This window comes from Streptomyces sp. NPDC051286 (assembly GCF_044455345.1).
Lineage (GTDB): Bacteria > Actinomycetota > Actinomycetes > Streptomycetales > Streptomycetaceae > Streptomyces.
The window spans coordinates 112,492-169,633 of sequence record NZ_JBITER010000005.1 but is presented as its reverse complement, the minus strand read 5'-3'; the positions used below and the strand labels follow the sequence as shown (position 1 = coordinate 169,633).

Here is a 57,142-nt window from a genome sequence, read left to right as displayed (position 1 = left end):
CGACAGAGCCGCCGCCCTCGATCGACGATCACGGCGGAGCGTGACACGAGAGCGGTGTCGACTCCGGCGATCTTCACTCGGGTCACGTGCAGAGTGGTGGCGTGCGTGATCAGCAGCTCTCCACCGGGCACTGTGACATGGTGCCGGGCCGGGGAAGTCTCCGGATCGAGTCCCCCGCTCAGCGCCGCCTCCAGGGCGTCCACGGCTCCGGGCTCCAGGACCTCGATGTCTTCGGCGCCGAGCAGGGGACGGTTCACAACAGGAATCCTTCGGGGAAGGGATCGGACGGGTTCAGGAAGAACTGTGCGGTACCGGTGATCCAGGCCCGGCCGGTGACGGTGGGGACGACTGCGGGCAGCCCGCCCACGGTGGTCTTCTCGACGAGACGTCCGGTGAACGACGTCCCGATGAAGGACTCGTTCACGAAGTCGGTGTCCAGGGGAAGTTCGCCGCGCGCGTGCAGTTGGGCCATGCGTGCCGAGGTGCCGGTTCCACAGGGCGACCGGTCGAACCAGCCCGGGTGGATCGCCATCACGTGCCGGGAGTGGCGGGCATCGGAACCGGGTGCGATGAACTGCACGTGCTTGAGGCCGTGAATGTCCGGATCCTCCGGATGGACGGGGCGGTCAGCGGCGTTGACCGCGTCCATCAGGGCGAGTCCGGCCGTGAGGATGTCGTCCTTGCGCGCCCGGTCGAAGGGCAGGCCGAGGTCGGAGAGATGCAGCATCGCGTAGAAGTTGCCGCCGTAGGCGAGGTCGTAGCGCATCGGCCCGTAGCCGGGTACGTCCACCGTCCGGTCGAGTGCGGCGCTGAACGCGGGAACGTTTGTCAGCGTGACGGCGGCGGCCGCGCCGTCCCTCACCCGGACGTCGACGCTGACGAGTCCGGCCGGGGTGTCCAGCCGTACGGTGGTGACGGGTTCGGTGACCTCGACCATGCCGGTCTCCACCAGAACGGTCGCGACTCCGATGGTGCCGTGCCCGCACATCGGCAGGAACCCGGAGACTTCTATGTAGAGGACGCCGAAGTCCGCGTCGGGCCGGGTGGGCGGCTGGAGGATCGCGCCGCTCATGGCGGCATGGCCGCGCGGTTCGTACATGAGCAGGGTGCGCACGGCGTCCCGGTGCTCCTGGAAGTACCTGCGCCGTTCGGCCATCGTGGCACCGGGAATGGTGCCGATGCCGCCGGTGATGACGCGGGTGGGCATGCCCTCGGTGTGTGAGTCGACCGCATGGAATATATGACGTGTCTGCAAGGCTCTCCCTGGTTTGTCACTTGGGCGCTGACCGGACCTACGGCGGTGGGAGCATCGCTCAGCCGAGGCCCCCGGCCAGCACCTTCTCCGTCGCGGCCCGGACGGCGGCCGCGTCGTCGGCGGGCAGCGGGAGGCGCGGCGGACGGGTGCGGCCGCCGTGGCGTCCGGCAACGTCCATGGATGCCTTGATGGCCTGGACGAATTCCGGCTTCGAGTCCCACCGCAACAGAGGGTGCAGTTCGCGGTAGAGCGGCAGGGCGGTTGCCAGGTCACCTGTCACAGCAGCCCGGTACAGCTCGACACAACACGACGGCAGCATGTTCGGGCAGCCGGCGATCCAGCCGACGGCCCCGGCGAGCGCCAGTTCCAGCAGTACGTCGTCGGCGCCGACGAGCAGGTCGAGGCCGGGCGCCTGTTCGGCGATCTCGTACGCCCTCCGGACGTCGCCACTGAACTCCTTGACCGCCACGATGCTGCCCTCCTGGTGGAGAGCGGCGAGCAGGCTCGGGGTCAGGTCCACCTTGGTGTCGTAGGGGTTGTTGTACGCGACGACCGGCACCCCGACTTCGGCCACGGCGGCGTAGTGGGCGCGGACCGCCGCGACCTCGCAGCGGTAGCCGTTGGGCGGCAGGAGCATGACGGAACCGGCGCCCGCCTCTGCGGCTTGTTCCGCCCAGCGTCGTGACTCGGCGCTGCCATAGGCGGAGACGCCCGGCATGACGCGGCTGCCGTCGCCGGCCGCCTCGACGGCGACCCTGACCACCTGCTCGCGTTCACTGTCGGTCAGGGTCTGGTACTCCCCCAGTGACCCGTTGGGCACCACACCGTCGCAACCCGCCGCGATGAGCTGTTGGACGTGCGTGGCATAGGCGTCGTAGTCGATCGTGCAGTCGTCGCGCAGGGTCAGCGGTGCGGCGACCATGACACCGTGCCAGGGGCGGGTGCGCAGGTGTGCGTTCGTCAGCATCGTGGCTCCTTATGAGGTGCGAGGTGTGACATGTCATGGCAGGCGGTGCATGGGCGGCAGCCGGCGGCGAGGAGCGCCGAGGCGCGGTGGGGAGTGGGTGCGGGTCTACCCCGGGTCGGTCGGTTCGGCGAGCGTGGACAGCTTCACGGGGCAGCCCAGCGGCCGCCGGTCGGGTCCGTCCGGTTCTTCTCCGGTGCCGGGTCCCGTGTTGTGTGCGGTGCCGTGCGCATCGGCCAGTTCGCGGGCGGCGAATCCGCAGGTCCGGCCCTGGCACCACCCCATCCCGGCCCTGGTGAGCAGTTTGACGGTCCGGGTGTCACCCGCTCCGAGTTCCTCGCACGCGGCACGGATCCGGCCCGCGGTCACCTCTTCGCAACGGCAGACCTCCGTGTCGTCGGTCAGCCATGCGCTCCACCCCGCCCCCGGCCGGTGCACGGCGCCCATCAACGCGGCGAAGGCCCGCAGGCCGCGCCGGGAACGACGCAGAGCGACAGCTCTGCGTGCCGCTTCCCGCCGCACCCCGCCCCGAACCTCGCGAAGGACTGACAGCGCAGCCAACTCCCCTTCACACAGAGCAAGTTCGACACCCCCGATACCGCCCGTCTCGCCCGCCGCCCAGACCCCCGGCACGGTGGTCCTGAGCTGCTCGTCGAGGACGACCGCGTGCGTACCGTCCGCGCACACGCGCGTACCGCAGCCCACCGCCACGGCGAGCTCCAGCTGAGGAACGAGCCCGTGCCCGACGGCGAGTGCATCGCAGGCGATCCTGCGACCGGTCCCCGGCAGCGGACGCCATCGGTGGTCCACCCGGCTGACGGTCACCGCCTCCACCCGGTCTTCGCCGTGCACGTCGGTGACTGCCCGGTGGGACAGAACCCGGACTCCGGCGCGGGCCAGCGCCACCCCGTACCGGACCGCTTCCGCCGCCTTGCCGGGGTTGACGGCCAGCACCAGGGGATTTCGCGCGTACGCGCCGTATCCGGACGCTTCGACCAGCGCCGGAACACCGGCACCGGCGCGCGTCAGCGAGAGAGCGACGGCCTGAAGAAGCGGACCGCTCCCCGCGACCACGATCCGGCGGCCCGGAAGCACCAGGCCGGACTTGAGCATGGCCTGGGCCCCGGCCGCACTCACCACACCCGGACGTGTCCATCCGGGGAAGGGCAGTTGACGTTCATGGGCCCCCGTCGCCAGCAGCAGTCGGCGGGCCGGGACAGCGCTGCGGTGGTCCCCTTCGGATCCGGTGACGGCGTGCAGGATCCAGTCACCGTCACCGGCTCGTTCGACCGTCCAGACATGGTGATCGGCGAGATGGCGGATCGCGCCGGAGTCGCGGTGCGCCGCAAGCCGTGCCGAGAGTTCGGCGAAAAGGGACCAGCCGTGGTGAAGGGCGCCCGGCCGGGCGGCGCCGAGCCCGTCGGCCGGGCTCCGGTAGTACTGTCCGCCGGGCGTGACGGCCGAGTCCAGCAGAACCACGTCGAGCCCGTGATCGGCCGCGGTGACGGCCGCGGCCAGGCCGGCCGGCCCTGCGCCGACCACGGCGAGTCCGACACGGTCCGCTGCCCGTGGCAAGCGTTCAGCTGTCGAGTGCGGCATGCCCGTCGCCCTCCTGCGTGGTGATGATGTCGCCGGGACGGGCGGGAAGCAGGCACGCGCGCTGGTTGGGCCGGCCGTTCACGGTGGCCAGGCAGTCGTAACAGGCACCGATGCCGCAGAAGGCTCCCCGAGGTCGGCCGTGGACGCGAGTGGTACGCCAGGTCAGGATGCCCGCCGACCAGAGTGCCGCGGCGATGCTCTGGCCCGGCAGTCCACGGATCGGGCGCCCGTCGAAGGTCAGCTGGAATGCCGGTCCCGGCTCCGCCGCGACGAGTTCGGCCGGGGTGCGTGCACGGGTACGTCTCACAACATCCTCTCCCGGGGCACGAGCCCCCTCCACCGTCATGGGATCCGACTCATGGCGTCGAACCGGTCCGGGGCGAACGGTCCGAGATCGATTTCCGGCTGCCGCCCGGCGATCGCATCGGCGATCAGCAGCCCGGTCGCGGGGGCCAGCCCGATCCCGGCCCCTTCATGGCCGCAGGCGTGGAAGAGACCCGGCACCCGTGGGTCCGGGCCGATCGCCGGCAGATGATCGGGCAGATACGGGCGGAACCCGTGGTAGGCGCGCATCACCCGCACATCCGCCAGTACGGGGAAAAGAGCGGCGGCCTGGGAGGCCAGTCGGGCGATCACCGGAACCGACAATGTCCGGTCGAAGCCGACCCGCTCGCGGCTGGCCCCGATCAGCACCGGCCCCGAGGGGGTTCCCTCCACCACGGGCGAGGTCTGCAGCGCCGCGGAACCGCTCGACACATCGGCCACGTACTCCGCCGCGTAGACCTTGTGCCGAATCAGCCGGGGCAACGGTTCGGTGACGAGCACGAACCCCCTGCGCGGCAGGACCGGCAGGTCCACTCCGGCCAGTGCGGCCAGTTCGCCGCCCCAGGTGCCCGCCGCGTTGACGACCGCCGGGGCGAGCAGTTCGCCGTGTGCGGTGCGCACCCCGCGTACCGCGCCCTCTCGGTCCCTGAGGATCGCGACGACCTCCTCCCCCAGGCACAGGCGCGCCCCGGAGCGGTCGGCGGACCGTAACAACTCGGCTGCCGCAAGTGCTGGTTGAACCTGCGCATCCTGCGGATAGTGGCAGCCTCCGGCGAGGTGCGGTGCGAGATGGGGCTCGATGTCGCGGAGCCGGTCGGATGTGACGTGGTACGCCTCGACTCCGGCCGCCCGCTGGCCGGCGGCCGTCGTGGACAGGGTGGTCAGGGATTCCTCGGACGCCGCCACGACCAGGCCGCCCTTGTGCTCGTACTCGATGCCCGCAGGCAGTTCCTCCGCCAGTCGGCGCCACAAGGAGGCGGAGAACAGGGCCAGTTCGAGTTCGGGTCCTGGAACTTTGTCGGAGACCAGGAGGTTTCCCTCCCCGGCTCCGGTGGTGCCTCCGGCGACCGGTCCGCGGTCGACCACTGCTACGGACAGTCCGAACCGGGAGGCGTAGTAGGCGCAGGCGGCACCGACCACTCCGGCCCCGACAATGACGACATCCAGGGTCTGTCTCATGGGCACGGCAGTAATATGTCACATTGCTATAGGGCCGCCAAGGGTGCGCACAGGGCCAGTTGAACGACTGTCACCCCCTCGCGGCGCTCGCAGGGGTGCCGGTTCCGCCGCCGGGGAAGTGGAGCCATGGACACCCCGAAGCGCCGATCCCGAGGAGTCGTGATGCACGACGACCACACGCTGGTGGAGGGCCGCCTGGAGCGCGCCCTCCAGCAATTCATCCGCCCCGCCCAGTACGCGGACCGGTCCCCGCTCACCCTCTCCGTGTGGCACGCGCCGGGCGAACCGGTGCCGGTGGCGGAGGCGATGACGGGGACGTACGAGCCGTTCGGGGTCGGCACGGAGTGGGGCAGGCCCTGGTCGACCAGCTGGTTCAGGCTGGAGGGCACAGTGCCCGAGGCGTGGGCGGGGCGCCACGTCGAGGTGGTCGTCGACCCCGGATTCTCCGGTCAGGGTCCGGGCTTCCAGGCAGAGGGGATGCTCTACGACACGGAGGGCGTACCGCTCAAGGGCATCCACCCCCGCAATCGCCATCTGAGGGTCGCGACCGCGGCGTCGGGCGGTGAGCCGGTCTCCTTGCTGCTCGAGGCGGCGGCCAACCCGGCCGTACTGGAGCACGGCTTCATGCCGACTCCGCTCGGGGACGTCCTCACGGCGGGCGACCGGCCGCTGTACCGGTTCGTCTCGGCGGACCTCGCCGTGCTGGACGAGGAGGTCTGGCATCTCGTCCTGGACATCGAGGTGTTGTCGGAGCTGATGCACGAACTGCCCGCCGATCGGTCACGACGGCACGAGATCCTGCGGGCGCTGGAGCGGATGCTCGACGCCCTGGATCTGCACGATGTGGCGGGCACGGCGTCCGTAGCCCGGGCCGAGCTCGCCGAGGCACTCGCCCGCCCCGCGTCGGCGAGCGCGCACCGGATCTCGGCCGCCGGTCATGCCCACATCGACTCGGCGTGGCTGTGGCCGCTGCGCGAGACGGTACGGAAGGCCTCGCGCACGTTCGCCAATGTCGCCGCGCTCGCCCAAGACTATCCGGAGCTGGTCTTCGCCTGTTCGCAGGCCCAGCAGTACGCCTGGGTGCGTGACCATCAGCCGCACATCTGGGAGCGGATCAAGCAGGCGGTGGCGGACGGACAGTGGGCGCCCGTCGGTTCGATGTGGGTGGAGTCCGACGCCAATATGCCGGGCGGTGAGGCGCTGGCGCGGCAGATCGTGCACGGAAAGCGTTTCTTCCGGGAGGAGCTGGGGGTGGAGACGGAGGAGATCTGGTTGCCGGATTCCTTCGGCTACACGGCAGCATTCCCGCAACTCGCCGCACTGGCAGGGGTGAGGTGGTTCCTGACGCAGAAGCTCTCCTGGAACCAGACCAACAAGATGCCGCACCACACCTTCTGGTGGGAGGGCATCGACGGGACCAGGGTCTTCACCCATTTCCCGCCCGTCGACACGTACAACGCGCACTTCCATGCCCGCGAACTCGCCCATGCGGAGAAGAACTTCGCCGAGAAGGGGCGGGCGACCCGCTCGCTGGTGCCGTTCGGCTGGGGCGACGGCGGCGGCGGTCCGACCCGCGAGATGCTGGAGAAGGCGCGCCGGCTCCGCGATCTGGAGGGTTCTCCGCGGGTCACGATCGAGAAGCCGTCGGCGTTCTTCGCAGCCGCGGAGGAGGAATACGCCGAGCAGGCACCGGTCTGGTCCGGCGAGCTGTATCTGGAGCTGCACCGGGCGACGTACACCACCCAGGCCAAGACCAAGCAGGGCAATCGTCGCAGTGAGCATCTGCTGCGGGAGGCCGAGTTGTGGGCGACGACGGCAGCACTTCGGGCGCCCGGGTACGTCTATCCGTACGAGACGCTGGACCGGGTGTGGAAGACGGTGCTGCTGCATCAGTTCCATGACATCCTGCCCGGCTCGTCGATCGCCTGGGTGCACCGCGAGGCCCGCGACACCTACGAACAAGTGCGGGCGGAGCTGGCCGACCTGGTGGCCGAGGCGGTGACCGCGCTAGGGCGTCTTTCGAAAGGAGCGTCGTCCGCCCGTAGGGCGGGCAAGGCGGGACTTCCGAAACACGCCCCAAGCGCCGCAGAGGGTCTGGTGGCGCTCAACTCCTCCCCGTACGACCGACGTCAGGTGCTGGAGCTGGACGCGGAGGCGAGCGCGGCGCTGCCGTCCGGTGCCCATGTCCAGCAGCTGGCCGACCGGCGCACGGCGGTGCTCGCCAAGGCGCCGGGCCTGGGCGCAGGACTGCTCGACGGGTCTGCGGTACCCGAACACGAGGTCACGGCGGGCCGCACGTCGGACGGGGGATTCGTCCTCGACAACGGCCTGCTGCGCTTCACCGTCGACCGCGACGGGCTGATCGCCGCCGTCCGTGACCTCGGCGCACGGCGTGAGGTCCTCGCCCCCGGTCACCGGGCCAACCTCCTTCAGCTGCACCCGGACCACCCCAACCACTGGGATGCCTGGGACATCGACCGGCACTACCGCCGGACCCGCACCGATCTGACCGATGCCGACTCGGTCGAGCTCGTCGAGGAGGGACCGCTGCGGGCGGCCGTACGCGTGGTGCGCTCGTTCGGCAGGTCGCGGATCGTGCAGGAGATCCGGCTGGCGGCGGGGAGCAGGCAGATCGACATCGACACCGAGGTGGACTGGCAGGAGTCGGAGAAGGTCCTCAAGGCCGCGTTCCCGCTCGATGTGCATGCCGAACGGTCCACGTCCGAGATCCAGTTCGGGCACGTCCACCGCGCAACGCACGACAACACCGGCTGGGACGCGGCGCGTTTCGAGATCTGTGCGCACCGCTGGCTGCGGGTCGCCGAGCCGGGATACGGGATCGCGGTGCTCAACGACTCCACGTACGGGCACGACGTGACCCGGACCCCGCACAGGTCGGGGCTTGCCACCACCGTACGGCTGACGCTGCTGCGCGCCCCGCACAGCCCGGATCCGGAGACCGACCTCGGCACGCACCGGTTCCGGTATGCGCTGGCGCCCGGGGCGGAGATCTCGGACGCGGTACGCGAGGGGCTCGCGTTCAATCTGCCGCTGCGCGCGGCCGTGGCCCCGGCCGCGCCGTCGCTGGTCACCACCGGGCATCCGGCGGTGACCGTGGAGTCGGTGAAGCTCGCCGAGGACCGAAGCGGCGATGTGGTCGTCCGGCTGTACGAGTCGGCGGGCGGCCGGGCGGAAGCCACGCTCCGGGTCGGCTTCCCCGTGGTGCGGGCACAGATCACCGACCTGCTGGAACGCCCCCTGAACGAGGCAACCATCGATGAGCACGGTCTCGTACTGGCGCTGCGGCCGTTCCAGATCCTGACGGTGCGACTCAGACCGACCGGCACATGGGGGGTGGGAGAAGGAGCGGGGCTGGGTGTGTGCAGCTGCAAGGCGGAGGATTGAGGCATGGCGGAGCCATGGTGATTGACGACAACGCGGCAGATGTGCGTGCCCAGCCCCGCGACGCCGCCTCCCATGTGCCGGTCGGTCTTACGGCCTGGTGCACGATAGAGAGTGGATCAGCGAGCGGCGTCATGCGGCTTCGAATCCAAGGCGGAGGAGGGTGGCGACGCGAAGGGGGCCCCTCTCATGCCTTCAAGGCCATGGGGGAGTCGTCGACTGACGACAACGCCGGAGGCGGAGTCGCATGACGCCGGGAGCCCGCTCGCTATCGTGCACCAGGCCGTTACCCCGGCCTGAGCGACGGGAGGCCGTCAGGGGCGTGGCACGTTCCGCAGGTTGGAGCGGGCCATCTGAAGCATCCGGCCCACGCCGCCGTCCAGCACGATCTTGCTTGCGGAGAGCGCGAAGCCGGTCACCATCTCCGCGCTGATCTTCGGCGGGATGGAGAGCGCGTTGGGGTCGGTGACGACATCGACCAGGGCCGGTCCCTTGTGCTTGAAGGCGTCCTTGAGGGCGCCTTCGAGCTGCTTGGGCCTCTCCACCCGTACGCCGTACGCACCGGCGGCCCGGGCGATCGCCGCGAAGTCCGGGTTCTTGTTGGTCGTACCGAACGACGGAAGCCCCGCTACCAGCATCTCCAACTCGACCATGGAGAGGGATGAGTTGTTGAAAACAACCACTTTCACCGGAAGGTTGTACTGGACGAGGGTGAGGAAGTCGCCCATCAGCATGGTGAATCCGCCGTCGCCGGACATCGACACGACCTGCCTGCTCCGGTCGACGAACTGGGCGCCGATCGCCTGCGGCAGCGCGTTGGCCATCGAGCCGTGGCTGAACGAACCGATCACCCGGCGCTTGCCGTTGGGGGTGAGATAGCGGGCCGCCCACACATTGCACATGCCGGTGTCGACGGTGAACACCGCGTCTTCGTCGGCGAGTTCGTCGAGCACCGAAGCGACGTACTCGGGATGGATAGGGATGTGCTTCTCGACCTTGCGGGTGTACGCCTTGACCACGCCCTCCAGCGCGTCGGCGTGCTTCTTCAGCATCCGGTCGAGGAACTTACGGTCGGTCTTGACCTTCACCTGCGGCGTCAGACAGCGCAGCGTCTCACGGACATCGCCCCAGATCCCCAGATCCAGCTTGGACCGGCGGCCGAGGTTCTCGGGGCGCACATCGACCTGGACGATCTTCACATCGGTAGGCAGAAAGGCGTTGTACGGGAAGTCGGTGCCGAGCAGGATCAGCAGGTCGCACTCGTTGGTCGCCTCGTACGCGGCACCGTAGCCGAGCAGTCCGCTCATGCCGACGTCGTACGGGTTGTCGTACTGGATCCACTCCTTGCCGCGCAGCGCATGACCGACGGGGGCCTTCACCCGCTCGGCGAACTCCATGACCTCGGCGTGGGCGCCCGCCGTGCCGCTCCCGCAGAACAGCGTCACCCGCTTCGCCGCGTCGACCATCCGGCAGAGCTTCTCGATCTCCTCGTCACCGGGCCGGACCGTCGGCCGCGCGGTGACCAGGGCGTGCTCGATCGACTTCTCCGGCGCCGGCTGGGAGGCGATGTCGCCCGGCATCGAGACGACGCTGACCCCGCCGCGTCCGATCGCGTGCTGGATCGCGGTCTGGAGCAGCCTGGGCATCTGCTGCGGGTTGGAGATCATCTCGTTGTAGTGGCTGCACTCCTGGAAGAGCAGCCCCGGGTGGGTCTCCTGGAAGTAGCCGAGACCGATCTCGCTCGAAGGAATGTGCGAGGCAAGGGCGAGGACCGGGGCCATCGAGCGGTGGGCGTCGTAGAGACCGTTGATGAGGTGCAGATTGCCGGGGCCACAGGAACCCGCGCAGGCGGCCAGGGTCCCGGTGATCTGGGCCTCGGCGCCGGCGGCGAAGGCGGCGGTCTCCTCGTGTCTGACCTGGATCCACTCGATGCCCGCGTTGCGGCGAACGGCGTCGACGACCGGGTTGAGGCTGTCGCCGACGACGCCGTACAGGCGCTTGACGCCTGCCCGGACGAGAATGTCGACGAACTGCTCCGACACGTTCTGCTTGGCCATGGGTGCGTATCCTCTCCGCGGTAGGACTCCATCAACCCATGGCGCGTGCGCTTACGCCTCCCAGACGCCGACACTCGTACGGTCGTCGGCGTACCCCTTCACCCTGAGCTGGGTGTCCGCGAGGAACGCCGCCAGGCCGGGCGGCTCCTGGGGCGTCCAGCGTTCGGCGAGCTCCTCGGCGAGGGCGGGTTCGCCGCGCAGCGGCTCGGCGAGACCGGTACTGCACAGGAGCAGCGTGTCCCCCGGGCGGGCTACCGAGGCGCGGAACCGGAACGGCGGCGCGGGTGGCCATGGCGGGCTCTCGACGTACGGGGACGGGGGCGTCGCGATCCCCAGGTCCATGGTCAGCAGGTCGCCGTCGGGCCCGCTCTCGGGCGACGCGAACCCGAAGCCGACGACGGCCTGCCCGGTGATGGCCCCGGGATCCGGGACGTCCGGTTCGAGGTCCTGCCAGATGCCGTCCCGCAGCCGGAAGAGCCCCCCGCCGCCCGCCCCGAAGAAGACCCGGGTCCGGCAGGCAGGATCGGCTGACAGCAGCAGACACCGCAGCCCCGCGGTGTACTCCTCCGGTTCGAGCCCCAGCTCGACGGCGCGGGCGCGGAGTTTGCCGTAGCTGCGGTCGGTGAGGCGGTGCAGACCGGACTTGAGGTCGCCGCGGCGACCAGCTCTTATGTCCTCGGAGAGCCGGGGGTGGCTACGGCCGACGGCCCCGCCGATCCAGCGGCAGGCGTCTGCGGCCGCGAGATGGGCACGCTCGGTGGCACGGGCGCCACTGGCAACGGCGACGAGCACGAGGGCGTTCTCGGCGGCACCGAACCGCACGGTGAGCAGGGCGTCGCGCCGGGGCTCTCCCCGGAACCGGGCGGAGTCGCCACGCACGGAGGCGGCACGCAGCGTGTATGTCCCGTACCGGGCGCCGTCGAGCACGGTGTCGGCGACGAGTCCGTCCAGTTCCTGGGGGGCGGTGGCGGGGAGAGTGGTCGGCTCGGCGTCGTAGGTGGGCGGACGGTCGCCTACGTACGAGAGGCCGGGGCGGGCCGCGGGATCCGAAGGGGGTTCGGGAGCCGTCCCGGGGTTGGGTGCGGCCGGGAGCGGGGTGGTCGGTCCCGCCCCGGGCGCCTCTGGCTTCGCGGAGACCTGCCGTCGCGGGAGCGGCGGTACGGAGGCTGTGGTCGGCGCTTCGACAGGGAGCGGCGGAGGGGCCGGCGGCGCTTCGGCAACGGATGGCGGCTTGGCCGGCGGCGGTGGGGCGAAAGTGCTCGGCCGCGTGGGGCCGACCGGCGGTTCCCACGGCGCACGCGCCTGCACGGATTGCACGGGAGCAGGAGGCGGCGGAGGTTCCGGTGCCGACAACGGCGGAGGCGGAGGAGGTGCAGACGAAGGCGGAGGTGCAGCCGGCGGCGAAGACGGCACGGGCGGACCGTCGGCGGGCGCCACGTGGGGTGGTTCCGGAAAGGCGGCGCCCACGCCCGGCCCCGCCGGACCCACCGCCCCCGAAGCCGAGTCGAAGCGGTCGTCGAGACTGTCGGCCACGCTGCTCGCCCCGGCGTCCGCGGCGGTTTCGTCGTACAGCCTGCGCCACCAGTCGTCCTCGTGGGCGGCGGGCCTCTCCCCCTGCTGACTCATGCCCCTATTGTCCACCGCACAGGGCATACGAAAACGGGTCATCAGGAAAAAGAGGTCCGCCGGGCGACCCCACCCCCCACGGGAAGGTCGCCCGGTGGACCGATCAGGGTGTGATCAACGCACGGCGTACGCGTCATTCACGGTCTGGACGACGGAGTTGCCGTTGTCGTCCGTCAGTTCCGTCTTCAGGGTGACCGACTTGCCGGCCGCACCCGCGTGGTTCACGGTCGCGGTCCAACGCCCGTCCTGCTGTGCGGTGGTGGCCTGGGTCCAGGTCGTTCCACCGTCGTACGAGTACGAGACCTTTGCCGCGGTCAGCTTGCCGGGCGTGTAGCCGGCGTGGCCGGTGACGCTCAGGCCGATCGTCTGACCGTCTTTCGCCGCAAGGGTCTTGAGCCCGTCGGTGTCCAGGTCGTATCCCGGGAAGAGCAGCGGGATCCCCTGCGAGTACACGTTCTCGTCCTGCTTCGAACGGAACTTCCAGGTGGTCTCGGTCTGGGTGGACCGCTTCCACACGGTGGCGGGCTGACCGAACTTGAAGGTCTGCATGGTGAGTTCGTACGCCGCGTCCTCGGCCGGGACGGTGAAGACCCCGGACGGCCACGCGGACTGGCCGAGCACCTGGCCACCGCTGGTGAGCCTCATGTTGCCCATGTCCCCGAAGGAGCCCTGGATGCCCGCGTGCTCGCTGTCCGCCCAGAAGCCTGGGGCGACACCGATCAGGTTGCCCTGACGCTCGGCGGCGAGCACTTCCTTGCCCTGGGCGTCACGCGGAGTGGACGGGCCGACAATCCCCCGGTACCAGTTCTCCGTACGCTCCGAGCCGGACGCGTAGGTACGAGCCGGGTCGACCATGAACTCGCCCCAGGGGAAGCTGGAGGAGACGTACCGCTCCCAGCCGGTGTCGCCCGCCGAGTAGTACTCGGTGCGCTTTCCGGGGACGGCGACGGTGTCGGAGGCGGCGGAGTAGCGCCCGCCGTACGGCCGGCCGATGATCATCGTGTCGACGTAGTCGGCTGCGACGCCCATCGCCTCGTACGTGGCGGTGGACCTGCCGAGCTTGCTGTCACGGACCTTGTACGTCCGGTCCGAGGTGACCGGGCCGGTCTCGGGGAAGCTCAGGTTGTAGACGAACGGGCTGACGGCAGTGCCCTTCCAGCGCAGCTTCACGGGGCCGGCGGCCAGAGCGGCGTTCAGGTCGGCGGCCTCACTCGCTTCGACGGCGAGGGAGGGCAGCGGCGCCGAACCAAAGCCGACGGTCGGCTGCCAGAGGCCGGCGGACGGCCGGTGCACAATGATCGCCTTCGCGCCGGCGGCCTTGGCGTTCCGCGCCTGGACGCTCATGGATCCGTCGTCGGTGACCCTCACCAGGGCGATCTTGCCCGTGACATCGGCGGCCTTCAGCTCGGCGGGGGTGCCGGTGCCCGCGTCGACGAGCGCGGCCTCGCCGGTACCGTCGAGGTTGACGGAGCCGGTGCTCGCGAGCTGCGGATGCAGTTCGGCGCCGCCGACGACCGAGAGCTTCTCGATCTGCGGGGCGTACGCACGCCAGGCGCTGTCGAACTCGAAGTCGCCGTCGCTCGCCCTGCCCTGGATGTCGACCAGGTAGTTCTTGACGATGCGGGTGCCGGTGATGGAGCCCGAGTGCAGCCAGACGTCGTCCCAGCTGCGGCCGAAGGCGAGGGTCGTGGAACGGGCCTCGGACGGGCGGTCCTCCGTCTTCACCTGGATCTGGTGAGCCTTGCGGGCGTCCAGGACCAGGGTGGTGTCCTTGGTGACGTTCAGCTGCGGGCGCGCCAGGTATCCGACGGACTCGACGAGCCTGCCGGTGGCGTCCTTCAGGTCCGGCGACATGATGAAACTGGAGACGAAGTAGGCGCCGGGGCGGACCTGGTACACCTGGTCGGCCGAGCCGTCGTTGAAGCGGCGCTCGCCACGAGCGGTGTCGGTGCCGATGACGTCCAGCGAGGAGGAGCCCGCGGCGGGCTTGCCGGTGCGGTCGACCAGCTTGACCCGCAGGGTTACGGTCTCCGCGCCGACGTACAGCGAGAACGGGGTGGAGACCTTGACGCCGTCGGCGCCGGTGGCCAGGACACGCCCGGTGACATCACCGTACTGGGCGGCCTTCAGCTGCGCGGTCGGGTCGATCTGCAGCGGGACCTTGACGGTGGCTCCGGCCGGGACGGTGACACTGCTCGCGTCGAGCTTCGCGACGGAGGAGCGGACGGCCGAGCCGTCGTTGCCGGTGACGCCCTGGACCTTCAGCGACAGCTTCACCGGCTCGGTGCCGGAGTTGGTGTACGGGACGTCGACCGTGGTGCGGTCGGACTTGTCCTGCGGCCAGTTGAACGTGCCGCCCTGGACGGCGGGGGCACCGACGACGGTGGTGTCGATGGCGGCCTTCACATCGAGGCGGCCGCCGCCGGTCTCCCGTACGTCACCGGGGATGTCGCTCTTCGCGGACGAGACGAGGGCCGCCTTGATCTGCTGTGCGGTCCAGTCCGGATGCCGCTGCTTCACGATCGCTGCGGCGCCCGCGACATGCGGGGTGGCCATCGATGTACCGGACATCGTGCGGTACGCGTAGACACCGCGGCCACCGGCCGCCGCCGCCGAAATGGCGACGCCGGGGGCGGCGATCTCGGGCTTGAGGGTGTGCGAGCCGATCACGGGTCCGCGGCTGGAGAACCAGGCCGTGGAGTCGTCGCGGTCGACGGCGCCGACGGTCAGCACGCTGGGGGCGCAGCCCGGGGAGGAGACGGTGTTCAGCGTCGGGCCGGAGTTGCCTGCCGCGATGACGAACAACGTGTTCTTGCTCTGGGCGAGTTGTTCGGCGGCGACGCTCATCGGGTCGGTGCAGTCGGTCGGCGTCGGGCTCCCGAGGCTCATGGAGACGACATCGGCCTTCTGGTCGACGGCCCACTGCATGCCGGCGATGATCCAGGACTCGGCACCGAATCCGCCGTCGTTGAGGACCTTGCCGGCGAGCAGGTCGGCGCCGGGTGCGACACCCTTCTTCTTGCCGTCACTGGCCGCGCCGGTACCGCCGACGGTGGAGATGGTGTGGGTTCCGTGGCCCTGTCGGTCGTCGGTGGTGTGGGAGTCGGTGAAGTTCTTCGAGGCGGCGATCCGGCCCTTGAGGTCGGGGTGTTCGGCGTCGACACCGGTGTCGAGGACGGCGACCCTGGTGCCCTTGCCGTCGTATCCGGCGGCCCAGGCGAGGTCGGCGCCGATCTGCTTGGTCGACTGGTCGAGGGTGGCCTGGACCTTGCGGTCGAGCCAGAGCTTCTTGAGACCGGAGGCCGAGCGGGAGCGGTTCTGGGTGACGTCCGACCAGAAGTCGGCAGCCTTCGCCTTGTCCGTCTTGAGCGCGACGCCGTCGATGGCGTCGAGGGAGAGCCCGCGCTTCGCGCCGCGCGGCGTGGTGGGCGCGGAACGGGCCAGGTCCTGGCCGTAGACCGCGATCAGCGGCAGGGACGTGGTGCTCGCGTCGTCGTAGCCCTGGCGGATCAGTCCGGTGACGTTGAAGAGCTCCTCGTCGACCGTGCCCGCAGCGAGCGCCTCGGTCGCGGTGTCCGGGTAGACGTACAGGTCCTTGCCCGACTGCCGGGTCTGTACGAGAGGTACGGTGCCGTCCTCGCGCGGCAGTGCGGTGGCCGACGAGGCCCCCGAACGGTCCGTCCTCACCAGGACCTTGTCGCCGGTGACAAGGGTGACGGTGACCGGCTTGCCGCCCTTCGCGACAGCGGCGGCGTCGGCTGCCGCGCTGCCGGTCAGCGGTCTCTTCGAAGTGGACTCCGTCGGTGGCGCTGCCACGGACGGTGCGACCACGGTGACGGCCAGGACCGCGGCAGTCGCCGCTCCCAGTGCCGTACGCGATATCGGGCGCATCGCTCTCCCCAGATGAATACGGATCAGGACAGCACAAGCTGGCTGATTCCGGAGGCTATTGGTGCTGCGGTGGGCGCCACATTGGCATGGCGGCGAGCGCTAGAGGGATGATGTACACGGCGGGTTTACGCCGTGGCCGTTTTCCGCCACGACCGGCCGGCCGAAAGGGCGGAACGATGCGGAATTGACGCGTCCGGGGAGGGGTCCAAGGGTGCTGGGAGCCATAGGTCTCGACGGGAGACAGGAGTCCGCCTATCGCGCGCTCGTCGCGTTGGGCGCAGCGGAGGTCTCCGACCTCGCACACCGGCTGGGACTTCCCGAGTCGGAGACCGAGCGGGCGCTTCGCCGACTGGAGCAACAGGGCCTCGCCGCCCAGTCGTCCGCCCGCACCGGGCGGTGGGTGGCGGCGCCGCCGGGGGTCGCCCTGGGCGCGCTGCTGACCCAGCAGCGCCACGAACTGGAGCAGGCGGAACTGGCGGCGGCGCTGCTCGCCGAGGAGTACCGGGCGGATGCGGCCGAGCCCGCCGTGCATGATCTGGTCGAGGTGGTCACGGGCGCGAGCGCGGTGGCTCACCGCTTCCACCAGTTGCAGCTGGGTGCGACCAGCGAGGTGTGCGCCCTCGTCACCGGGAAGCCGATCGCCGTCAGCGGCATGGAGAACGAGTCCGAGGAGCAGGCGGCGACCCGTGGGGTGTCCTTCCGGGTGGTGCTCGAGCGGGAGGTGCTCGCCCTGCCGTCCGGAATCCTGGAGCTGTCGGCGGCCCTGAGCCGGGACGAACAGTGCCGGGTCGTCGACCGGGTGCCGACCAAGCTGGTCGTCGCCGACGCCTCGCTGGCGATGGTTCCGCTGACCGGCCGGGGTGCCGAGCCCGCGGCGCTGGTCGTCCATGCCTCCGGGCTGCTGGAGTCGCTGATGGGGCTCTTCGAGGCGGTGTGGCGCGAGGCCATGCCCTTGCGGCTGGGCGAGAGCGGATGGGCTCACGAGGACTCCGTGGGTCCCGATCCGACCGATCTGGAAATTCTGTCGCTGCTGCTGGCCGGGCTCACGGACGCGAGCGTGGCGAAACAGCTGGAGCTGGGACTGCGGACCGTACAGCGGCGGGTGAAGGGCCTGATGGAGCTGACCGGGGTGTCGACACGGCTGCAGCTGGGCTGGCACGCGTACGAACGGGGCTGGGTGGCCCGCACACCGCGGGCCTGAGCAAGCCGGGTCCCCCACGACGGGGCGGTGGATCAGCGAGCGGCGTCGTGTGGCTTCGATGACCAGGCGGATGACGGAGCCGCAGGGCGACGGGAGCCCACTCCCTGCCGCGGGGGAGGCCGTAAGGCTTCGGGAACGCCTCATCACCCCTCTGAGCTGCGTCGACGGCGTCCGCCGGAGTCTTGCTGGCGGGCGGAACCTGCCGGACTCCGGCAGGCTGGTGAGATGGGTGTGTGGCAGCTCATCGCCGTTGGCCTGGTTATGCTGCTCGGCCTGGTCGGCGTGCTGGTGCCCGGGGTGCCCGGCCAGGCGATCATCTGGGCCGCCGTGCTGTGGTGGGCACTGACCGACAGGAGCCCGGCCGCCTGGGGCGTACTGATCGGCGCCACCGCGCTGCTGTTGCTGAACCAGGCGCTGAAACCGCTGCTGCGGCCGCGCCGCCCGCACGAGGCCGGGGCGCCGCGCAAGACGCTGATGCTGGGCGGGATCGCCGGGATCGTGGGCTTTTTCGTGGTGCCCGTGGTGGGCGGGATCCTGGGATACATCGGGGCGATCTATGGCACGGAACGCCTGCGGCTCGGCAGCGGCGGAGCGGCGCGAGCCTCACTCCGTTCGGTGATGCGGGCCACCGGCTACTCCGTACTCGTCGAGCTGTTCGCGTGTCTGCTGGTGACGGGGGCGTGGCTGGGAACGGTGCTCTGGGGCTGACCGCCCGCCCCCTTCCCGCTGGGGCCTCGAAGAAGAGGTCTGACGTGCGGATCAGGCCGATCCGGCATGATCCGAAGACAGTCCCCGGAGCTCCAGGTGGCGCACGGCGTACGAACGCCAGGGCCGCCACCGCTCCGCCTCGGGGCGCCCGTCCGGATCCACATCGGGGTCACCGAGCGCCCGCATCCTGATCAGCGCCGCGGCCGCCGGGCCGATCCCCGGCAGCCGCACCAGCGCACGCTCGGCCTCCTCGCGGTCCGCCCCGGCGTCGAGCCGTACGTCCCCGTCGGCCAGCGCGGCCGCCAGCGCCCGCAGCGCCGGCGCCTCCGCCTCTCCTGCCAGCACTCCCGGCTCAGGGAACACATGCGTCAGCCCTCCGCAGGGCACGTCCAGAACCTTCCCGTACGTCTCCACGAGCCGCTCCGCCGTGTCCCGGCCCACCAGCGTCCGTACCGCGAACTCCTCCGGGTCCGCCGCCCCCGGCGACCGCAGCCCCGGGCGGGCGGCGACGCGCGGTGCCAGCAGCGGGTCGGCGCCGAGCCGCTCGTCGACGGCATACGGATCGGCGTCCAGGTCGAAGAGGCGCCGCAGCCGCTGCACCGCCGTCGTCAGATCGCGCAGATCGGTGAGGTGGATCCGGGCGTCCAGCCACGCCCCCGCGGACCGCTCGTCGACGGCGACGATGCCCGTCCCGTACGGCAGCCGCAGGGTGCGCCGGTAGGTACGGGCGCCCCGCTCGCCGCTGATCTCCTCGATCCGGGCGACCGTCTCACCGGCCAGCAGATCGAAGACCTCCCGGGCGGCGTACGGCCCGCGGTGGGCGAGCCGTAGCGGGACCCCGGTCGTGCGCGCCTCCCGTACCGCCGCGCCCAGCCCGGTGCCTGCCTCGGCCCGCAGTTTGCTCGGCGTACGGGCGTAGATCTGCCGGATCGTGTCGTTGAACTGGCGCACGCTGGCGAAGCCCGACGCGAACGCGATCTCGGTGACGGGCAGCCCGGTCGTCTGGAGCAGCACCCGTGCGGTGTGCGCGCGCTGGGCACGGGCGAGGGCGACGGGTCCGGCGCCCAGCTCGGCGTTGAGCTGCCGCTGCACCTGACGCGAGCTGTAGCCGAGCCGGTGGGCAAGACCGGGAACGCCTTCCCGGTCGACCACGCCGTCGCCGATCATCCGCATGGCGCGGCCGACGACATCGGCGCGTACGTCCCATTCCGCGGACCCCGGGACGGCGTCCGGGCGGCATCGTCTGCAGGCCCGGAAGCCGTGGCCCTGGGCGGCGGCCGCGGTCGGGTAGAAGCGGACGTTCTTCCGCTTGGGAGTGACGGCGGGGCAGCTCGGCCGGCAGTAGATGCCGGTGGTCTCGACGGCGAAGAAGAACTCCCCATCGAAACGCGCGTCGCGGCTGCTCACCGCCTCGTACCTGGTCTGTTCGTCCATCACACCGCCCAGTGTGCGCCACCCCCCAGTGGCGCACTCGCGGTTTTCGGACGTGGACCCCGCCCCCCGTGCGCTACCGCAGCCGACCCCGCTTGGCGTCCATGGCCGCACGGCCCTCGGCCCCCTTGCGCTTCCACTCGCGGCGGAGCTCGGACCGTACCCGGGCATCGGTCTTGGCGACGATGCGCTGGTTCTCGCGGAGCAGCTTGCGGTAGCTGTCGAGGCGCCGCTCGGGCAGTGCGCCGTCCTCGACGGCGGCGAGCACTGCGCAGCCAGGCTCGGACTCATGGTTGCAGTCGTGGAAGCGGCACTCCCGGGCCAGGTCCTCCACGTCCGAGAAGACCTGCCCGACACCGGCCTCCGCGTCCCAGAGACCGACCCCGCGCAGCCCGGGGGTGTCGATGAGGACGCCCCCGGAGGGCAGGACCAGCAGGTTGCGGGTCGTCGTGGTGTGCCGGCCCTTGCCGTCGACGTCACGGGCTGCCTGGACAGCCATCACGTCGTCGCCGAGCAGGGCGTTGGCAAGCGTGGACTTGCCCGCGCCGGACACTCCGAGCAGCACACTCGTACCGCCGGAGACGATGGCGCCGAGCACGTCGAGCCCCTCCCCGGTGGCGGAGCTGACGCGCAGCACCTGTACACCGGGGGCGACGGTCTCGATGTCCTGGACGAGGTACGCCAGCGTGGCGGCGTCCGGCACCAGGTCCGCCTTGGTCAGCACCACCAGCGGCTGCGCAGATCCGTCCTGCGCGGACGCCCCGTCCCGCAGCAGCGCGTCACCGCTGGAGCTGGACATGGCGAGCGCCAGAAAGCGTTCCACCCGCCCCAGGTCGAGCTCCACGGCGAGCGAGACGCAGATGGCGATGTGGTCCACGTTGGTGGCGAGGACCTGTCCCTCGGACCGCTTCGACGACGTCGAGCGCACGAAGGCGGTACGCCGTGGCAGCAGCGTCCGTACGAACTGCGGATCACCTTCGGGGTCGACGGCGACCCAGTCGCCCGTGCAGACGATCCGCATCGGGTCGCGCGGCACCACGAACGCGGTGTCGGCGCGCACGGTGCCGTCGGGGGTGACGACATCGCACTGACCGCGGTCCACTCGCACCACCCGTCCGGGCAGCAGCCCCTGTTCGGCGTGGGGAGCGAACTCGGCGGCCCAGTCGTCGTCCCAGCCGTACGGTGCCAGCGGATGCGACACGGACGGGCCGACGAGGGAGGAGAGCGGGGAAAGCGAGGAGAAAGACAAGGGAAACCCTTCAAAGGGTGGCCCCGGCGACGCGCACACGGGCGCGTGGAAGTTACGGAGAAGGTCAGCCGGCGGCCACGGGAGTGAGAACGATGCTCTTCGGGTTGTGGGCAGCGCCCACCGCGACGACAGTCATCAATGTCCTCACCTCCTGGTCCAAGCACGGGGCCGACACCGGCGGTTCATGCCCGCCGTCCGGAACGCTGCACACGATAGCCCGGGACCGCCCGACGGCGTCAACACATTTTTGATCCGTACGCCCGATGCCCACCACCGCCCGTGGAGCGGTGGGCATCGGCGCGTGCGGTCCCGTACGGACACGGGAGTCCGGGCAGGCCGCGGCTCGGCCCCGGCCGCACGCACATCACGAGGCGTCGGTTGTTGAGGGAGCTGTTGCCCGACAGCACCGGGATGTCGTCAGCAATGCACGACAGCACCTCGTCACGGATACGGAAGCGCCGGTTCCGCAGCACCACTCACATGGGTTCTATCCGGAGGTCATTCACCGAGGTCCTCGCAGGAGGTGCGCGCGGCGGGCACGAGTCCGTCCGCGCGGGGCGGACCCGGCTCGGGACGAGGCGCCCGGTCCCGGTCCCGGTCCCGCCGGGCCGCCTGCCATTCGGCGAGCAGACGGTCGTAGATCGGGGTGTCGTCCTCCGTGTGCCGGTGCAGGCCCCACGGGCGTTGGCTGTCGTACTGGTCCATGGGACGCCTGTACCCCGTTCGACGGGTAACGGCCGCCGCAACTGCGGCAACCGGCCCAGTACTCCCCTCCAACGAGGGGTTCGAGCAACTGCTCACGGGCGGGGGAACTTCCGCCTTACGACGGATCAGCCGCCGAGAGGCACGCCACCGAACAGCGGAGCAGCGTCCTGGGCCGGTGGAATGTCTCCGGTCGTTCCGCCCCATCCGGGCAGTACCGCGCGCCTCGGGGACGGAGAACGCAGAAAAAGAGGAACGCCCCGGATCGCAGGAGACGCGATCCGGGGCGAACCGGAAATGAGCACGGGGCTCGGCCGACAGCGGTCAGCTGTTGGCGCAGGCGTTGCCGAAGGCCGGGTTGAGCAGACCGATCACGCTCACGGCGTTGCCGCAGGCGTTGACCGGAATGTGAATCGGAACCTGGATGACGTTGCCGGAAATGACGCCCGGAGAGTTGAGAGCGGAGCCGTCGGCACCGGTGTCGGCGAAGGCGGGCGTAGCGGCACCGATCGCCATCAGCGTTCCGGCGGCGATGGCAGCAGCCTTGGTGTACTTCACTTTCATCCCTTTCTTTGACGGAGTCCGGAGCGGTCACGACTTTCGTGCCGCACGAGCGTTGTCCTGATCGCTCGTAACTCCGCCACTGTAATTCGTAACGATGTAAGTCCGTGCACGAAACTCTTCAAGGAGAGAATTCACGGAAATCCGCCCGAATGACGTAATCTCCCAATCGCCCTGCGCCACCGCCGGAATCATCCGGAATCTCCGATGCGCCGAGCGAGCCGCGGGCAGCAGCAGGCCCGGGCCGCGCAGGGGAGGAACGCCGGCGGCCCGGGCCAGTTCGGTGCGACTGGATCAACTGATGGAAGCGCCGTTGCCGGAGAGCACCGGGATGGTGTCCCGGATGCGCGACACGGGCTCGTCACCCTTGGCCCGGGTGGAGTTCTCGGTGCACTGCTGGTTCTGCGGCGAGGACAGGACGTTGACGTCCTGGACCGCCACCGGGACGACACCGAGGAGCGCACCGGCGTCGACCTTGGCCGGGAGGCCGACGCAGGGCTCGTTCAGGCCGCCCTGGACCAGGCCGAACTGCGGGCTCCAGTCCCCACGGGTCTCGGAGTTGCCGAAGGATTGCGAGGCACCGTTGCCGTTGGCCGAGATGGCACCGGTGTCGCTGCCGATGACCATCGCCTGTGGAGCGAGCGTGGCCGAGATGCCGACTGTGGAGGCGGCGACGGCGCCCGCAGCCAGAACCATCTTGATCACGATGAACCCTTCTCGCACTTGACGCCCCATGCCGGAGCGCGCCCTGCCCAACTCGGCGCAGGGCGTTTGGTTCTGCTCATTCACCCGAATGTAAGGACGTCACGGACACTCGTGCGAGAGCACGCCCGGAAACCCGCGGTTCCGCCTGAACAACCGGCTGGAGAACATGCGTGCGTCACCCGTCCGGGTGGTCACATAATTCCCGTGGACTTTCGAGTTTCCTTCACCAATTCCCCATCGTTACGACTGTCGACAAGCGCACTTCAGGAACGCGACCGGCAGAGATTCACCGATTCCGCCGCGGCGCGACCACCGCTTGCCGAAAACGGACATGGAGAACCGCCGGGGCGGCCGCCCCGGCGGTAACTGCCACCGCCTAGTGAAAGAAATGCGGGCATTCCGCCCGCGCACGATGTCCTAAGAAAGGGCAACTAATGCGAAAAGCCTTGAGTAAAAGCGTGATCGTCATGGCGGCGGCGTCAGGAATCCTGACCGCGGCCGGCGGCTACGCGTTCGCGGATGCCTCGGCCGACGGGACGGCCACCGATTCGCCGGGCATCGGCTCCGGCAATGCCATGCAGGTGCCGGTACACGTTCCCGTCAACCTCTGCGGCAACACAGTCAATGTGGTCGGGCTGCTGAACCCGGCCTTCGGTAATGGGTGCGAGAACACCGACAGCGGTCCGGACGACAACGGGACCCGGGGCGCGAGCGCCGAGGGTTCAACCAGCGACTCCCCCGGGGTGCTGTCGGGGAACCTGATCCAGGCTCCTATCGATATCCCGGTCAATGCCTGCGGCAACTCCGTCGATGTCGTCGGTGCGCTGAACCCCGCGTCCGGCAACGGGTGCGCCCATACGCACCGGCCGTCAACGTCAGTGCCGCCCACCACCGTTCCCCCCGTCACGGTGCCCCCCGTGACCGTGCCGCCCGTCACGGTGCCCCCCGTCACGGTGCCGCCCGTCACCGTTCCCCCCGTCACGGTGCCCCCCATCACCGTGCCGCCCGTCACGGTGCCGCCCATCACCGTTCCCCCCATCACCGTTCCCCCCGTCACCCCGCCGCCCACCACCGTTCCCCCGACCACCACCGTGCCCGTCACCGACACGACAGTGCCGCGTACCCCGCATGTCCCCGGCCTGCAGTTGGCCCACACCGGCGCCGCCGACCTCGGCCTGGCAGCCGGAGCGAGCGCCGCCCTGCTGCTCGGCGGCACGGTGCTGATGCGCCGCGCCCGAGCCGGACAGAAGTGACGTAACCGCTGGATCGCGGACAGGTCCGGTAGGACAGCTTCGGCTGTCCTACCGGACCTGTTTCCGTAAGGAGGCCTGTCAGAGGTGGGACGGCCCGGCGCGATCCAGGAACGCGGCGATCCTCGCGGTCTCCGCGGCGTCCGGACGGCGCATCGGCGGGCTCATCACATGGGTGGCGGGACCTGTCCGGCGGCCGCGGCCGTGATGACCTTGATGACCTCGTCCTGCTGCCCGGGCTTCAGACAGGCCGTCTCGCCCGAGCTGCCGAGGGCGAACAGTCCGCTGACCCCGCCGTCCAGCAGATGGCCGACGACCCGCTCCAGGGAGGGCCGGCCGATCCCGCCGTGCACGGTGAGCGGAGTGACGACGGGCCGGATCACTCCGGTGCGGCAGCGGTTTCGGGCGGTCATGCGGTGCTCCCCGCGTCCCCCGCCGATGCCCCGGCGGGGGACGCGGGGGTCTGGGGATGGACGCAGTGCCAGCGGTGCTCGCCGCTGCCGAGGGTCGGGGCGGGAAAGACCGTGGCGCACGCGTCGTCCGCCTTCCAGCAGCGGGTGCGGAACGGGCAGCCGGACGGCGGGTTGGTGGCCGAGGGCACCGGGCCGGTCAGCACGATCCGTTCGGTGGCCTCCAGCAAACTGGGGGTCGCGGAGAGCAGAGCCTCGGTGTACGGGTGCATGGGGGCGCCCGCCACACCCGCCGCGGGCCCCTCCTCGACGATGCGGCCGAGGTAGAGGACGGCGATGCGATCGGCGAGATAGCGCACGGTCTGGATGTCGTGCGAGATGAACACCATGCCGAGGCCCAGGCGTTCACGCAGGTCGACGAGGAGGTTGAGGACCTGGGCGCGGACGGAGACATCGAGGGCGGAGGTCGGTTCGTCGGCGACGATCAGCTCCGGTTCGAGGGCGAGCGCGCGGGCGATGGCGACGCGTTGGCGCTGGCCGCCGGAGAGCTGTCCGGGCAGGGCGGCAAGAGTGTGGCCGGGCAGCCCGACCAGGTCGAGCAGCTGCTCGACGCGTGCCTCGCGCTCCTCGCGCGTACCGCGCCGGTGCACGTCGAGGGGGTCACGCAGGATCTGACGGACCGTGAGCCGCGGGTTGAGGGCGGTGGACGGGTCCTGGAAGACGACTCCGACGGCGGAGCCGAATTCGTCGCGGCGCCGGGTGGCGGACATCTCCCACAGGTCGCTGCCGTGGAAGTGGACCTGGCCCTCGGTGGGCTTCTGCAGTCCGGTCAGCACCCGGGCGAGGGTGGACTTGCCGCAGCCGGACTCGCCGACCAGGCCGACGATCTCCCCGCGCCCCACCTCCAGAGTGGCGTCGGTGAGGGCATACACCGCGTCGCGGCGGAACACTCCGCCGCTGCGGGCCTTGTGGCGTACGTGGACGCCGTCGAGCCTGATCACAGGGCGCTCCCTTCCAGCAGTACGGCCTGCGCCGGGTGGTGGCAGGCGAAGCCGTGGTCGTTCGTGGTGCCACGCCGCGTGAGACCGGGGATGGCGGTGCGGCACAGCTCGGTGGCCGCGGCGCAGCGCGAGGCGAAGCGGCAGCCCTCGCCGAAGCCCTGCGGGGCGGGGACGGTGCCGCGGATCTGGTGCAGCCGGCCGGCGCCCGCTTCCAGGGAGACGACCGAGCCGAGGAGGCCACGGCTGTAGTGGTGGGTGGGGTCGGTGAGCACGGAGCGGGTGGGGCCGATCTCGGCGAGGCGGCCCGCGTACATCACGGCGACGCGGTGCGAGAGGTCGCCGACGAGCGCGAGGTCGTGCGAGACGAGGACCATGGCGAAGCCGAGTTCGTCGCGGAGCCGGACGAGGAGTTCGACGACCTGGGCCTGGACGGTGACGTCGAGGGCGGTGGTCGGCTCGTCCGCGATGAGCAGGCGCGGGCTGCGGGACAGGGCCATGGCGATCAGGACGCGCTGGCGCTGGCCGCCGGAGAGCTCGTGCGGATAGCTGCGCAGGGTGCGCTCGGGGGCGAGGCCGACCAGTTCGAGGAGTTCGGCCGGGGTCTTCGTGCCGCCGCGCGAGGTGAGCTGTTTCAGCTGGGTGCCGACGAGTACGGACGGGTTGAGGGAGGAGAGCGCGTCCTGGTAGACCATCGCGATCTCGGGGCCCATCAGGGCGCGGCGTTCCTTCGGCGGGAGTTTCAGCAGGTTCCGGCCGCGGTAGAGGATCTCGCCGCTGACCTCGGCATTGCGGGCGAGGAGGCCCATCACGGCGAGGCTGGTGATGGACTTGCCGCAGCCGGACTCGCCGACCAGGCCGAGGGTCTCGCCCTCGTGGACGGTGAAGTTCAGCCGGTCGACGACGGGGGTGGCGCCGTAGCGGTCGGGGAAGCGGATCGCGAGGTCGCGTACGACGAGGAGTTCGGCCGCGTCCTCACGTACCGCGGTGATGGTCGGCTCGGTGGCGTCGACGCGGTTCGCGAGCTTGGTCAGGGCGGCGTCGATGTCCACGGTGGACGCGGCCTCGACCGGGTCGGGGTCCGTGCCCGTGGTGGGGTCGGTGGCGGCGCGGGCGCTCTTCGGCGCGGCGGAGGCGTCGGTGAGCCCCTCGGAGAGGATGTTGAGCGCGAGGACGGTGATCAGCAGCGCGAGGCCGGGGAAGAGGGTCGCCCACCAGCCGCCGGCCAGGAGAATCTGCCGGCCGTAGGCGAGAACGCTGCCCCAGCTGGGGTCGGGGTCCTGCACTCCGGCGCCGATGAAGGAGAGGCTCGCCTCGAAGATGATCGCCTCGGCGACCATGACGGTGGCGAACACCATGACGGGGGCCATGCAGTTGACGGCGACGTGACGCAGCACGATGTAGCCGCGGCGGGCGCCGATGACCTTCTCGGCGGCGACGTAGTCCTCGCCGTACTGGGACAGCACATTGGCGCGGACCACGCGGGCGAGCGACGGGGTGTAGACGAACGCGACGGTGAAGATGATCACCGGGATGCTGGTGCCGAAGACCGCGACGAGGACGGCGGCCAGGGCGATCGGCGGGAACGACATCACGATGTCGAGGGTGCGCATGACGGACTCGTCGCCGAGCCGGCGGGAGGTCGCGGCGAGCGAACCGAGGGCAGCGCCGGCGGCCAGGGCGACGGCGGTCGCACCGAGTCCGATGATCAGTGAGTAGCGGGAGCCGTGCACGACCCGGGCGAAGACGTCGCGTCCGGCCCGGTCGGTGCCGAACCAGTGGGCGCCGCTGGGCGCTTGTACCGGGGTGCCGGTGGTCAGCGGGTCCAGGGTGATCAGCGGGGCGAGGACGGCCCCGAGGATGACGACGAGCAGCACGCCGAGCGCGATGCGGGAGGTGACCGGAAGGGCGCGGAACGCGATGCCCGGTCGGGAGAGTCTGGTGGCCAGTCGGCCCGTGGCGAACATGTCACACCGTCCTGATGCGCGGATTGACCAGCAGATAGAGCAGGTCGACGATGACGTTGACCACCAGGAACGCGATGGCGATGGTCAGTACGGTGCCCTGGACCAGGGCGACATCGCCGCCCGTGACACCTTCGAGGATGAGCTTGCCCATGCCCGGCAGGTCGAAGATCGCTTCGATGACCACAGCGCCGCTGAGCAGGTAGCCGACCTTGATGCCGAGCACGGTCAGCGGGGTGACGAGCGCGTTGCGCAGCACGGAGCGGATGACCAGGAGCGGCGGCAGTCCGTTGCCGCGGGCGGTGCGGACGTAGTCACGGTCGAGTTCGGCGACCATCGCCGTCCGTACGAGACGGGCGAGCGAGGCGGACACCGGGAGTGCGAGCGAGATCGCGGGCAGCGCCATGGTGGTGAGCCAGCCGCTGACCGAGTCGGCGGGATTGGTGTATCCGCCGGTCGGGAAGACCGGCGTGTTCAGTGCGAACTGCTGGATGAGCAGCACCCCGAGCCAGAAGGACGGGATGGCGACCCCGGCCATGGACAGCACCCGGAACAGCTGGTCGGGCCAGCGGTCCCGGTACATCGCGCCGGTCACACCGAACAGGACGGCGAGGACGACCGCGAGGATCAGCCCGAGGAACGTCAGCTGCACGGTGAGCGGGAAGGCGGCCGTGATCCGGTCGAAGACGGGCCGGCTCGGCGGGACGGTCATCCCGAGGTCGAAGTGGAGCAGCTGTCCGAGGAAGTGGAAGTACCGCACGGGAAGCGGGTCGTCCAGCCCGTTGGCCTGGGCGAAGGCCGCACGGGCCTCGGGGGTGGCGCTCTCCCCGAGCGCGTTGAAGGCCGGGTCGACCGGCGAGAACTGCAGCACCACGAAGACGAGCAGCGCGATGCCGAGGATCATCACCGGCATCATCGCGACGCGGCGCAGCGCGAGCCGGAGAAAAGCAACCATCGTCGGGTTCCTTGCGGTTGGTCGGCCGGGTCCGGTCCACCTGGCTGGGGTGGACCGGATCGGGTGATCGGGTGCGGTGGTTCGGCACCGGGTGATCTGGCGTGCGGGTTCCGTCGCCGGATGTCTGTCGGACGGACGTGCGGCGGCGGATGACGGGCGCGGGTGTCCCGCGCCGGCCCGGTCGGGAGTCGTGCGCGGTCAGGCGCGGCTGACGTCCAGGAACGACAGGCCCGTGGTGGGCAGCGGCTTGAAGCCGGGCAGCGCCTTCTCGTTCCAGGCGGTGGGCAGCTTCCGGTGCAGGATCGGATAGAGCGCGGCCTCGTCGGCGACGAGGTCGGTGACCTGGCCCCACAGCTCCTTGCGCTTCGTCTCGTCGGCTGCTTGGGCTGCCTTGTCGAGGAGCTGCTTGACCCGCTTGTACGCGGCGGACTTGCCCCAGCCGTAACGGCTCTCCGGCCAGAAGCCGTAGTAGAACCAGCGCAGCAGCAGGTCGGCGTCGTTACCGAAGACGGACGGGTCGCCGGGGGCGACGAGGACGTCGAAGGCGCCCTTGTCGACCTTGGCGTACTGGGCGGGCGACTGCGCGATGTCGAGCGTGACCTCGACGCCGGCCGCTTTCCAGCTCTCCTTCAGCAACGGGGCGATGTCCTTGACCCAGCCGGTGTCGGTGGTGAGCACCGTGAAGGACAGGTCATTGACGCCTGCGTCGGCGAGCAGCTTCTTCGCCCTGGCCACGTCGTGCGTGTAGACGGTGGCGGCCTTGTGGTAGTCGGGGTGGGTGGCCGGGACATAGCCCGTGGCCGCCGCGGCGTTGCCGACCATCGCGGTGGAGATGATCTTCTCGGTGTCCAGGGCGTAGTGCAGCGCCTGGCGCACCCGCTTGTCGGCGAACCGCTTGTCGGCGGTGTTGAACATCAGGAAGAGCAGGCCGAAGGACTGCACCGACTCGGTCTTCGTGGCGCCGGAGAGCCGCTTCACGTCGATGTACGGGACGTCCTCGATGGCCTGGATCCGGCCGGACTCCATGGCGCTGACGCGCGCCGACTGGTCCGACATCAGGCGCCAGATCATCTTCTTGGCCTTGGCCGGGTGCGGGCCGTTGTACTTGTCGTAGGCCTCGAAAACGATCTTGTCCTCGCGGGTGGCCGAGACGAACGCGTACGGCCCGGAGCCGACCGGCTTGGCGTCGAACGCCTTGGGGTCGGACTCGACGATCTTCCTCGGGACGATCCGGGCCACCGCGATACGGGACGGGAAGAGCGCGAAGGCGTACTGGAGCTTGAACTCGACCGTGCTCGCGTCGATGGCCTCGACGGTGTCGATGAACGGCACGAACTGCGCCATCAGTGAGGCGTTCTTCGGGTCCAGGATGCGTTCGAAGCTGAACACCACGTCGTCGGCGGTGACCGGTGATCCGTCGTGGAAGGTGGCGCCCTTGCGGAGCGTGGCCCGGTAGGTCGTGGCGTTGATCTTCTTCGGCATCTCGGTGGCGAGCGCGGGGCGGGCCACGAGCGTTGCCGGATCGAGATCCACAAGGCCTTCGAAGATGTGCATGTTGGCGGCGTACGGAGTCGCGCCCGAGGTGATCATCGGGTCGAAGCCGGTCGACAGGGGGTACGAGAGACCGGCCTCGATGAGGCCGCTGCCGCCGCCCTTACCCGGCGAACCGTCGGCGGTCGAGGTCGGTCCGCCGCATGCGGAAAGGCTCGCCGTGATGGCTGCTGCCGCACCGACAGCAGTGGTGTAACGCAGGAAGGTGCGGCGCTCGACACCGGCTGGTCTCAGCTCGGGCACGGGTCCTCCAGGGACGTCGGGGGTGGGGCGGAAGGGCGGGAAGGAACGAGGGCGGAAGCAGGATCACGAAGACCGCAAAGCCCGAAGCATCAGACGTCAGATGTCTGATGCCTTGATAGCGTGGGAACGTAGCTTGACAATGGAGAGGGGTCAAGAGGTGGGGAGTTCACATATGTCCGGTACGAGGCCCGGCCGGCAGCTGCTCCGGCAGGAAGTCGTCGAGGGCATCAAGCGCTACATCCTCGAAGAGCGACTCCGCCCCGGGGACCCGCTGCCCACCGAGCCGGCCCTGTGCGAGGCGCTCGGCGCCAGCCGTTCCAGCGTCCGCGAGGCCGTCAAGATCCTCAATGCGCTGGACATCGTCGAGGTCCGCCACGGGCACGGCACATACGTCGGCCGGCTGAGCCTGTCCGCCCTGGTGGAGAGCCTGACCTTCCGCGGGCTGCTCTCCCCCGACGACGACTTCCAGGTGTTGGCCGACCTCGTCGACGTACGCGAGCTCTTCGAACGCGGGATGGCCGACCGGATCGTCTCGTTGCTGACCCCTGAGCAGCTCGACTCGCTGGAAGGCCTCGTGGCCACCATGCGCGCGACCGGGGCGCAGGAGGGGAACGACTTCGTGGAAGCAGACCGGGCGTTCCACGCGCTGCTGGTGGCACCGCTCGGCAACCAGCTGATCGGCCAGCTGTCGATGGCCTTCTGGGACGTGTATGCGATCGTCGCGCCGCATCTCGACGGATTCACGCATGCCGACGAGACGACGACGATCGCCGCCCACCAGAACATCGTGGACGCCGCGCGGGCCGGTGACATCGCCGGTTTCATGAAGGCGCTGGGCGAGCACTACGCCCCGGTCAGGCGGCGGATCTCGGAGGCCCGCGCCCGCGACGCGGCAGCCGTGGACTGACCGGGCGCCGACGTCCACCGGGGAAAGGAGCCAGGCCCTGCCGCTCGCGGGGCCTGGCCCGGCGGGCCCTTGACGAGTGCGGCGGTGCTGCCTAGGGTCCGTGTGCCAACAGGACATCAGACGTCATTCGTCTTGCTCTGATCCTGGCGCGCAGTGCGCCACTCCCCCACACCGTCCCGCGAGGGCACCTCCATGCCATGGACGGGCCACTCGCCCGCGGACTGCGCGGTGCCTTCCCTGTTCGCGGGGCGAACGGCCGCTGGGCCGCCCGCCCTCCTTCGAGAAGAGGAATCGTTCATGCAGCGCAGAGTCTCCGTCGCCCTGCTGTCCGCCGCCCTGATGGTGCTGACCGCCACCGGCACCGCACACGGCGCGGCGGCCCCGGACGCCGGCAAGCTGACCTCCCAGGACCTGACCGTCGCGGGAGTGGGCTCGCCCTACTACCGCATCCCCGCCCTCACCACCTCGGTCAGGGGCACCCTGCTCGCCGCCTACGACGCCCGCCCCACCCTCGGCGACCTGCCGAGCCATATCGGCGTCGTGCTGCGTCGCAGCACCGACGGCGGCGTCACCTGGCAGGAACAACAGGTGGTCCGCAAGGAGGCGGCGCCCAACGGCTACGGCGACCCGAGCCTGCTCACCGACCGGACGACCGGCCGGATCTTCCTCTTCTACGCGGGTTCGGTGAACCAGGGCTTCTTCGGCTCCGGCACGGGCAATGACGAGGCCGACCCCAACATCCTGCAGGCCGACTACAGCTACTCTGACGACGACGGTGTGACGTGGACCCACCGCCGTATCACCAAGCAGATCAAGAACCCAGCCTGGTCAGGCATGTTCGCGGCTTCCGGCGAGGGCATCCAGCTGCGGCACGGCACGTACAGGGGCCGGCTGATCCAGCAGTACGCGGTCCGCAACAACGGCGCCAACTACGCGGTCAGCGCGTACAGCGACGACCACGGCGAGACCTGGCACATGGGCAACCCCGTCGGTCCGGGCGGCGACGAGAACAAGACCGTCGAACTGTCCGACGGCACGGTCATGCTCAACAACCGGTCCAGGCCGTACCGCACAATCGCCTACTCCACCGACGGCGGTGTCAACTACACCCCGTTCACCCAGGACACCAACCTGGTCGACCCGGCGAACAACGCGTCCGTCATCCGCTACAACCCGGATGCGCCGGCGTCGAACCCGCAGTCGTCCTGGCTGCTGTTCAGCAACACCGAGGACGCTTCGGCACGGCGCAACCTCACGGTGAAGATGTCCTGCGACAACGGGAAGACCTGGCCGATCAGGAAGGTCGTCGATCCGGGCGCCGCCGCCTACTCGACGCTGACACCACTGCCGGACGGCCGGGTGGGGCTGCTGTACGAGCGCGCCGACTACCAGCACATCACCTACGCGTCGTTCGATCTGAAGTGGCTGGCCGGGACCTGCGCGGACATCACCATCACTCCGCCCGCGGACCTGACGGCAGGCACGAGCGCGAAGGTGACGGTCCGGGTCGTCAACAGGATGGACGTACGGCGGAGCAGGGGCACGCTCGACCTGACCGTGCCCGGCGGCTGGACGACGCACCAGGTGACGGTGCCCGCCCTCGGGCCGGGCCAGGCAGCCGACGTCAAGGTGCCGGTCACGGTCGCAACGGGTGCCTCCGGGAGCGCCACGCTGACAGCCACCTACCAGACGGACGGGAAGCGGGCTTCGGGAAGCCGGACGGTGACGGTCACGCCGGTCGGATAGGTGGCGGCGCCCGCGTACGCACTGCCCGTCCGCGGGCAGCACGTACGCGGGTGCTCCTTCAGCGGCCGCCGGACATCGGCGCCCGCGCCGCACCGGTCAGCTCGGCCATGTCGACGATCCGGTCCGCCGCCTCCGCCACTGCCGGATCCCGGTGACGGGAATGCACGGCCTTCGGCTCGGTCCGCCCTCCATCGCCGGTCGGGCTCGACTGCGCCCTGCCGGGCGTGATGTGCCTGGCAGGCTTCATTTCGCCCGTCGGGTGCATGCGCCCGGAGTGCTCGATTCCGTCCACCGGACGCGATGGGCCCGGCGGGCTCGGCTCCGGTCAGCGTTCGAGGCGCATGCGGATACCGTCGAAGTGTGCGCGCATCGCCCGCACCGCGCGTTCCCCGTCGGCCGCCGCGACCGCCGCGACGATCTCGCGGTGCTGGGCACAGGTGACCCCGGGGTCCTGGTGGCCGTCGTCGACGTCCTCGCACACCCGGTCCATGGCCGCCCAGAACGCGTCCAGCACCTCGCTCAGCAGGTGATTGTCGAGCGAGGAGTAGAGCGCGAGGTGGAACGCGCGGTCGGTGGAGCGCGCGACGCGTCCCGTGCGCGCCTCGGCCTCCATCGTCGCCACGAGCCCGTGCAGCACGGCCAGATCCTCTTCCGGCATACCGGCCGTGACGGCTCCGATCAGCCCTGCCTCCAGCGCCTCCCGCACCTTCATCAGTTCGGCCAGCCCGGGCTCGCCCCGGCCGTGCCGGACGGCCGCGCGGAAAGCGAGCGCCTCGACGAACGGCGAGAGGGAGAGCGAGCCGACGAACGTGCCGAAACCGCGGCGGATCTCCACGACGTTGACAGCCTGGAGCGCCTTCAGGGCCTCGCGCACGGAGACACGTCCGACCCCGAACCTCCCCATCAGCTCGGCCTCGGTGGGCAGCGGGTCGCCGGGGCCGAGCCTGCGCTCCAGGATCAGCTCCTTGACCTGGCGTTCTATGTCCTGAGCCACGGTGGGCCGCGCCACAACATCCTCCCGAGGTGCCGTTGCCCCTTGACCGGTCGCAGGAGCATCCGTTTAAGGTGAGGCCAGACATAGGACATCTTACGTCTCATGTCTCGACCTGCGCGGCCGCCACCGGCCGCGATCGGTGTACCGACAAGCTGGAGCCTTCACATGCCTCTGACCGCACCGCTGCACGGCGTCGTCCCGCCGGTCTGCACCCCGCTCGACTCCCACGGGGAGGTCGACACCGCCTCTCTGGCCGAGCTGGTCGAGCACCTCATCGGCGGGGGCGTGCACGGACTCTTCGCGCTCGGTTCGACCAGCGAGGTCGCCTACCTCACCGACGAGCAGCGCGCCACGACGCTGGAGACCGTCGTCCGTGTGACCCACGGCCGCGTCCCGGTACTGGCGGGTGTCATCGACACCACCACCGTGCGCGTCGCCGAGCATGCCAGGACCGCCGCCGGCCTCGGCGCGGACGCACTGGTCGCGACCGCACCGTTCTACACCCGCACCCACGGCAAGGAGATCGCCCAGCACTTCCGCCGGCTGCGGGCAGCCGTCGATCTGCCCCTGTTCGCCTACGACATCCCGGTCGCCGTCCACAGCAAGCTTTCCTCCGCGCTGGTACGCGAGCTCGCCGAGGACGGCACGCTGGCCGGCCTCAAGGACAGCAGCGGCGACGAGGGCGGGCTGCGCCGGCTGATCGTGGAACTCGGCGGGCGCCAGGGCCGCAGGGAGGGACCGGCGCCGGAGTTCAGCATCCTCACCGGTTCCGAACTCACCGTGGACGCGGCGCTGCTGGCCGGCGCCGACGGTGTCGTGCCGGGCATCGGCAATGTCGACCCGGCCGGGTACGTCCGGCTCTACGACGCCGCGCGGGCCGGCGACTGGGCGCTCGCCGCGAAGGAGCAGGAGCGGCTCGTCGCCCTGTTCGCCATGGTCGATGCCGGCCCGGAGGCGGACATGGGCCGCAGCTCGTCGGCGCTCGGGGCGTTCAAGGCCGCGCTGCACCTGCTCGGGATCATCGCGTGCGGCGACACCGCGTTCCCGCAGATCCAGCTGAGCGACGAGTCGGTCGCCCTGGTGGCGCAGCGGCTGCGCGCCGCCGGCCTGCCCCCGGTCCGATGAGTCAGAGCCCGCCGTCCTCGGCCACCGGCGCCCCGGTGATCGGACTCGATCTCGGTGGTACGAAGATCGCCGCCGCGCTCTTCGGTGCGGACGGCACCGTCCTGGCGCGGCACACCCGGCCCACCCCGGCCCGGGACGGCGCCCCGGCCGTGCTCGACGCGCTCGCGGCGGCTGCCGCCGAGGTCGACCCGGCGCGGCTCGCCACCGCGCTCGGCATCGCCGCCGCCGGAGTCGTCGATCCCCGTACCGGCAGGGTCACCAGCGCCACCGACTCGCTCCGCGGCTGGGCGGGCACCGCGCTCGGTGCCGAGCTCGCGGACCGTACCGGACTGCCAGTGGCCTGCGACAACGACGTACGCGCCACCGCCGGGCCGGAGCTCGCAGCGCTGGTCGCGGAGGGTTCGGCCGATGCGTCGCTGCTGTTCGCCGCGATCGGTACCGGTGTGGGCGGCGCGGTCGCCGTCGACGGGCGGATGCTGCACGGCGCCTCCGGTATCGCCGGACATCTCGGCCATCTACCGAGCCCTGAGGCTGCGGGGCTGCCCTGCACCTGCGGTGCCACCGGCCACCTGGAGGTCATCGCCTCCGGCCCCGGCATCGCCGCCCACTACGAACGGCTCACCGGCACCCCGGTGGACCGGCTCGAGACCGTTGCCGAGCGGGCCGGACGGGGCGACGCGGATGCCGCGCACGCCATCACCACCGGTGCGGCCGCCACCGGCCAGGTGCTCGGCGGTCTCGCCAATGCTCTCGGCCCCGACCGGGTCGTCGTCGGCGGCGGCGTCCCCCGGATCGGCTCGCTGTACGCCGATGCGCTCACCGCGGCGTTCGCCGCCGAGCTGATGCCGCCGCTGCGGGGACTCGTACCGGTCGCACCGCTGTTCGGCCACGACGCCGCGGTGCTCGGCGCCGCAGCCCTGACCACCGCTCTCCCTCTCCACCAGCCAGGAGATCTCCGATGACCGCGCAGAAACTGGCCGCCTCCCTCCAGGGCAAGCTGATCGTGTCCTGTCAAGCGCCTCCCGGTGACCCCATGCGGGAGACCGGCACCCTGGTCCGGCTCGCGCAGTCCGCCGCCGCCGGTGGTGCCGCCGCGATCCGGGCCAATGAGCCGGAGGTCGTCGCCGCGATCGCCGCGACCGTCGAACTGCCGGTGGTCGGGCTCTGGAAGGACGGCGACGTCGGCGTCTACATCACCCCGACCGTCCGGCACGCCCTGGCGATCGCCGAGGCGGGCGCCGCCGTCGTCGCCGCCGACGCCACCGATCGGCCGCGCCCCGACGGCTCGGCCTTCGCCGAGCTGGTCACCGCGGTCCACGAGGCCGGTGCGCTGGTCATGGCCGATGTGTCGACACTCGCCGAGGGCGTCGCCGCGGCCGCGCAGGGCGCGGACTTCGTCTCGACGACGCTGTCGGGCTATGTGCCCGGGACGCCGACGCAGACCGGCCCCGATCTCGACCTGGTGGCGGCGCTGTCCGCCGCGATCGACGTCCCGGTGATCGCCGAAGGCCGTATCAACACCCCCGAAGAGGCCGCCGAGGCCCTGGACCGCGGCGCCCACAGCATCGTCGTCGGCACCGCCATCACCGCTCCCACCGCCCTGACCACGCGCTTCGTAGCGGGCATAGCCCGTCCCTGAACCAGCCCTCACCACGCGGGCGGCCACTCGAGAGCGAGTGCCGTGCCGCATCCTGGAGACACCGTGCAGACCACCACACCCCCCACGCTCCCCTGGTACCGCGAGGTGAGCCCCGCCCAGTGGAAGTCGTTCTTCGCCGCCTGGATCGGATATGTCCTCGACGGCTTCGACTTCGTGCTGATCACTCTCGTCCTCACCGAGATCAGTGACGACTTCGGTCTGAGCACGGTGCAGGCGGCCAGTCTGATCTCCGGTGCGTTCATCACCCGCTGGCTGGGCGGTGCGGTGCTCGGCGCGATCGGAGACCGCTTCGGGCGCAAGCTCTCCATGATCCTTTCGATCCTGCTGTACTCGCTCGGCACCTTCGCCTGCGGGTTCGCCTGGAACTACCACAGTCTGTTCGCCGCCCGGCTCGCCATCGGCATGGGCATGGCCGGTGAGTACAGCGCCAGTTCCACCTACGTGATGGAGAGCTGGCCGGCGAAGCTGCGCAGCCGGGCCAGCGGATTCCTGATCTCCGGCTTCTCGGTCGGCTCGGTGCTCGCCGCACAGGTCTACAACTGGGTCGTGCCGTCGCTCGGCTGGCGCTGGATGTTCTACCTGGGCCTGATCCCGATCGCGATCGCGCTGTGGATGCGGAGGGCGCTCCCGGAGGCCGAGGAGTGGACGGAGTCAGTCGCGGAGAAGGGCGCCAAGCCCAATCCGTTCCGGCCGCTGTTCGTCACCCGTGCCCGGGCCACCGTCAACACGATGCTCGTCGTCCTCGCCACCGTCTCTCTCTTCATGATCTTCACCCCGGCCGGTACGGGGATGGTGCCGGTGCTGTCGGTGGTCGCCGGCCTGACGCTCGCCGCGTTCGCCGTGCAGCTGGGCGGGAAGCGCAGCTGGTTGCTGTATCTGTCGATGATCGTGACGCTGTTCTTCGCGTTCCTGTACACCTGGCCGATCCAGGCACTGCTGCCCACGTATCTGAAGACGGAGCTGGGCTACACCCCCGACCAGGTCACCGATGTCCTCTACTTCGCGGGCTTCGGCACGATGGCCGGCTGCTGGACAGCGGGCTTCCTGGGCGACCGGATCGGCGCGAAGAAGGCATACGCCCTGACGCTGCTGGCATCGCTCGCCTTCGTTTATCCGGTCTTCGCCGTGCACAACAATCTGCTGCTGCTCGGCGTCCTGCTCTTCCTGCTGCAAGCGACCAGTTTTGGCATCTCGGGGCTGCTGCCGCGCTACATCGGCGGCCACTTCCCGACCCGGAGCCGGGGCGCGGCTCTCGGCTTCACATACAACGTGGGAGCACTGGGCGGCGCCGTCGCACCGGTGCTCGGGGCGCATCTCGCGTCCGGCATGGACCTGGGCCGCGCGCTGGCCGTGCTGACGTTCGCGGGCACGGTGATCGTGGTGCTGCTGGTCGGGTTCGACGTACCGGCACGGCTGAACCGGCTCACGGACCCGGACGCGGAGTGGGACCATCTGGCGGTGCCGCCGGCGAGGGAGCGGGTGGCCTGAGACCGCGCCCGCTCGGCGCGAGGATGTGGTCGACGAAGCACTCGCTCTCGGCTACAGCGGTCCGGCGGCAAGGCAGGCGATGCACTGGTCGATGGCCCGGATCGTGCTGCGCAACGGTCTGACCAATGTCGCGTTACGCGGCTGGGACCGAATGAGAAGGCCCCGCTGGTGTGATCCCAGCGGGGCGATTGTGGGCAAGGTGTCGTCGTGGTCGGCAAGGTGTCGGCCGTTCATGCAGGTTGCATGCATCGCCTGGCCGTGTGATCTGTGGATGTCATGTTGGCACCAGGTCAGTGCGGAGGTTGATGGCCCAGTGGTTGCTTCGCAGAACTCGGTCCGCGAACGTCACATTCTGTTCGGCGATGAACCGGAAGCCGAGAGATCGACAGATGCCGTTCGAGGCCCCATTGCTCGTTGCCGGAAAAGCGTGCACGGCTCCCCAGCGGTCTTCGTTCCGAGCCTGTTCGAGCAGGGCGCGGGCCGCGCGCTTGCCCAGGCCGTGTCCCTGGAATTCCGGCAGGATCATCCATCCGATCTCGGACATGGGTCCGTCGTCGGTGTCGTGGGACCAGATGGTCACCGTTCCGGCCACCACTTCGGGAGTGTCCGCATCTGGGATAATCATCTTGATCCAGGCGGTGTCGGCCGCTGCTTCGAGGGCATCTCGACGCACCTTGTCTTTCATGCCGTCGGGCGGCAGCGGGCCGCCGAGGTCGGCCATCATTACGGGGTCGCACCGCATCCGGGCATAGGCTTCGACGTCGTCCAGTGTGACGTTGCGCAACTGCACTGAGTCCTCCTCGCTGCACCTGGGATGGTGACATGATCCGAGGTGCCGGTCATCAGCGGCCCTGATCCCGCTCACATGGCTTGAAACGACCCTTCCTGTGCAGGGTGTCCGTGGCTTGCGGAGCCTGGCTGTTCAGTCGAGCACTTCGGTGACGGCGGACTGGGCGGCTTTCTCGTCGACGAGGGACTTACCGGTGGCGAAGGTGGCGACCAGGGCTTGCAGGCAGAGGTTGTTGACCGCGCGGGGAAATCCGCGGGCGGTGGTGTGGACGAGCGCGATGGCGTCCTCGGTGAACAGTTGATCGGCCCGGCCGGCGAGTACGAGGTGGTGCTTGATGTAGCTGGCGGTCTCGGTCGCGGCCATGCCGGGCATCGTGTAGCGCAGGGCGGTCCGCTGTTCGAGGGCCGCGAGGACAGCGAGTTTCATCGTCCGTCGCAGGGTGGGCCGGCCCACGAGCAGGCAGGACAGCGGCGAGTCCTGGTCCATCGCGGTGTTGGTGAGCATGCGGATGGCTTCGAGCTGTTCGTAGTCGAGCAGGTGAGCCTCGTCCAGGACCAGGACCGGGGTGCGTCTACGTTCCTCACGTTCGGCTGTGAGGGCGAGACCGGTCTGGGCGGTGAGCCTGGGCCTCGGTCCAGCGCGCCATCGCAGCGGAGAGCATGCCCGGGCGCCGGCCTCGACGATGGACAGTGACCGGCGGTGCAGGCAGGAAGCGATCAACTCGATCCAGGCCAGCAGGAATTCGTCGGGCCTTGCGTTGCCATGCTCGTAGGCGTTGACCGAGTGCTCGTCGTCATTCGCACGACGCGTGCGAACCGGTCCTGACACAGGGGCCGCACCCCGCACGATCGCAGCCAGACTCCTCTTCGCCTGCCGAAGTCTGACGTCCAGCCAGCGATCAAGACGACGTCTCGGTATGACATCGCAGGTGACATCGCAGGCCATTGGTGAGATGTGGATCACATTTCCGGGGTGGATGTCACACTCCGGGTGCCTGGGTCGCTCTCAGTTCGGAATGCATCCGCGACAGGAGGCCCTACGATGCACTACCCCCCGCCGGACTCACAGGCAGCCTCATCAGAAGGCAGCCCGCAGGCGGCGAAGTCGGCTCCGGTGGCGAACACCGCGACACAGGTGTTCCACGACCACCGTGAGCTGCTGTTCTCCATCGTCTACAACATGCTCGGCAGCGTCGCCGACACCGAGGACGTGTTGCAGGAGACATGGCTGTCGTGGACGACCAGAAACCAGGCGCCGAGCGCTGAGCGGATCGACAACCCGCGCGCCTACCTGGTGCGGATCGCGGTGAACCGGGCCCTCGCCCACCGGGCCACCATCAGTCGCCGTCGTGAAACCTACGTCGGACCATGGCTGCCCGACCCGCTCGTCAACCCCCTCACCGACACGCCCGTCCCCGACGATGCCGTTGATGCTGCCATGCGTGCCGAGTCGGTGTCGATGGCGCTGTTGGTGATCCTGGAAACCCTCACTCCACTGGAACGCGGGGTGTTCGTCCTGCACGAGGTGTTCGGCTACGCCCACACCGAGATCGCAGAAATCCTCGGCCGCAGCCCCTCGGCGATTCGCCAGCTCGCCCATCGCGCCCGCGAGCACGTCCATGCTCGACGCCCCCGCTACGATCCCGACCCGCACGTCCAGCAGCAGGTGACCGAACGGTTCCTGGCCGCCGCGCTCGGCGGCGACCTGGACGCCCTCCTGCAGACCCTGGCGCCGGACGTGACCCTGTGGGGTGACGCCGGAGGCAAGGGCAGGGCACCGGCGGGCCAGCGGCCGCTCCACGGCCGGGACAAGGTCGCGCGCCTGCTCGCCGCGGCCGCCCCCCACTCCGGCAAGGGCCTCGACATCGCCTACCGCAGCGTCAACGGCGACCCGTCAGCGCTGCTGTTCGCCGGCGACACCCTCTACGCCGTCCTCGTCCTTGACCTCACTCCGGACGGCGGCCAGGTGTGCGGGATCTACGTCGTCGCCAATCCCGACAAGCTCTCCCACGTCGACTGAACGCCGAGGAATCCACATGATGCGCAGAATGGCGGCCCTTCCCAGTGGCAGGGTGACGAAATGGGTCATCCTCGCCCTCTGGGTGGCCCTGCTGGTCCCGGCCCTCATGCTGGCCGGCAAGCTCGGCGACGTTGAAAAGAACGACAATTCGGCCTGGCTGCCCAGTAACGCGGAGTCGACCAAGGTCGTCGACCGAGCCGAGAAGTTCCAGCCTGCCGATACGATGCCTGCGATTGTGGTCTACGACCGGCCCGAGGGCGTCACCGATGCCGACATGACCAAGGCCCGAGCCGACGCCCAAGCCTTCAAGGGCATCGAAAACGTCGTGGGGCAGCCACAGGGCCCATTGAAGGCCCAGGACGGCAAGGCCATCCAGACCGTGGTCCAGGTCCACAAGGACAAGTCGGGCTGGGAAGGGATCGGCAAGGTCGTCGACGCGATGGCCAAGGTCGGCGAAGAGAACGCGGGCGGTCTCGGGTTCCACGTCACCGGACCGGCAGGTTACGCATCCGACTCGATCAAGGCCTTCAGTGGAGGAGGCGGCCTGACAACGATCACCGCGTTGGTGGTGGTCGTGATCCTGCTGCTCACCTACCGCAGCCCGTCGCTGCCACTGCTGCCACTACTGACCGTGGGCGTCGCCCTGGTCACGTCGGAAGCGGTGATCTACCTGCTGGCGAAGAACGCCGGACTCACCGTCAACAAGCAGACCAGCTTCATCCTGACCGTGCTGGTGTTCGGCGCCGCCACCGACTACGCACTACTGCTCATCTCGCGATACCGGGAGGAGTTGGAGCGGCACGAGGACCGGCACGAGGCGATGGCGGAGGCCCTGCACCGCTCCAGTCCCGCGATCATCGCCAGCGCCGCGACCGTCGCGGTCAGCCTGATGCTGCTGATGCTGGCCACCCTCAACTCCACCAAGGGGCTCGGGCCGGCCTGTGCCGTGGGCATCCTCGTCGGGCTGCTCGCCATGGTCACCCTGATGCCGGCCCTGCTGGTCATCTGCGGCCGCTGGATCTTCTGGCCGGTGAAGCCGTCGTACGGATCGGCCGGGGCGACCGACGAGGGCCTCTGGGCCCGGGTCGGCACCGCCGTCTCCGGCCGACCGCGGGTCGTGTGGATCGGCACCGCGCTCGTCCTCGGTGTCATGGCGATCGGGGTGTTCGGGCTCAAGGCCGATGGGCTCTCCGCCCAGGACCAGTTCACCAACAAGCCGCAGATGGCCGTCGGCGAGGAGATCCAGTCCAGGCACTTCCCGGCCGGGTCGGGCGACCCCATCTACGTCGTGGCCAAGGCCGCCTCGGCGGAGCAGGTGAAGACCGCGCTGTCCAGCGTCCCAGGAGTCGCTGACGCCTCGGCGCCGATGGTCAAGGATGGCGAGGCCATCATGCTCGGGGAGCTCGAAAACGATCCCAGCAGCACGGCCGCGATGCGCACCGTCGAGCGGGTCAGAACCGCGGTCCACGGGATCGAGGGGGCGGATGCCCGAGTGGGCGGCAACACGGCGATCGCTCTCGACGCGCAAGAAGCGGCCGCCCGTGACTCCAAGGTGATCATCCCCATCGTGCTGGTCGTGGTGTTCCTGATCCTCACGCTGCTGCTGCGGGCGATCGTCGCCCCGCTGCTGCTCATGGCGACGGTGGTGCTGTCGTTCGGAGCGGCCCTCGGCGTGAGCAGTCTGATGTTCAACCACGTGTTCCACTTCGCCGGGGCGGAAGCCTCCTTCCCGCTTCTGACGTTCGTGTTCCTGGTCGCCCTGGGCATCGACTACAACATCTTCCTGGTCACCCGGGTGCGCGAAGTGACACTGCTGCACGGCACCCGGCGCGGCGCGCTGATGGGGCTGTCCACCACCGGGGGTGTGATCACCTCAGCGGGTCTGGTGCTGGCCGGTACCTTCGCGGCGATGGCCTCGCTGCCGCTGGTGTTCGCGGCCGAGCTCGGGTTCGCGGTGGCGTTCGGCGTGCTGCTGGACACCATGATCGTCCGCTCGGTGCTGGTCACCGCGCTGACCCTGGACGTGGGTCGATGGATGTGGTGGCCCAGCAAACTGTTCAGGCATCACGACGCCCCCCAGTCGCCGGTGGACGAGTCCAGCCTCGAACCTGCTCTCAGCGGCATGTGACAACCCTTCACCACGGGCCTTCCGGCATCGGCCGGGAGGCCCGGTAAGGACGACAGGCGGACACGCCCCCATCGCGGAGCATCCACAGCCGGGATCAGGCTCCGGCTCGGGCCGCCGCAGTCCGCAGGAAGTGGTCGGCGTCCTCGGGCTCGGCCAGACCGCCGAGCTCCAGCCAGGAGCCGTCCGCGAAGCGGATGCGAAAGGCGGCGAAGCCTCGCGGCTGCCCCGCCTCCGCCTCGATGCGCGCCTCGTCGGCCCTGAATTCCGCCACGATCTCGAAGTCGTCGGCCTTGGTGGCCGCGAGACGGCGGCGCGGCGAGGCGGCGACACAGATACGGTCCCGGTCCAGCAGGACCAGCCGTCGCGGACTGGGCGACTGCGAGAACCAGCGCAGCATCAGCTGGCCCGCCGCCAGATTCCAGTTCCCGTCGAAGACACCGTTCCCGGGCCCGCGGTCCCTGGCCGGCGTCTCTCTCCTCCGGCTGGGCTTATTGCGCTGCGACCGGCCCTCGAAGAGTCGGCCGATCTGCTTCCCGAGCATGTCGATCAGATAGATCGGGATGATGACAGCACAGAACGCCACCGCGCCCACGTACACCAGCCAGTGGTGGCGCCCCTTCAGCCGCCCCTTGCCCGCCGCCCGGTGCACGTCCTCGGGCGGCTTCGGTATGGCCCTCGGGATGCTGCACCACACCAGGGCCGAGGGATCCGTACCCAGGACCTTCTCGGCCCTGCGGTGCACCTTGCGCTTCGCCATGCCGTGATCGTAGGGCGTGTTGTCCCGCCTGCCTGGCGGGCGGACGACGCTCCTTTCGAAACCGGCCCTAGAGGTGTGACCAGCCCGCGAGCCGGATCAGCCCCAGCAGCGCCGCCGCGATCAGCGTGCCGAACCCGAGAATCACCAAGCCCGGGCGCAAGAATTCTTCCCCGTCCCATCTCCTCGATCCCCTCGTCCCCTTCGTTCCCCCTGGTCGAGACCCCCGGTCCGCACCGAAAATCTAGGCCACCCGCCCCGACGCCCCCGCAGCCGGGCAAGGGATGACCGATTCGTACAAGACCCGTGGCGCGTTTCCGTTCTACGTTCGGGCCATGACTCCACGACTCGACGCGATCGGCATCACGACCGCGGATCTGGCCGCATCGCTCGCTTTCTACCGCCGGCTCGGGCTCGACATCCCGGCCGGAGCGGATTCCGCACCCCATGTCGAAGTGACCCTGCCGGGCGGGCAGCGCCTCATGTGGGACACCGAGGACGTCGTCCGCTCCTACGACCCCGAGTGGTCCGGTACGCGGGGCGGCGACCGGGTCGGGCTCGCGTTCCGCTGCGACGGTCCGGCGGAGGTGGACGCGGTGTACGACGATCTGACCGGCGCCGGGTACCGGGGCCATCTGAAGCCGTGGGACGCCGTGTGGGGGCAGCGCTACGCGGTGGTCCTCGACCCGGACGGCTGCGCGGTGTCGCTGTTCGCCGACGCCTCGCAGTAGGCGGTCAGGGTCGTACCGGCCAGTTCGCGCATCTCCCGCGCGAGATGCGCCTGGTCGGTACAGCCCGCCGTGAGCGCCGCCTCGGCGTACGGCGTTCCGGACCGTACGAGAGCGAGCGCGCGCTGCAGTCGCAGGATCCGGGCCAGGGTCTTGGGCCCGTAGCCGAAGGCCGCCAGGGAACGGCGGTGCAGTTGGCGGGTGCCGAGACCGGCCGTGTGCGCGGTGTCGGCGACGGACCGGCCCCGCGCCAGCTGCACGGCGACGTACCGCATCAGCGGGTCCGCCGGCCCGGTCACGGCCGCCCGCCGCAGTGCCACGGTCTCCAGGGCCGCGGCGGGGTCGGCGGCATCGGCGATGCGCTCGGCGAGTACCCGCACCTGGGCGGTCGGCCACAGATCGGCGAGCTCGACCCGCTGGTCACGCAGTTCGTCCGCCGGTACGCCGAGGAGCGCCGGAGCGGTGCCGGGAGCGAACCGGATGCCGGTGAACCGCCCGCCGGTCGCCCCGGCGGGCTCGTACGCGTGGCTGTCGGGCCCGGCGACGAGCAGTCGGCCGTCGATCCAGAGCAAGTCCATGCAACCATCGGGCAGTACCGGTCCGACAGGCCCCTCGGAGACCTGCCGGGTCCAGACGACCGCCCCGCCGAACCGGGACTCCCACTCCTCGTACGTGTCGCCCATGGCTGTGACCCCTACGAACGGGACTCCCGGGACCTCTTCGTCTCCTGCTCCGGGTCCTTGGCGATGTCCTTCTCGCCCCTCGGCTGCAGCAGCCGGGACTTCACATCGTCCGGCGGCAGGAACCGCGACCACCGCTCCGGGAACTCGGACGGCATATAGGGACTGTCACCGTCCTCGTCGCACTCCGCCTTCGTCCGCGCCACCAGTTCAGCGGCCTGGGCGGCCCGCGCCCGGTCGTTGGCCGCACGTGCCGCGGCCGTCGCCACCGACGGCCACACCCGGTCGATGGCAGCGTTGACCGCCGCCCCCACCAGTACCGCGAACGCGGAGATGCCGATCCACAGCAGCACGGCGATGGGGGCGGCAAGCGACCCGTAGATCGTCGGCCCCTCGACCGTACTGGTCAGATAGATCCGCAGCAGGAAGCTGCCGACCACCCACATGGCGAGCGCCACCAGCGCGCCCGGCACGTCCTCCATCCACGGCGACCGGACCGGCACGGACACGTGGTAGAGCGTCGTCAGGAAAGCGATCGTCAGCAGGATCACCAGCGGCCAGTACAGGACGCTGATGACCTCCGTGCCCCACGGGATGAACTCCACGACCCGGTCGGGGCCGACCACCAGCAGCGGCAGTACGACCGCGCCGAGCAGCAGCGCGACGATGTACAGCAGGAAGGAGAGCAGCCGCGTCTTGACGATGCCGCGCTGGCCGTCGAGGCCGTACATCACGGTGATCGTGTCGATGAAGACGTTCACAGCGCGGGACCCGGACCAGAGCGCGATCGCGAAACCGATCGAGATGACATCGGGCCGGGCACTGGTCGTGACGTCCGCCAGGAGTGGTTTCGCGAAGTCGTTGACACCCCGCTCGGACAGGACCGTCTGCGCCGCGCTGAGGATATTGCGCTCGATGGAGGCGACCGTGGTCGTACTGGTCCACTCGTCGACGTACCCCAGCAGTCCGATCAGGCCGAGCAGCAGGGGCGGCAGGGACAGCAGGGTGAAGAACGCCGCCTCAGCCGCGAGTCCCAGAATGCGGTACTCCATGCACGAGTTGACGGTGTCCTTGAGCAACTGCCAGACCATCTGCCGCTTGGATACGTTGCGGTAGAGGACTCGGGCCCGGTGGAGCCGACCCGGTGGCCGCTCGGGTGTTTCATTTGCTGCCTGCACATCCTTACCGTATCCGCATGGCAGCCACCACCCACACCGTGTCCAATCAGGTCCCGCCGCTGGTCGGCTACGACGTCTTCGCGGCCGACCGCGCGCTCACCGAGGCCGTGGAGCGGCACCTCACGCCCGAACGGCTGGCGGAGGTGCGCGAGGAACTGCACGACCTGGGCCGGGCCGCGGGGTCCGCTCAGGTCCAGGAGTGGGGCACGCAGGCGAACGAGAATCCGCCGAAGCTCCGCACCCATGACCGGTACGGGCATCGCATCGACGAAGTGGAGTTCCACCCGTCCTGGCACCGGCTGCTCGGGCACGCGGTCGCCGCCGGGCTGACCGATGCCTGGGGGCGGCCCGACGGGCATGTGCGGCGCACGGCCGGGTTCCTGGTGTGGACACAGGCCGAGGGCGGGCACGGCTGCCCGCTGTCGATGACGCACGCGGCGGTGCCCGCGCTGCGGACCGATCCGGAGCTGGCCGCCGAGTGGGAGCCGCGCCTGACGTCGCCGGTGTACGAGCGGGGGCTCCGGCCCGCCGCGCAGAAGACCGGCGTGCTCTTCGGCATGGGCATGACGGAGAAGCAGGGCGGCACCGATGTGCGGTCCAACACGACACGGGCCGAGCCGCTGTCCGCCGACGGCGAGTATCTGCTCACCGGGCACAAGTGGTTCTGTTCGGCGCCGATGTCCGACGGCTTCCTGGTGCTGGCGCAGGCACCCGGCGGGCTGACGTGCTTCCTGCTGCCCCGGGTGCTGCCCGACGGCACCCGCAACGTGTTCGCGATCCAGCGACTCAAGGACAAGCTGGGCAACCGGTCCAACGCGTCGGGCGAGGTCGAGTTCGACGGGACGTGGGCACGCCGGGTGGGCGAGGAGGGACGCGGGGTCCGCACCATCATCGAGATGGTGGCGGCGACCCGGCTGGACTGTGTGACCGGTTCGGCGGCGCTGATGCGGCAGGCGGTCGCCCAGGCGGTCCACCACTGCACATACCGCAGCGCGTTCGGCGGGGTGCTGATCGAGAAGCCGCTGATGCGGAACGTACTGGCCGATCTGGCGCTGGAGTCCGAGGCGGCGACGGTGCTGGCACTGCGGCTGGCCGCCGCGTACGACGCCGGTACGGAGGCGGAGGCCGCGTTTCTGCGGATCGCGGTGCCCACGGCGAAGTACTGGGTGACGAAGCGGTGCACCCCCATGGTGGGCGAGGCGCTGGAGTGCCTGGGCGGGAACGGTTACGTCGAGGAGTCCGGGATGCCGCGGCTGCTGCGCGAGGCGCCGCTCAACTCGATCTGGGAGGGCTCCGGAAACGTACAGGCCCTGGACGTCCTGCGGGCGCTGCAGCGCGAACCGCACGCGCTGAACGCGTTCCTCCAGGAGGTCGGCAGGGCGCGCGGTGCCGATCACCGGCTGGACGGGGCGATCAAGGACATGCTGACCGAACTCGCCGATCTGAACGGGATCGAGGCGCGGGCCCGCCGGCTCGTCGAACGGATGGCGCTGGTACTGCAGGGTTCGCTCCTGGTCCGCTGGGCGCCGCCGGAGGTCGCCGACGCGTTCTGCGCGTCGCGGCTGGGCGGGGACTGGGGTGCGGCGTTCGGGACGCTGCCGCACAGCCTGGACCTGGCGTCGATCGTGGAGCGCGCACGGCCCGTCGCGCCCTGATCCGCCCGATAAGACCGACCGGCACATGGGGGGTGGGAGAAGGAGCGGGGCTGGGTGCGTGCAGCTGCAAGGCGGAGGAGGGAGGCAACGCGAAGGGGGTCCCCCCATGCCTTCAGAGCTATGGGGGAGTTGTTGACTGACGACAACGCCGCAGATGTGAGTGCCCAGCCCCGCGACGCCGCCTCCCATTTGCCGGTCGGTCTAAAGCGACAGAGGGTGGTGCTGCGCCGACACGGCACCACCCTCCATGCTGTGCACACCGAGCAACAGGGCACAGGCTCCGCCGTGCGGTGTTGCGCCACTCTCGTACGCACCTGTGGGTCCCCGCCAGAGTTGCAAAGGGTTGCAACCATTGCGTGGAGTGCGCACTATCGGGAACCCCGCAACGGCAGGATGGGACCCGTGGGCCGCCGACCCGGCCCTCGTATCTGGGGGGATTTCGACAGTGGGGACACATGCTGCCGAGGTGACACGGCTGGCGGCCATGGACTCGGAGCGGGCCACGCGCCTGCTCCACAAGGCCCGGGAGGCGAAGCAGGCCGGCGACCGGATGCCGGTCGCGCCGCGGGCCGAGATCGGTGCCTCGTGGGAGCGGGTGCGGCGCAGTGGCATCGATCCGGAGCAGTCCACGGAGAGCGTGCTGCTGGAGCCGGACGAGATCGAGCACCGGCGCCGGAGTTCGGCGCTGGGTGAGGTGATGCCGCTGCTCAGCGAAGGGCTGGTCTCCATCGCCGACGCCGCGCAGCAGATCGTGGTCGTCACCGATGCCGAGGGACGGGTGCTGTGGCGGCAGGGCAATCCGGGGGTGCTGCGCCGGGCCGACGGCATCTGCCTGGAGGAGGGCGCCGCCTGGTCCGAGGCCGTCGCGGGCACGAACGCGATCGGTACGGCGCTCGCCGAGCGCGCCCCCGTGCAGGTCCACTCGTCCGAACACTTCGTCCGCAGCCTGCACCCCTGGACGTGTGCGGCGGCCCCGGTCCGTGACCCGCGGGACGGCCGGATGATGGGCATCGTCGACATCAGCGGGTCCGCGTCCACCTTCCATCCGACCACGCTCGCCCTGGTCGGTTCGGTGGCCCGGCTCGCCGAGAGCGAGATCCGGACCCGGCACCTGATCGCGATCGACCGGCTGCGGTCGGTGGCCGCGCCGCTGCTCGCCCGGCTGGGCGGCCGGGCGATGGCGGTGGACACGCGCGGCTGGCTGGCGGCGGTCACCGGGATGCCGCCGGTGGCCAGGCTGCCGCTGCCGAAGTCGCTGCAGCCGGGCCGGGTGTGGCTGCCGTCGCTCGGTATGTGCCGGGTGGAGCCGCTGCCCGGCGGCTGGCTCGTGCAGGTGGCGGACGGTCCGTCGGAGGGTCCGCCGCGCCGGGTGGTCCTCGACCTCAGCCGGCCGCGCGGTCTCGTGGTCAATGTGGTGGGCCCGGTCGGCACCTGGACCCAGCGGCTCTCGCCGCGCCATGCCGAGCTGCTGTACATGCTGGCGCTGCACCGCGAGGGGCGGACGGCGTCCGAACTGGCGGAGGACATCTTCGGCGACGCGACGCGGACCGTGACGGTCCGGGCCGAGATCTCGCGGATGCGGCGCCACCTGGCTGAGGTGCTGGCGCACCGCCCGTACCGTTTCGGCGAGGGCGTCGAGGTGGAGGTGATCCACCCGGAGCATCCGGGCGATCTGCTGCCGCACTCGACGGCTCCAATAGTGGTCAGGGCCCGTACGACGGGGTGACCGGAGAACCGGAGTCCTCCAGTCCGTACCGCGGGACAGGCTTTGGCCAGAGCTGCACGGCATGATTCCCTGACAGCCATGAGCAACACGGAACGCACAGCCGCCGCCGAGGTGACCATCTGGTCCCTGGAGCAGACCTCCCCCGACGACCTGCGGCCCGCCGCAGCCCCCGAGGGTGACATCCGGATCGTACGGTCGGCGGTGCCGCTGCCCGAGTTCAGCCGGTTCCTGTACACGGCGGTCGGGGGCGACATCCAGTGGACCGACCGGCTCTCGATGACGTACGCGCAGTGGCAGGAGGCCCTGGACCGGCCCGGTGCGGAGACCTGGGTGGCGTACGAGAACGGGACCCCGGCCGGGTACATCGAACTGGACCCGCAGGACGAGGGCGTCGTCGAGATCATGTACTTCGGACTGATCCCGGCATTCCGCGGCCGCCGGATCGGGGGCCATCTGCTCGCCTACGGGGCCGCACGCGCCTGGGACCTGGCGGAGCGCTGGCCGGAGCGGACGCCGACGAAGCGGGTGTGGCTGCACACCTGCTCCAAGGACGGCCCGCACGCGATGGACAACTACCTGCGGCGCGGGTTCCGGCTCTTCGACACGAAGGTGGAGCTGGAGCCGGAGGTGGCCACGCCGGGGCCGTGGCCGGGGGCGCAGCGGTAGAAGTCGGGCCGGTGCCTCGCGCGCCGCGGGTCCGTCCCGGAACCGGGACCACCTGTGGCGCCCCGCCGTGCGAGGCTCAGCGCCGGATCGCCGTGTGTCCGCCGGGTATGTGCGGTTGCCCGGCAGGCGGGACTTTCGAAACACGCCCTAGCGGCTCATACGGATCCGAACGGGCTCACCTCAGCGTGACCGTCACCACGTCATCTCACGGTTCGGGACGGCCTCGTCCACATCATGGATAGTGGTGGACTGTCCTGAGACGCGCGTGACAGGCTTCCGTCATGCCTGGAACTGGGATTGCCTTGGTGAGTCGACGCCACGTCGACCTCGGCCGCATGTCCAGCGCCATCTGTCCGGCGAGCTGAGAGTCCCAGCACCCGCCGCGTTCCCCCCTTTCTCCCTTCTCTGCAACTCCTGCGCACCGCCGCGCCTCAGCGCGAGTGTGCAGTTCAGAGCCGCCCTCCCGCAGTCCCGAAGGACGTATTGTCATGGCCTCCACCCCGGAACAGCCTGCGACCACCACGCCCCGCCGCAAGGCCGGACGCCACCGTGGCGAGGGCCAGTGGGCCGTGGGACACCACACTCCGCTCAACGGCAATGAGCAGTTCAAGAAGGATGACGACGGTCTCAATGTGCGGACACGCATTGAGACGATCTACTCCAAGCGCGGATTCGACTCGATCGACCCCAACGATCTTCGTGGGCGCATGCGCTGGTGGGGTCTCTACACCCAGCGCAAGCCCGGGATCGACGGGGGCAAGACCGCGATCCTGGCGCCCGAGGAGCTGGACGACACGTACTTCATGCTGCGGGTGCGGATCGACGGCGGCCGGCTGAGCACCGCGCAACTGCGCGTCATCGGCGAGATCTCGCAGGAGTACGCGCGCGGCACCGCAGACATCACCGACCGGCAGAACATCCAGCTGCACTGGATCCGCATCGAGGACGTCCCGGCGATCTGGGAGAAGCTGGAGGCCGTCGGGCTCTCCACCACCGAGGCGTGCGGCGACTGCCCGCGCGTGATCATCGGCTCGCCGGTGGCGGGGATCGCCGCCGACGAGATCATCGACGGCACGCCCGCGGTCGACGAGATCCACGACCGCTACATCGGCAACAAGGAATTCTCCAACCTGCCGCGCAAGTTCAAAACCGCGATCTCCGGCTCCCCGGTGCAGGACGTGGTCCACGAGATCAACGACATCGCGTTCGTCGGCGTGGTCCACCCCGAGCACGGTCCGGGTTTCGACGTCTGGGTCGGTGGCGGGCTCTCCACCAACCCACGGCTCGCCGAACGGCTGGGCGCCTGGGTACCGTTGGACGAGGTCCCGGACGTCTGGGCCGGTGTAGTGGGGATCTTCCGTGATTACGGCTACCGGCGGCTGCGCACCCGCGCCCGGCTGAAGTTCCTGATGGCCGACTGGGGCCCGGCGAAGTTCCGCCAGGTACTGGAGGACGAGTACCTGAAGCGCCCGCTGATCGACGGGCCCGCCCCCGAGCAGCCGAGCAGCCGCTGGCGCGACCACGTGGGTGTCCACCAGCAGCAGGACGGCCGTTTCTACGTCGGGTTCGCGCCCCGGGTCGGCCGGGTGGACGGCTCCACGCTGGCCAAGATCGCCGACCTGGCGGCCACGCACGGCTCGGACCGGCTGCGCACCACCGTCGAGCAGAAGATGCTCATCCTCGACGTCGAGCAGGACCAGGTGGACTCCCTGGTCACGGAACTCGAGGCGCTCGGCTTCCAGGTGAGGCCCTCGCCCTTCCGCCGCGGCACGATGGCCTGCACCGGCATCGAGTTCTGCAAGCTGGCGATCGTCGAGACGAAGGCACGCGGTGCGTCACTGATCGACGAACTCGAGCGCCGTATGCCGGAGTTCGACGAGCCGCTCACCATCAACATCAATGGCTGCCCCAATGCCTGCGCCCGCATCCAGACCGCGGACATCGGCCTCAAGGGCCAGCTCGTCCTGGACGCCGACGGCAACCAGGTCGAGGGATACCAGGTGCACCTCGGTGGCGCACTGGGCCTGGAGGCCGGCTTCGGCCGCAAGGTCCGTGGCCTGAAGGTCACTTCCGCCGAGCTGCCCGACTACGTCGAGCGGGTGCTGGGCCGGTTCCAGGCGGAACGCGAGGACGGCGAGCGGTTCGCAACCTGGGCGGCGCGGGCCAGTGCGGAGTCGCTGTCATGAGCGAGCGCGCCGCACCGTTCTACTGCCCGTACTGCGGCGACGAGGACCTGCGCCCGCACGAGACCGGGCACGGTGCCTGGGAATGTGCTTCCTGCAACCGCGCGTTCCAGCTCAAGTTCCTGGGCCTGCTGACCCGAGGGCTGCAGCGCAACGACGTTGAACGGGACAGGATATGACGCAGACTCAGCACAAGAGACTCGGGGCCGAGGAGCTCAGGGAGCTGGCCGAGCGAGCGGGCCGGGAACTCGAGGACGCCTCCGCGCCGGAGATCCTGCAGTGGGCCGCCGACACCTTCGGCAAGCGGTTCTGCGTCACCTCCTCGATGGAGGACGCGGTCGTGGCGCACCTCGCGTCCCGAGTCTTCCCGGGCGTCGATGTGGTCTTCCTCGACACCGGTTACCACTTCGAGGAGACGATCGGCACGCGTGACGCCGTCGAGGCCGTGATGGACGTCAACGTCATCACGCTGACCCCGCGGCAGGCGGTGGCCGAGCAGGATGCCGAGTACGGGCCGAAGCTGCACGACCGGGACCCCGACCTGTGCTGCAAGCTGCGCAAGGTCAAGCCCCTCGAGGAGGGCCTGACGTCGTACGCGGCCTGGGCGACCGGGCTGCGTCGCGACGAGTCCCCGACCCGCGCGAACACCCCGGTCGTCGGCTGGGACGAGAAGCGGCAGAAGGTCAAGATCTCGCCGATCGCCCGCTGGACGCAGGACGACGTCGACGCGTACATCGCGGAGCACGGGGTCCTCACCAACCCGCTGCTGATGGACGGTTACGCCTCCGTGGGCTGCAGGCCCTGCACCCGCCGGGTGCTGGAGGGCGAGGACGTGCGCGCCGGCCGCTGGGCCGGGCGGGGCAAGACCGAGTGCGGGCTGCACGACTGATGACGACTGATCAGGAGAGTTCGATGAGCGTGACGGAGAGCGGAGCCACCATCTGGCTGACCGGTCTGCCGAGCGCGGGCAAGACCACCATCGCGTACGAACTGGCCGGGCGGCTGCGCGGCGAGGGCCACCGGGTGGAGGTGCTCGACGGCGACGAGATCCGGGAGTTCCTCTCCGCGGGTCTGGGCTTCTCCCGCGAGGACCGGCACACCAACGTCCAGCGGATCGGCTTCGTCGCCGAACTGCTGGCGGCCAACGGCGTGAAGGTGCTGGTCCCGGTCATCGCCCCGTACGCGGACAGCCGGGACGCGGTACGCAGGCGTCACCAGGCCGAGGGCACCGCGTACCTGGAGGTGCATGTCGCGACTCCGGTCGAGGTGTGCTCCGTACGCGATGTGAAGGGGCTCTACGCCAAGCAGGCGGCGGGCGAGATCAGCGGGCTCACCGGGGTCGACGACCCGTACGAGGCGCCCGAGTCGCCGGACCTGCGGATCGAGTCGCACCAGCAAACCGTGCAGGAGTCCGCGGCGGAGCTGTACGCGCTGCTGAGCGAGAGGGGTGCAGCGTGACGACCGTCGCGACTGTGTCGGAAGGCACCGACAATCCGTACGCACTCAGCCACCTGGACTCCCTGGAGTCCGAGGCGGTGCACATCTTCCGTGAGGTGGCGGGAGAGTTCGAGCGGCCGGTGATCCTGTTCTCCGGCGGCAAGGACTCGATCGTGATGCTGCACCTGGCGCTGAAGGCGTTCGCGCCGGCGCCGGTTCCGTTCACGCTGCTGCACGTCGACACCGGGCACAACTTCCCGGAGGTCCTCGACTACCGCGACCGCACGGTCGCCGAACACGGGCTGCGGCTGCATGTCGCCTCCGTGCAGGAGTACATCGACGCCGGGAAGCTCCGCGAGCGCCCCGACGGCACCCGCAACCCGCTGCAGACCATTCCGCTGACCGAGGCGATCCAGGAGCACCGCTTCGATGCCGTGTTCGGCGGCGGCCGCCGCGACGAGGAGAAAGCGCGCGCCAAGGAGCGGGTCTTCTCGCTGCGCGACGAGTTCTCCCAGTGGGACCCTCGCCGCCAGCGCCCCGAGCTGTGGCAGCTGTACAACGGCCGCCACGCCCCCGGCGAGCACGTCCGGGTCTTCCCGATCTCCAACTGGACCGAGCTCGACGTCTGGCAGTACATCGAGCGCGAGGGCATCGAGCTTCCGGAGATCTACTTCGCCCACGAGCGGGAGGTCTTCAACCGCTCCGGGATGTGGCTGACCGCCGGTGACTGGGGCGGCCCCAAGGAGGGCGAGCGGGTCGAGACCCGGCAGGTGCGCTACCGCACCGTCGGCGACATGTCCTGCACCGGCGCGGTCGACTCGGACGCCACGACGCTCGGCGCCGTGATCACCGAGATCGCCGCCTCCCGGCTCACCGAGCGGGGTGCGACACGCGCCGACGACAAGATGTCCGAGGCCGCGATGGAAGACCGTAAGCGCGAGGGGTACTTCTAAATGAGCACAATCTCCCAGCAGTTGTCGACCACGACCCTGCTGCGGTTCGCCACCGCGGGGTCCGTCGACGACGGCAAGTCCACCCTCGTCGGACGCCTTCTGCACGACTCCAAGTCGGTCCTCACCGACCAGCTGGAGGCCGTCGAGCACGCCTCGCGCAGCCGGGGCCAGAAGACGCCGGACCTGGCGCTGCTGACCGACGGGCTGCGGGCCGAGCGCGAGCAGGGCATCACCATCGATGTCGCCTACCGCTATTTCGCCACGCCGCGCCGCCGGTTCATCCTGGCCGACACCCCGGGGCACGTGCAGTACACCCGGAACATGGTGACGGGGGCCTCGACGGCCGAGCTGGCCGTCGTCCTGGTGGACGCCCGCAACGGTGTCGTCGAGCAGACCCGCCGGCACGCCGCCGTCGCCGCCCTGCTGCGAGTGCCGCACGTGGTCCTGGCCGTCAACAAGATGGACCTGGTCGACTACGCGGAGCCCGTATTCGCCGCCATCGCCGAGGAGTTCACCGCATACGCCGCCTCGCTCGGCGTCCTCGAGATCACTGCGATCCCGATCTCCGCACTCGCCGGTGACAACGTCGTGGAGCCGTCCGCGCACATGGACTGGTACGGCGGCCCGACGGTCCTCGAACACCTGGAGACGGTGCCGGTCAGCCACGACCTCACCGGCTGCCACGCACGCTTCCCCGTCCAGTACGTGATCCGGCCGCAGACCGCCGAGCACCCCGACTACCGGGGCTACGCGGGCCAGATCGCCGCCGGCGCGTTCCGCGTGGGCGAGGCCGTCACGGTCCTGCCCTCGGGCCGCACGTCAACGATCGCCGGGATCGACGCGCTCGGCGAGAGCGTCGACATCGCCTGGGCGCCCCAGTCGGTGACCGTCCGGCTCGCCGACGACATCGACGTCTCGCGCGGTGACCTCATCGCACCGGCCGACGACGCGCCGGCGGTCACCCAGGACATCGAGGCGACCGTCTGCCACGTCGCGGACCAGCCGCTCGTGGTCGGCCAGCGGGTGCTGCTCAAGCACACCACCCGCACGGTCAAGGCGATCGTCAAGGACATCCCGTCGCGGCTGACGCTGGACGACCTCTCGCCGCACCCGGCGCCCGGACAGCTCGTCGCCAACGACATCGGCCGGGTCGTCGTCCGTACCGCGGAGCCGCTCGCGCTGGACGCGTACGCGGACTCCCGGCGCACCGGCTCGTTCCTGCTGATCGACCCTGCGGACGGCACCACGCTGACGGCCGGCATGGCGGGCGCCTCGTTCGCCGCCGAGGCCGAGGCCCAGGCCGCCGCCGACGACGCCGAATGGGACTTCTGATGGTTGTCGACATCTACGCGACGTTCGCGAAGGAGGGCGGCCGCATCGGCAGCGGCGCCCTCGGCAGCGGTCAGGGCGGGGTTGCGCGATGTGCGCGATGACGTACGCGCACTGCCTGCGCGCCCCCTTGCACCAACCGCACCTCCGGTACCGCCGGTTCAGACGAAGACATGCCGACTGCCCGGCCGCGTTCCCATAACCCTCGGGGGACGTGAGCCCCGGGCCGACGAGAGGAACGCCTCCCGTGCCTGCCACCCGTTTCCCACTGCGCCGCAGCCTCGCCGCAGCCGCCGCTCTGCCGCTGCTCGCCGCGGCGCTCACCGCCTGCGGCTACGGCTCCGCGGCGAAGGACGACGACGCCAAGAAGGCGAACGTCTCCGCCGACGGCAAGAAGCTCTCCGCGGACACCGTGAAGATCGGCTACTTCCCGAACCTCACGCACGCCACCGCCCTGGTCGGCATCCAGGAAGGCATCATCGCCAAGGAGCTCGGGGGCACGACGGTCAAGCCGTCGACGTTCAACGCGGGCCCGTCCGAGATCGAGGCGCTCAACGCCGGTTCGATCGACATCGGCTTCATCGGCCCCTCCCCTTCCATCAACGGCTTCGCCAAGTCCAGGGGCAAGAGCCTGCGGATCATCGGCGGTGCGGCGTCCGGCGGCGTGAAGCTGGTCGTCAACCCGGAGAAGATCAAGACCCTGGACGACCTCAGAGGCAAAAGGATCGCCACCCCGCAGCTCGGCAACACCCAGGACGTGGCCTTCCTCAA

General features: G+C 70.1%; 49 protein-coding genes and 1 pseudogene (2 of these 50 running past the window's edge). 24 read left to right on the top strand and 26 right to left on the bottom strand.

Annotated elements, in window-relative coordinates; all coding sequences use genetic code 11:
* The 6 genes from ACIBB8_RS07950 to ACIBB8_RS07925 all read right to left on the bottom strand — a co-directional run.
* Positions 1-257, bottom strand: partial view of a hypothetical protein gene (locus ACIBB8_RS07950; RefSeq protein WP_398949561.1) — the 5' portion only. The gene continues 19 nt to the left of window position 1, outside the view; only the first 257 of its 276 coding nucleotides appear in the window; the start codon lies at positions 255-257; its stop codon lies off the left edge, out of view.
* On the bottom strand, positions 254-1,255 hold the full coding sequence (locus ACIBB8_RS07945) for a proline racemase family protein (protein WP_398949560.1): 1,002 nt from the start codon (positions 1,253-1,255) through the stop codon (positions 254-256). Before ACIBB8_RS07945 ends, ACIBB8_RS07950 begins: the two co-directional genes overlap by 4 nt.
* Before the next feature lie 58 nt (positions 1,256-1,313).
* Entirely contained in the window at positions 1,314-2,222 is a 909-nt protein-coding gene (locus tag ACIBB8_RS07940; protein WP_398949559.1) for a dihydrodipicolinate synthase family protein, read from the bottom strand.
* Between the two features lie 105 nt (positions 2,223-2,327).
* Positions 2,328-3,818: an NAD(P)/FAD-dependent oxidoreductase gene (locus tag ACIBB8_RS07935; protein ID WP_398949558.1), complete on the bottom strand. Its 1,491-nt coding sequence runs from the start codon at positions 3,816-3,818 to the stop codon at positions 2,328-2,330.
* The gene (locus ACIBB8_RS07930; protein ID WP_398949557.1) at positions 3,799-4,164 is read right to left on the bottom strand and encodes a (2Fe-2S)-binding protein; all 366 of its coding nucleotides are present in this window, start codon (positions 4,162-4,164) and stop codon (positions 3,799-3,801) included. Before ACIBB8_RS07930 ends, ACIBB8_RS07935 begins: the two co-directional genes overlap by 20 nt.
* Positions 4,161-5,321, bottom strand: a complete 1,161-nt coding sequence (locus ACIBB8_RS07925; protein WP_398949556.1) for an NAD(P)/FAD-dependent oxidoreductase — start codon at positions 5,319-5,321, stop codon at positions 4,161-4,163. The genes ACIBB8_RS07930 and ACIBB8_RS07925 overlap by 4 nt, the downstream gene beginning before the upstream one ends.
* A 162-nt stretch (positions 5,322-5,483) precedes the next feature.
* Here ACIBB8_RS07925 and ACIBB8_RS07920 point away from each other — a divergent pair, with 162 nt between their 5' ends.
* Positions 5,484-8,726, top strand: a complete 3,243-nt coding sequence (locus ACIBB8_RS07920; protein ID WP_398949555.1) for an alpha-mannosidase — start codon at positions 5,484-5,486, stop codon at positions 8,724-8,726.
* A gap of 311 nt (positions 8,727-9,037) precedes the next feature.
* Here ACIBB8_RS07920 and ACIBB8_RS07915 read toward each other — a convergent pair whose 3' ends face one another.
* The 3 genes from ACIBB8_RS07915 to ACIBB8_RS07905 all read right to left on the bottom strand — a co-directional run bounded on the left by ACIBB8_RS07915 (position 9,038) and on the right by ACIBB8_RS07905 (position 16,297).
* Entirely contained in the window at positions 9,038-10,780 is a 1,743-nt protein-coding gene (locus tag ACIBB8_RS07915; protein ID WP_398949554.1) for a pyruvate dehydrogenase, read from the bottom strand.
* Positions 10,781-10,831: 51 nt separating this feature from the next.
* Complete coding sequence (locus tag ACIBB8_RS07910) at positions 10,832-12,406, bottom strand: protein phosphatase 2C domain-containing protein (RefSeq protein WP_398949553.1); 1,575 nt, start codon at positions 12,404-12,406, stop codon at positions 10,832-10,834.
* Between the two features lie 114 nt (positions 12,407-12,520).
* Positions 12,521-16,297 (bottom strand): S8 family serine peptidase, encoded by a 3,777-nt coding sequence (locus tag ACIBB8_RS07905; RefSeq protein ID WP_398949552.1) that lies wholly within the window; start codon positions 16,295-16,297, stop codon positions 12,521-12,523.
* Positions 16,298-16,508: 211 nt separating this feature from the next.
* Between ACIBB8_RS07905 and ACIBB8_RS07900 the strand changes: the two genes are divergently transcribed.
* On the top strand, positions 16,509-17,498 hold the full coding sequence (locus tag ACIBB8_RS07900) for a helix-turn-helix domain-containing protein (RefSeq protein ID WP_398949551.1): 990 nt from the start codon (positions 16,509-16,511) through the stop codon (positions 17,496-17,498).
* A 225-nt stretch (positions 17,499-17,723) separates the two neighbouring features.
* Complete coding sequence (locus ACIBB8_RS07895) at positions 17,724-18,206, top strand: DUF456 domain-containing protein (RefSeq protein WP_398949550.1); 483 nt, start codon at positions 17,724-17,726, stop codon at positions 18,204-18,206.
* Between the two features lie 51 nt (positions 18,207-18,257).
* On the opposite strand, the gene ACIBB8_RS07890 is transcribed toward ACIBB8_RS07895, so the two are convergent.
* The 5 genes from ACIBB8_RS07890 to ACIBB8_RS07870 form a co-directional block, all read right to left on the bottom strand.
* Complete coding sequence (locus ACIBB8_RS07890) at positions 18,258-19,640, bottom strand: DNA-3-methyladenine glycosylase 2 family protein (protein ID WP_398949708.1); 1,383 nt, start codon at positions 19,638-19,640, stop codon at positions 18,258-18,260.
* A 73-nt stretch (positions 19,641-19,713) separates the two neighbouring features.
* Complete coding sequence (gene rsgA / locus ACIBB8_RS07885; RefSeq protein WP_398949548.1) at positions 19,714-20,886, bottom strand: ribosome small subunit-dependent GTPase A; 1,173 nt, start codon at positions 20,884-20,886, stop codon at positions 19,714-19,716.
* Between the two features lie 498 nt (positions 20,887-21,384).
* On the bottom strand, positions 21,385-21,591 hold the full coding sequence (locus ACIBB8_RS07880) for a hypothetical protein (RefSeq protein ID WP_358857151.1): 207 nt from the start codon (positions 21,589-21,591) through the stop codon (positions 21,385-21,387).
* Positions 21,592-21,912: 321 nt separating this feature from the next.
* Positions 21,913-22,146, bottom strand: a complete 234-nt coding sequence (locus ACIBB8_RS07875) for a chaplin (protein ID WP_398949547.1) — start codon at positions 22,144-22,146, stop codon at positions 21,913-21,915.
* A 297-nt stretch (positions 22,147-22,443) separates the two neighbouring features.
* Entirely contained in the window at positions 22,444-22,854 is a 411-nt protein-coding gene (locus tag ACIBB8_RS07870) for a rodlin (RefSeq protein ID WP_398949546.1), read from the bottom strand.
* 434 nt (positions 22,855-23,288) lie between these two features.
* On the opposite strand from ACIBB8_RS07870, the gene ACIBB8_RS07865 reads away from it, so the two are divergent.
* Positions 23,289-24,107, top strand: coding sequence for a chaplin (locus ACIBB8_RS07865; RefSeq protein WP_398949545.1), 819 nt, complete (start codon positions 23,289-23,291; stop codon positions 24,105-24,107).
* 176 nt (positions 24,108-24,283) lie between these two features.
* Here ACIBB8_RS07865 and ACIBB8_RS07860 read toward each other — a convergent pair.
* From ACIBB8_RS07860 to ACIBB8_RS07840, 5 genes and pseudogenes are all read right to left on the bottom strand, one after another.
* Positions 24,284-24,517: pseudogene (locus tag ACIBB8_RS07860) on the bottom strand (dihydrodipicolinate synthase family protein); the annotation flags it as partial.
* Positions 24,514-25,515: an oligopeptide/dipeptide ABC transporter ATP-binding protein gene (locus ACIBB8_RS07855; RefSeq protein WP_398949544.1), complete on the bottom strand. Its 1,002-nt coding sequence runs from the start codon at positions 25,513-25,515 to the stop codon at positions 24,514-24,516. The gene ACIBB8_RS07855 and the pseudogene ACIBB8_RS07860, both read right to left, overlap by 4 nt.
* Positions 25,512-27,479 carry a dipeptide/oligopeptide/nickel ABC transporter permease/ATP-binding protein gene (locus tag ACIBB8_RS07850; RefSeq protein ID WP_398949543.1) on the bottom strand — a complete coding sequence of 656 codons (1,968 nt, stop codon included), beginning with the start codon at positions 27,477-27,479 and terminating at the stop codon, positions 25,512-25,514. The genes ACIBB8_RS07855 and ACIBB8_RS07850 overlap by 4 nt, the downstream gene beginning before the upstream one ends.
* Position 27,480: 1 nt before the next feature.
* Positions 27,481-28,431, bottom strand: coding sequence for an ABC transporter permease (locus tag ACIBB8_RS07845; protein ID WP_398949542.1), 951 nt, complete (start codon positions 28,429-28,431; stop codon positions 27,481-27,483).
* A 198-nt stretch (positions 28,432-28,629) separates the two neighbouring features.
* Entirely contained in the window at positions 28,630-30,225 is a 1,596-nt protein-coding gene (locus ACIBB8_RS07840; protein WP_398949541.1) for an ABC transporter substrate-binding protein, read from the bottom strand.
* A 172-nt stretch (positions 30,226-30,397) separates the two neighbouring features.
* Between ACIBB8_RS07840 and ACIBB8_RS07835 the strand changes: the two genes are divergently transcribed.
* Positions 30,398-31,132 carry a FadR/GntR family transcriptional regulator gene (locus ACIBB8_RS07835; protein WP_366692547.1) on the top strand — a complete coding sequence of 245 codons (735 nt, stop codon included), beginning with the start codon at positions 30,398-30,400 and terminating at the stop codon, positions 31,130-31,132.
* A gap of 297 nt (positions 31,133-31,429) precedes the next feature.
* Positions 31,430-32,878 carry an exo-alpha-sialidase gene (locus ACIBB8_RS07830; RefSeq protein WP_398949540.1) on the top strand — a complete coding sequence of 483 codons (1,449 nt, stop codon included), beginning with the start codon at positions 31,430-31,432 and terminating at the stop codon, positions 32,876-32,878.
* A 58-nt stretch (positions 32,879-32,936) separates the two neighbouring features.
* Here the strand turns inward: ACIBB8_RS07830 and ACIBB8_RS07825 are convergent, their stop codons facing one another.
* The gene (locus ACIBB8_RS07825; protein WP_398949539.1) at positions 32,937-33,125 is read right to left on the bottom strand and encodes a hypothetical protein; all 189 of its coding nucleotides are present in this window, start codon (positions 33,123-33,125) and stop codon (positions 32,937-32,939) included.
* 78 nt (positions 33,126-33,203) lie between these two features.
* The gene (locus ACIBB8_RS07820) at positions 33,204-33,887 is read right to left on the bottom strand and encodes a FadR/GntR family transcriptional regulator (RefSeq protein ID WP_398949538.1); all 684 of its coding nucleotides are present in this window, start codon (positions 33,885-33,887) and stop codon (positions 33,204-33,206) included.
* Between the two features lie 150 nt (positions 33,888-34,037).
* Here ACIBB8_RS07820 and ACIBB8_RS07815 point away from each other — a divergent pair, with 150 nt between their 5' ends.
* The 4 genes from ACIBB8_RS07815 to ACIBB8_RS07800 all read left to right on the top strand — a co-directional run bounded on the left by ACIBB8_RS07815 (position 34,038) and on the right by ACIBB8_RS07800 (position 38,145).
* Positions 34,038-34,997: a dihydrodipicolinate synthase family protein gene (locus ACIBB8_RS07815; protein ID WP_398949537.1), complete on the top strand. Its 960-nt coding sequence runs from the start codon at positions 34,038-34,040 to the stop codon at positions 34,995-34,997.
* The gene (locus tag ACIBB8_RS07810) at positions 34,994-35,959 is read left to right on the top strand and encodes an ROK family protein (RefSeq protein ID WP_398949536.1); all 966 of its coding nucleotides are present in this window, start codon (positions 34,994-34,996) and stop codon (positions 35,957-35,959) included. Before ACIBB8_RS07815 ends, ACIBB8_RS07810 begins: the two co-directional genes overlap by 4 nt.
* Entirely contained in the window at positions 35,956-36,636 is a 681-nt protein-coding gene (locus ACIBB8_RS07805; protein WP_398949535.1) for an N-acetylmannosamine-6-phosphate 2-epimerase, read from the top strand. Before ACIBB8_RS07810 ends, ACIBB8_RS07805 begins: the two co-directional genes overlap by 4 nt.
* Before the next feature lie 63 nt (positions 36,637-36,699).
* Entirely contained in the window at positions 36,700-38,145 is a 1,446-nt protein-coding gene (locus ACIBB8_RS07800) for a sialate:H+ symport family MFS transporter (RefSeq protein WP_398949534.1), read from the top strand.
* A 274-nt stretch (positions 38,146-38,419) separates the two neighbouring features.
* On the opposite strand, the gene ACIBB8_RS07795 is transcribed toward ACIBB8_RS07800, so the two are convergent.
* A complete protein-coding gene (locus ACIBB8_RS07795) occupies positions 38,420-38,935 on the bottom strand; it encodes a GNAT family N-acetyltransferase (protein WP_398949533.1) in 516 nt (171 codons plus the stop codon).
* Between the two features lie 132 nt (positions 38,936-39,067).
* Positions 39,068-39,763: an ExeA family protein gene (locus ACIBB8_RS07790; RefSeq protein WP_398949532.1), complete on the bottom strand. Its 696-nt coding sequence runs from the start codon at positions 39,761-39,763 to the stop codon at positions 39,068-39,070.
* A gap of 213 nt (positions 39,764-39,976) precedes the next feature.
* Between ACIBB8_RS07790 and sigJ the strand changes: the two genes are divergently transcribed.
* Both sigJ and ACIBB8_RS07780 read left to right on the top strand, forming a co-directional pair.
* Positions 39,977-40,954: an RNA polymerase sigma factor SigJ gene (gene sigJ / locus ACIBB8_RS07785; protein ID WP_398949531.1), complete on the top strand. Its 978-nt coding sequence runs from the start codon at positions 39,977-39,979 to the stop codon at positions 40,952-40,954.
* Positions 40,955-40,970: 16 nt separating this feature from the next.
* Positions 40,971-43,082, top strand: a complete 2,112-nt coding sequence (locus ACIBB8_RS07780) for an MMPL family transporter (RefSeq protein ID WP_398949530.1) — start codon at positions 40,971-40,973, stop codon at positions 43,080-43,082.
* A 94-nt stretch (positions 43,083-43,176) separates the two neighbouring features.
* On the opposite strand, the gene ACIBB8_RS07775 is transcribed toward ACIBB8_RS07780, so the two are convergent.
* Positions 43,177-43,839 (bottom strand): hypothetical protein, encoded by a 663-nt coding sequence (locus ACIBB8_RS07775; protein WP_398949529.1) that lies wholly within the window; start codon positions 43,837-43,839, stop codon positions 43,177-43,179.
* Positions 43,840-44,120: 281 nt separating this feature from the next.
* On the opposite strand from ACIBB8_RS07775, the gene ACIBB8_RS07770 reads away from it, so the two are divergent.
* Positions 44,121-44,567, top strand: coding sequence for a VOC family protein (locus ACIBB8_RS07770; protein WP_398949528.1), 447 nt, complete (start codon positions 44,121-44,123; stop codon positions 44,565-44,567).
* Here the strand turns inward: ACIBB8_RS07770 and ACIBB8_RS07765 are convergent.
* Together ACIBB8_RS07765 and ACIBB8_RS07760 are read right to left on the bottom strand one after the other, a co-directional pair.
* Positions 44,504-45,247, bottom strand: coding sequence for a helix-turn-helix domain-containing protein (locus ACIBB8_RS07765; RefSeq protein WP_398949527.1), 744 nt, complete (start codon positions 45,245-45,247; stop codon positions 44,504-44,506). The genes ACIBB8_RS07770 and ACIBB8_RS07765 overlap by 64 nt on opposite strands.
* An 11-nt stretch (positions 45,248-45,258) precedes the next feature.
* Entirely contained in the window at positions 45,259-46,422 is a 1,164-nt protein-coding gene (locus ACIBB8_RS07760; protein WP_398949526.1) for a YihY/virulence factor BrkB family protein, read from the bottom strand.
* A 17-nt stretch (positions 46,423-46,439) separates the two neighbouring features.
* Here ACIBB8_RS07760 and ACIBB8_RS07755 point away from each other — a divergent pair, with 17 nt between their 5' ends.
* From ACIBB8_RS07755 to ACIBB8_RS07705, 11 genes are all read left to right on the top strand, one after another.
* Positions 46,440-48,077, top strand: a complete 1,638-nt coding sequence (locus tag ACIBB8_RS07755; protein ID WP_398949525.1) for an acyl-CoA dehydrogenase family protein — start codon at positions 46,440-46,442, stop codon at positions 48,075-48,077.
* Between the two features lie 484 nt (positions 48,078-48,561).
* The gene (locus ACIBB8_RS07750) at positions 48,562-49,803 is read left to right on the top strand and encodes a GAF domain-containing protein (RefSeq protein WP_398949706.1); all 1,242 of its coding nucleotides are present in this window, start codon (positions 48,562-48,564) and stop codon (positions 49,801-49,803) included.
* Positions 49,804-49,881: 78 nt separating this feature from the next.
* On the top strand, positions 49,882-50,469 hold the full coding sequence (locus ACIBB8_RS07745) for a GNAT family N-acetyltransferase (RefSeq protein ID WP_398949524.1): 588 nt from the start codon (positions 49,882-49,884) through the stop codon (positions 50,467-50,469).
* 281 nt (positions 50,470-50,750) lie between these two features.
* Positions 50,751-50,834: a putative leader peptide gene (locus ACIBB8_RS07740; protein WP_310739661.1), complete on the top strand. Its 84-nt coding sequence runs from the start codon at positions 50,751-50,753 to the stop codon at positions 50,832-50,834.
* Positions 50,835-50,957: 123 nt separating this feature from the next.
* The gene (locus ACIBB8_RS07735; RefSeq protein WP_398949523.1) at positions 50,958-52,655 is read left to right on the top strand and encodes a nitrite/sulfite reductase; all 1,698 of its coding nucleotides are present in this window, start codon (positions 50,958-50,960) and stop codon (positions 52,653-52,655) included.
* Positions 52,652-52,831 (top strand): hypothetical protein, encoded by a 180-nt coding sequence (locus tag ACIBB8_RS07730; protein WP_398949522.1) that lies wholly within the window; start codon positions 52,652-52,654, stop codon positions 52,829-52,831. Before ACIBB8_RS07735 ends, ACIBB8_RS07730 begins: the two co-directional genes overlap by 4 nt.
* A complete protein-coding gene (locus tag ACIBB8_RS07725) occupies positions 52,828-53,541 on the top strand; it encodes a phosphoadenylyl-sulfate reductase (protein WP_398949521.1) in 714 nt (237 codons plus the stop codon). The genes ACIBB8_RS07730 and ACIBB8_RS07725 overlap by 4 nt, the downstream gene beginning before the upstream one ends.
* Positions 53,542-53,564: 23 nt before the next feature.
* Positions 53,565-54,110, top strand: a complete 546-nt coding sequence (cysC, locus tag ACIBB8_RS07720; protein WP_398949520.1) for an adenylyl-sulfate kinase — start codon at positions 53,565-53,567, stop codon at positions 54,108-54,110.
* Entirely contained in the window at positions 54,107-55,042 is a 936-nt protein-coding gene (gene cysD, locus ACIBB8_RS07715; protein WP_398949519.1) for a sulfate adenylyltransferase subunit CysD, read from the top strand. The genes cysC and cysD overlap by 4 nt, the downstream gene beginning before the upstream one ends.
* Entirely contained in the window at positions 55,043-56,374 is a 1,332-nt protein-coding gene (locus ACIBB8_RS07710; RefSeq protein WP_398949518.1) for a sulfate adenylyltransferase subunit 1, read from the top strand.
* A 244-nt stretch (positions 56,375-56,618) separates the two neighbouring features.
* Positions 56,619-57,142 carry the 5' end (the start) of an aliphatic sulfonate ABC transporter substrate-binding protein gene (locus ACIBB8_RS07705; protein ID WP_398949517.1) on the top strand. Its footprint extends 592 nt past the window's final position, so the window shows 524 of its 1,116 coding nt (coding positions 1-524); the start codon lies at positions 56,619-56,621; its stop codon lies off the right edge, out of view.

What these genes read in the sequence shown, in the direction of transcription:
- ACIBB8_RS07710 (WP_398949518.1), top strand. Translation starts at nt 55,043, where the DNA reads ATGAGCACAATCTCCCAGCAGTTGTCGACCACGACCCTGCTGCGGTTC.
- ACIBB8_RS07730 (WP_398949522.1), top strand. Translation starts at nt 52,652, where the DNA reads ATGAGCGAGCGCGCCGCACCGTTCTACTGCCCGTACTGCGGCGACGAG.
- ACIBB8_RS07815 (WP_398949537.1), top strand. Translation starts at nt 34,038, where the DNA reads ATGCCTCTGACCGCACCGCTGCACGGCGTCGTCCCGCCGGTCTGCACC.
- ACIBB8_RS07755 (WP_398949525.1), top strand. Translation starts at nt 46,440, where the DNA reads ATGGCAGCCACCACCCACACCGTGTCCAATCAGGTCCCGCCGCTGGTC.
- ACIBB8_RS07810 (WP_398949536.1), top strand. Translation starts at nt 34,994, where the DNA reads ATGAGTCAGAGCCCGCCGTCCTCGGCCACCGGCGCCCCGGTGATCGGA.
- sigJ (WP_398949531.1), top strand. Translation starts at nt 39,977, where the DNA reads ATGCACTACCCCCCGCCGGACTCACAGGCAGCCTCATCAGAAGGCAGC.
- ACIBB8_RS07920 (WP_398949555.1), top strand. Translation starts at nt 5,484, where the DNA reads ATGCACGACGACCACACGCTGGTGGAGGGCCGCCTGGAGCGCGCCCTC.
- ACIBB8_RS07780 (WP_398949530.1), top strand. Translation starts at nt 40,971, where the DNA reads ATGATGCGCAGAATGGCGGCCCTTCCCAGTGGCAGGGTGACGAAATGG.
- ACIBB8_RS07910 (WP_398949553.1), bottom strand. Translation starts at nt 12,406, where the DNA reads ATGAGTCAGCAGGGGGAGAGGCCCGCCGCCCACGAGGACGACTGGTGG.
- ACIBB8_RS07850 (WP_398949543.1), bottom strand. Translation starts at nt 27,479, where the DNA reads ATGTTCGCCACGGGCCGACTGGCCACCAGACTCTCCCGACCGGGCATC.
- ACIBB8_RS07865 (WP_398949545.1), top strand. Translation starts at nt 23,289, where the DNA reads ATGCGAAAAGCCTTGAGTAAAAGCGTGATCGTCATGGCGGCGGCGTCA.
- ACIBB8_RS07750 (WP_398949706.1), top strand. Translation starts at nt 48,562, where the DNA reads ATGGACTCGGAGCGGGCCACGCGCCTGCTCCACAAGGCCCGGGAGGCG.
- ACIBB8_RS07895 (WP_398949550.1), top strand. Translation starts at nt 17,724, where the DNA reads ATGGGTGTGTGGCAGCTCATCGCCGTTGGCCTGGTTATGCTGCTCGGC.
- ACIBB8_RS07890 (WP_398949708.1), bottom strand. Translation starts at nt 19,640, where the DNA reads ATGGACGAACAGACCAGGTACGAGGCGGTGAGCAGCCGCGACGCGCGT.
- ACIBB8_RS07770 (WP_398949528.1), top strand. Translation starts at nt 44,121, where the DNA reads ATGACCGATTCGTACAAGACCCGTGGCGCGTTTCCGTTCTACGTTCGG.
- ACIBB8_RS07835 (WP_366692547.1), top strand. Translation starts at nt 30,398, where the DNA reads ATGTCCGGTACGAGGCCCGGCCGGCAGCTGCTCCGGCAGGAAGTCGTC.
- ACIBB8_RS07765 (WP_398949527.1), bottom strand. Translation starts at nt 45,247, where the DNA reads ATGGGCGACACGTACGAGGAGTGGGAGTCCCGGTTCGGCGGGGCGGTC.
- ACIBB8_RS07775 (WP_398949529.1), bottom strand. Translation starts at nt 43,839, where the DNA reads ATGGCGAAGCGCAAGGTGCACCGCAGGGCCGAGAAGGTCCTGGGTACG.
- cysC (WP_398949520.1), top strand. Translation starts at nt 53,565, where the DNA reads ATGAGCGTGACGGAGAGCGGAGCCACCATCTGGCTGACCGGTCTGCCG.
- ACIBB8_RS07905 (WP_398949552.1), bottom strand. Translation starts at nt 16,297, where the DNA reads ATGCGCCCGATATCGCGTACGGCACTGGGAGCGGCGACTGCCGCGGTC.
- ACIBB8_RS07940 (WP_398949559.1), bottom strand. Translation starts at nt 2,222, where the DNA reads ATGCTGACGAACGCACACCTGCGCACCCGCCCCTGGCACGGTGTCATG.
- ACIBB8_RS07935 (WP_398949558.1), bottom strand. Translation starts at nt 3,818, where the DNA reads ATGCCGCACTCGACAGCTGAACGCTTGCCACGGGCAGCGGACCGTGTC.
- ACIBB8_RS07845 (WP_398949542.1), bottom strand. Translation starts at nt 28,431, where the DNA reads ATGGTTGCTTTTCTCCGGCTCGCGCTGCGCCGCGTCGCGATGATGCCG.
- ACIBB8_RS07930 (WP_398949557.1), bottom strand. Translation starts at nt 4,164, where the DNA reads ATGACGGTGGAGGGGGCTCGTGCCCCGGGAGAGGATGTTGTGAGACGT.
- ACIBB8_RS07880 (WP_358857151.1), bottom strand. Translation starts at nt 21,591, where the DNA reads ATGGACCAGTACGACAGCCAACGCCCGTGGGGCCTGCACCGGCACACG.
- ACIBB8_RS07735 (WP_398949523.1), top strand. Translation starts at nt 50,958, where the DNA reads ATGGCCTCCACCCCGGAACAGCCTGCGACCACCACGCCCCGCCGCAAG.
- ACIBB8_RS07915 (WP_398949554.1), bottom strand. Translation starts at nt 10,780, where the DNA reads ATGGCCAAGCAGAACGTGTCGGAGCAGTTCGTCGACATTCTCGTCCGG.
- ACIBB8_RS07740 (WP_310739661.1), top strand. Translation starts at nt 50,751, where the DNA reads ATGCCTGGAACTGGGATTGCCTTGGTGAGTCGACGCCACGTCGACCTC.
- ACIBB8_RS07825 (WP_398949539.1), bottom strand. Translation starts at nt 33,125, where the DNA reads ATGAAGCCTGCCAGGCACATCACGCCCGGCAGGGCGCAGTCGAGCCCG.
- ACIBB8_RS07925 (WP_398949556.1), bottom strand. Translation starts at nt 5,321, where the DNA reads ATGAGACAGACCCTGGATGTCGTCATTGTCGGGGCCGGAGTGGTCGGT.
- ACIBB8_RS07830 (WP_398949540.1), top strand. Translation starts at nt 31,430, where the DNA reads ATGCAGCGCAGAGTCTCCGTCGCCCTGCTGTCCGCCGCCCTGATGGTG.
- ACIBB8_RS07725 (WP_398949521.1), top strand. Translation starts at nt 52,828, where the DNA reads ATGACGCAGACTCAGCACAAGAGACTCGGGGCCGAGGAGCTCAGGGAG.
- ACIBB8_RS07745 (WP_398949524.1), top strand. Translation starts at nt 49,882, where the DNA reads ATGAGCAACACGGAACGCACAGCCGCCGCCGAGGTGACCATCTGGTCC.
- ACIBB8_RS07805 (WP_398949535.1), top strand. Translation starts at nt 35,956, where the DNA reads ATGACCGCGCAGAAACTGGCCGCCTCCCTCCAGGGCAAGCTGATCGTG.